Genomic DNA, 55,195 nt, shown 5'->3' with positions numbered 1-55,195 from the left:
AAGACCGACACCAGTAGATCACAGATCCGTCGCGAACGCTAGCTCTTGCGCGGCCGCTGGAACAGCGCGGACAGCCGGGTGTCCGGATCGATCACGTCCGGATCGGTCCGCACGTCGATCACGCTCGGCCGCTGGTGCTGCAGCGCCCGCCGCATGGTCGGCTCCAGCTGCTCGGGCGATTCGATCGTGTAGCCCGCCGCGCCGAACGAGCGGGCCCAGGCCGCGAAGTCCACCGCGGTGAGCGACACCCCGTTCAGTCGGCCGTGCTTGGCCGCCTGGTGCATGGCGACGTCGGCGTACAGGCCGTTCTGGAACACCACGACGAGGATCGGCGCGCGGTACCGCACCGCGGTCTCCAGCTCCTGCCCGGTCATCATCGCCGCTGCGTCCGAAATCACCGCGACCACCGTGCGCTTCGGGGCGGCCAGCTTCGCGCCGAGCGCCGCCGGCACGGCGTAGCCCCGCACCCCGTCCGGCGGCTCGATCTGGGTGTGCGGCTCGGTGAAGCACCAGTACCGGTGCACGAACCGGGCGGTCTTGTCCGAGTCCGCGGCCACCACAGTGTCCTCGGGCGCCACCTTGCGCAGCACCCGCACCACGTCGGCCGGGTGCACCAGCGGGTGGTCCGGGCTGGTGCGCGGCGGGGTCATGTGGGTATGCGTGGCCGCGTTGGCCGCCGAGCTGCGCCGCGACCTGGCGACGCCGACCGCGACCAGCTGCCGCAGGAAGGGGCCGACCTCGCAATCGATGCGGAAGGTCAGGCCGCGCCGGTGCGTGGCGGGCAGGCCGGGGCCGATCACCACAAGCGTCTGCGCGGGCAGCGGGTACCGGTTGTTCTGCGTGGTCACCTCGTCCAGGCGGGTGCCGATGGCCAGCACCACGTCGGCCCGCTCCAGCGCGTCCAGCTGCCCCGGTGGGATGCCGACCCCGAGGTGGCCCGCGTAGCGCGCGTGGTTCTCCGGGAAGCTGTCCTGGCGGCGGAACGCGGTGTAGACGGCCAGGCCGAGCTGCTCGGCGGCGGCGATCAGGTCCTTGCGGGCGCTGCGCCCGATGCCGCCGGCGATCACCACCGGGTAGCGCGAGTCGGCCAGCAGGGCGGCGACCTCGTGCGCGGACCGCAGCACCGCGCCGGTGTCGTCCGGGCGCTGTTCCGGCTCCGGGATGGCGCCGTCGAACGGCGCGACCCAGAAGTCGGCGGGCACCGCCAGGATCGCCGGCCCCTTGCGCCCGTCGCGCGCGGCGCGGGCCGCCTGCGCGGCGAGCACCGGCACCTGCGCGGCCGTCTCGGCGCGGCCGGTCCACTTCGCGAACGGGCCGAACAACGTCAGCGGGTCCAGCTCGGCGAGGCCGTCCTGGATGCCGGGACCGGCCAGCCGGACGCTCGCGCGCTCCTCGACCAGCACGACCATCGGCGAACCGTCCTGGTAGGCCGAGCGCACGGCGACCAGGAAGTCCGCGATGCCCGGGCCGGGGCCGCCGAGCAGCAGCGCCGGGACCTCCCGCAGCTTGCCCTCGGCCTCGGCCATGAACGCGGCGCCGGTGTCCTGGCGCGCTGTGACCAACGCCATCAGCGGCTCGAACCGGAGCGCGTCGAGCAGTTCCAGGAACGCGTCCCCGGCCACGGTGTAGGCACGCCGTATCCCGGCGTCGACCAGCACGCGGACCGTGATCTCGGCGACGGTCCATCCCTCTTGGTACCCGATGGGAAGAGGTTCCCAGCGCGGCGCTACTCCGGTCAAGTGATCTTGAGATTCCCTACGAGTGAACGATCATCCCAGAGTAGAGGCCCTAAGCTCCCGGCCGTGACCTCGTACCCGCACTGGCAGCAGGTTCCCACCCGCTGGAAGGACAACGACGTGTACGGGCACGTCAACAACGTCGTCCACTACGCCCTGATGGACACGGTCATCAACACCTACCTCATCGAGCGCGGCGGGCTCGACATCCACGACGGCGGCGTGATCGGGCTGTGCGTCGAGTCGCACTGCAACTACCACGCCTCGGTCGCGTTCCCCGAGGTGCTGTCGATCGGCCTGCGGGTCGCGCACCTCGGCCGCAGCAGCGTGCGCTACGAGATCGGGATCTTCCGGTCGGACCGGGGCGAACCGGTCGCCGAGGGTCACTTCGTGCACGTGTTCGTGAACCGCGAAACCAGGCGCCCGGTGCCCGTCGAAGGGAAGCTGCGGGAGTCGCTGGAGGCGCTGGCCTGACACGGGCAGGCGCGCTGCGGGCAGCGGCCCGGCGGCCGCAGGCCCGGCACCCGGTCCGTGGCCATGGCGAAGATCGTCGTGAATATCCGTTCCGGGTTTCCGCGCCAGTTCAACTGGAAGATCACCCGATCCCCCTCGATCGCTACCACTGCCCTGCCCACGTGCCATGGTCCTCGCGGGCGACGGCCGGTCGCACCGCCGAACCGGCGGCGTGACAAAGGTTTCAGGTTTACGGACAGTGAGCCCCGTTGACTTTCCACCACCCGTTTGCCGCGTATTTCCGGGGCGCGGGCCCCTCTGCACAGGTCACCGCCGTGTCCGTGGCACGGGCCCGGTACGGCCATCCGGGTGGACGGGAAACCGGTGGGTGATTTTCCGCTGCGGCGGCTCCTGTCGGCTGGTGGCGGGCGCCACGCGGCTAAGCTGCGACCGGTAATGGCGTTCGACGGTTGGGTGAGGACCGGTGATCACTGGGTTCGGCGTGGCCGTCGCGGTGAGCGCGGCGCTGGTCGCCGTGTGGGCCTTCGTCGCCGCCGCGCGGGGCCGGGAGCCGGGGCGTGCGCTGCTGGTGGCGCTCGGGGTGGTCGAGGTCCTGCTCGTCGCGCAGCTGGTCGTCGGGGTCGTGCTGCTGATCGGCGGCGACCGGCCCGGCAGCATGGTCACGTACCTGGCCTACCTCGTCGGGTCGCTGGTGATCCTGCCGGTCGGGGCGGCGTGGGCGCTGGCCGAGCGGAGCCGGTCGAGCACGGTCATCCTGGGCGTCGCGTGCCTGGCGATCCCCGTGATGGTCGAGCGGATCCACCAGATTTGGAGTGCCGGGCATGGCTGAGCCTTCGGAGCGGGGGACGCGGCGCACCGCGGCGACGGGGCCGGGCCGGATCCTGGTCGCGGTGTACGGGATCTTCGCGCTGGCCGCGACGTCCCGCGCGGCGGTGCAGATCTCGACGAAGTGGCACGAGGCGCCGCTGGCCTACACGCTGTCCGCGCTGGCCGCGGTGATCTACATCGTGGCGACGGTGGCACTGGCCCGTCGCGGCGAGGGTTCGTTCCGGCTTGCCGTGGCGGCGATCGGGATCGAGCTGCTCGGCGTGCTGGTGGTCGGGACGCTGAGCGTGTTCGACCAGGAGGCCTTCCCGGACGCCACGGTGTGGTCCGGTTACGGCGAGGGTTACCTGTTCATCCCGCTGGTGCTGCCGGTGATCGGCCTGCTCTGGCTGCGGCGGACGGCTCGCCGCTAGATGGCGTCGGACCCGCGCTCGCCGGTCCGGACCCGCACCACGGTGTCCACGGGGGTCACCCAAACCTTGCCGTCGCCGATCCGCCCGGTCCGGCACGCCCCGACGACCGCCTCGAGCGCCCGCTCCGCGACTTCGTCGTCCAGCAGCACTTCGACGCGGAGCTTCCGCACGAAGTCGACCTCGTACTCGGCGCCGCGGTAGACCTCGCGGTGCCCCTTCTGCCTGCCGTAGCCCTGCACCTCGGTCACGGTCATGCCGAGAACCGCGAGCCGCTCGAGCGCCTGCCGAACGTCGTCCAAGACGAACGGGCGCACCACAGCGGTAAGCAACTTCACCCGAGGCACCCCTTCTTCCCGCGCGTCCGGCCACACTAGAAGCGCCCGTGCGGCGGGAAGCGCACCCACCCCAGGCCGGAGGGGCGGGTGATGGTCGCTAAGCTGAGCTCACGGGGCGTTAGCTCAATTGGTAGAGCTGCGGACTTTTAATCCGTAGGTTCTGGGTTCGAGCCCCAGGCGCCCCACTCTTTCGCCTGGTCAGCCGGGTTGTGGCGGTTCACCTGTTGATCTCGGTGCCGTGCTCGGCGCGAAGTGTTGGGTGCTTGCCGCCGCTGGTGCCGCGGCGTCAGAATCTCTCGGGTGAGCGCGGTCCAGGACCTGATCGACGACTTGCTCCTGCTTCTGCGCACGGGCGAGCAGGACGTCTCCTGGACCCGCTACGAATCCGTCGACCAACTGATCGCCGAGTTGGAACGGCTTCGCGAGCGGGGCGACGACGCGGCGGGCGAGGTTCGGCGGTTGTGCCTGCCCACCGGCGTCATCGACGAGATCGCCGTCTCCAGTGGCTGGTCCGAGGCCTGGCTGCGGCTCACCACCGGCAAGCACCGGGACGTGCTCTCCCCTCAGCACGGGTAACCGCCGTCCTCAAGGGACGGTCGCAAACCTCAGGCGCGCAGGGCGGACACCGCCCCCGCGAACATCGTCGCCTTGATCGCGCCCAGCGTGCCGGGGTCCTTGCCGGCCAGGGGGCGCACCCTTGCCACCGCCCGGTCGCGCAGCTCGGCCTCGCTCGCGGTGTCGTCGACCAGTCCGAGCTCCCGCGCCTCCGCGCCGCCGAAGCGGGTTCCCGTGGTCATCGACGCGATCGCCGCGGCCGGGGTCAGCTTGGCCTGGATCAACGCCGCCATACCGGGGGTGAACGGGATGTTGATGTCGGCCTCCGGGAAGCAGAAGAAGCCCCGGTCGGCGCGCATGATCCGGAAGTCGTGCGCCATCGCGAGCATCGCGCCAGCCCCGAACGCGTGGCCGTTCACCGCCGCGATCGTGGGCACCGGCAGCGTCAGCACGCGCGCCAGCAGGTCCTGCACGTCGGCGACGTAGGTCTGCGCCTGGTCGCCGTGCGCGGAGAGCCAGTCGAGGTCGAGGCCGTTCGAGTAGAACTTGCCGGTGCCGATCGTGACCAGCGCCGACGAACTCCCGACGACGGTGTCGAGCGCGGTGTGCACGCTCTTCAACCAGTCCGGCGCGAACCGGTTCTCGTCGGGGCCCAGGTCGAGGACGTACACCGGGTCTTCGAAATGCAGCACGATCATCCCTTCGGTCGAAGTGGCACAGCGAGAACAGCCCGCACGGCGGCGGCGAGCCGGTCCCGGTTGTCGGCGCCGGTGTCCAGCCCACGCCGGAAGAACGCGGTCGGCAGGTCGACCACACACGTCGTCATGACCTCGACCGCAGCCGCGTCCCGCCGGTCCCACATCGCCCGCGACAGCCGGATCAGCAACGCCACCACGCGCTTGTCCAGTGCGAACAGGGCGTCGGCGAGTTCGGTCGGCAGGCCGGGGCCGAGGAGCTGGTCCTTGTCGACGGTCAGCAGCATCCGGGCCGCGTGCGGGCGGCGCTCGGCGAACACAGCCGGGGCGTCGGCGGCGGCGACCACCGCGTCCTCGGCCGACGCGGCGGCATCGGCGAGTTCGGCCTGTAGGTCCAGGAAGTCCGTCGCCGCCCGCAGCCACACCCGGCCGAGCAACGCCGCGATCGAGCCGAACGCGTGGTAGATCGCCCCATTCGACACGCCGGCGGCGCTCGCCAGGCTGCGCACCGACACCGCGCCGTCCTCCGCGACCAGTCGCTCGGCGGTGTCGAGCAGCCGGTCGAGGTCGTGCACGCGTGGCCGGGGCATGACCGGACAGTAACAGAGCACCTGCTCTAAAACTAGCGGCAGCGGTCACAGCGCGGCTCGGGGCGCCAGGCGCCGGCCTGTGCGTCGAGTTCACGGCGGACCTGCCACCGCGGCTTGAGGTTCCCGGACGCGTCGTGCCGCGGCGTGCCGAACACACGCATTTCCCGCCGCCGCCGTCCGCACCGGGGACACCGCACGCGCTGGAACACGCGGCGACTCACCGTGTCGCTCCGGCGCCATCTCGACATGTCGCCCCTTCCCGACCCGGAAGTCGGACGGGCCGGAGGGCCCGTTACCCCAACCAGTGAAACGTTTGGCCGACAAGGACATGGAGGCTATGCGGGCCAACCGGGCCATGGGCCGCGCGGCTCCGGCCGGTCACCCAATACGGTGACGATCATGACTGCACGCCGACGTACGGTGGGCTCGGGTGAACTCGCCGCCGAGCTGGGCCTGTCCCGGCGGTCGATCAGCCGTTACGCCGAGCGCGGCTGGATCCGGCCGGCGCTCGTCACCCCCGGCGGCCAGTACCGCTGGGACGTCGAGGACGTGCGCAAACAGCTCGACGCGCTGCGTGAACGCCGGCCGGGCCGGGAGACCTCGTCCGGTTAGGACGGTCCGCCCACCGCAACTGTAAGCGCTTTCCTCAACGCCGAACCGAGCAGAACCACGCCCGCCGCGCGACGATGATCGGCGAACGCGACGCGGGAGGTGCGGATGCCGGAGTGGCTCGAGGCCGGGGTGTGGGGCCTGGTCGGCGGGGCGGCGCTGGTGATCGGCGCCGCGGTGGCGTGGTTCGCGCGCGTGCCGTCGCGGGTGGTCGCCTGGATCATGGCCTTCGGGGCGGGTGTGCTGATCTCGGCGCTGGCCTTCGACCTGATGGACGAGGCCGAGCGGACCGGCGGCCTGCTCCCGACAGCGCTCGGGTTCCTCGGCGGGGCCGTGGCGTACGTGCTGGCGAACGTCGCGCTGGCCCGGCGCGGCGCACGGCACCGGAAGCGGTCGCACGACCGCCAGCCCTCGGAGGACGAGGTGCAGGGCAGCGGCAGCGCGATCGCCGTCGGGGCGCTGCTGGACGGGGTGCCCGAGTCGGTCGTGCTGGGGTTGTCGCTGCTCGGCGGTGGCGGGATCGGCGTGTCCGTGCTGGCGGCGGTGTTCATCTCGAACGTGCCGGAGGGCTTGTCGAGCGCGGCAGGCATGAAGCAGGCGGGCCGGAGCGCGCGGTACGTGTTCGGTGTGTGGGGTGGCATCGCGCTGGCCAGCGGCGTCGCGGCGCTGCTGGGGAACCTGCTCCTCGCCGACGCGGCGCCGGAGACGATCGCGGTGATCACGGCGGTGGCGGCGGGCGCGATCCTGGCGATGATCGCGGACACGATGGTGCCGGAGGCGTTCGAGGAGGCGCAGCTGGTGACGGGCCTGATCACGGCGGCCGGGTTCCTGACGGCGTTCGCCCTGGAACGGCTGTGAAGCGGACTCGTGCGGCCCTCGCCACACCCGAGAAGTGTTAGCAGCGGCCGCTGTCGCCATCGACACAAGGACAGCTCGCTGACCCGCCGGTAGCGTGGTGACGCGCCTGGGCGAGTGCCCAGAAAAGCAGGCCCTGGCCCCGACCGGCCCAGGCCTCAAGCACGTCCCACCGCCGGGACCCGTTCGGGACTACCCCGGCTCTTTCGGAAGGAAACACCCTTGCGGCGAGAACTGCCGCCGATGATCCGCGCGCTCGGAAACCACAACTACCGCCTGTGGGCGACCGCCGACCTCGTCTCGGTGACCGGCACGTGGATGCAGGTACTCGGCCTCAACTGGGTCGTGATGGCTCGCACCGGCTCGGCCACCTCGGTCGGTCTGTCGGTCCTCCTCTCGACCCTCCCGGCGCTGCTCATCGGCCCCTGGGCCGGCGCGATCGCCGACCGGTTCCCGCCGCGGCGGATCATCCTCGCCGGCCAGACCACCCACCTGGTCATCGCTCTGCTGCTGGCGTTCATGGTCTGGCAGGACATGCCGCTGGCCACCATCTACGGCCTCACCGCGCTCGCCGGCGTGGTCGGCGCCTTCGAATCCCCCGCGCTGGGCCGCTTCGCGGGCCAGGTCGTCCCCCGCCACGACCTCGGCAACGCCCTCGCGCTCGGCAGCATCATCAACTCCGCCGGCCGCGTGCTCGGCATGAGCCTGGCCGGCGTGCTCGCCGCCGCGGTCGGGGACGCGCTCCTGTTCGTGCTCAACGCGGCCAGCTTCGTCGCCGTCATCGTCACCGTCCTGGTGATCCGCACGGCCGAACTACACCCGCTCGCCGTCGCCAAGGCCGACCGCGCCGGGGTCCGCGCCGGGCTGGCCTACGTGCGCCGCAGCCACGTGCTGATCGTCCTGTTCACGCTCGGCTTCGTGCTGTCCGGCCTCGGCCGCAACTACCAGGTCACCATGGCCGCCATGGCGGAAGGGCCGCTGAACTCGGGCGCCGCGGGCTACGGGCTGCTGTCGTCCGTGTTCGCCGTCGGCACGGTGATCGGCGGGATCATCGCCGCCCGCGTCCGCGAGCTCACCCTCCCGCTCCTGCTCGGCGCCGCCGCGGTGACGAGCTTCCTGCAGACCGTCAGCGGTTTCCTGCCCGGCATGCTCGGTTTCGGCGCGGTGATCCTGCCGATCGCGGCGGGCGCGGTCCTCATCGACACCGCGAAGAGCACCCGGCTGCAGCTCGACTCGGCCGAGGACATGCGTGGCCGCGTGCTCTCGATCGACGGCGCGGTCGCCGCGGCCGCGGGCGCGACCGGCGCCCCGCTGCTCGGCTGGATGTGCGAGCGGCTGGGCGCGGGCGAGGCCCTGCTGGTCGCGGGTGTGGTCACCCTCGCCGCCACCGGTGTGGCGACGCTCGCGTTGCAACGGGCGCGCCGCCAGGTCGTCGAACCCGTGCTCGCCACCTCAGCGGCGTGACCCGGTCAGCTCCTCCGGGCTGACGATCGCCGGGGAGCCCTGCAACGGCCGTCCCGCCGACTCCCGCGTCAGGTAGATGCAGATCGCGCCGACGACCCCGGCCGCGATCAGGTAGTACGCGGGCCAGTTCAGGTCGCCGGTGCCGGCCACCAGGGCTCCCATCACGGTCGACGTGGTGCCGCCGAACAGCGACACCGAGATGTTGAACGCGATCGACAACGCCCCGGCGCGGATGTGCGTCGGGAACATCGCGGGCAGCGTCGAGGGCAACGTGCTGGAGAAGCACACCAGCGTCAGGCCCATCACGGCCAGCCCGGCGAACGTCGCGACGTTACCGCCGACGCGGAGCAGCAGCACCGCCGGCAACGACAGCACGACCAGCCCGAGGCACCCCGCCATCACGATCCGCCGCCGCCCGAACCGGTCCGACAGCCTGCCGAGGAACGTGACCACGACCATCAGCAGCACGAGCACCACGATCTGCAGCACCTGCGCCGCGGTCTCCCCGACCCCGTCCTCGCCGTGGCCGGGCAGCGTGTCGGTCAGGTAGGTCGGCAGGTAGCTGGTGAGCATGTAGTTCGTCACGTTCCAGGCGAGCACCAGCCCGGCGCACAGCAGCATCGCGGGCCAGTAGCGGCTGAAGATCGTGCGGAGCTCCTGCCCGGCCGATCCGCGCTGCTTCCCCTCGCCGGACACATAGTTCGCGAAGGCCGGGGTCTCCTCCAGCCGCAGCCGCAGGTAGAGGCCGACCAGGCCGATCGGCAGCGCGATCAGGAACGGGATCCGCCAGCCCCAGCTCAGCAGCTGGTCCTCGGTGAGCACCGCGGTCAGCACGGTCGCGATCGTCGCGCCGAACGCGTACCCGGTCAGGGTGCCGAACTCGAGCCAGCTGCCCAGGAACCCGCGGCGGCGGTCCGGCGCGTACTCGGCGATGAACGTCATGGCGCTGCCGTACTCGCCGCCCGTCGACACGCCCTGGACCAGCCGGGCGAACAGCACCAGCAGCGGCGCCGCGATGCCGATCGCCTCGTACCCGGGCACCACGCCGATCGCGAACGTGCCCAGCGCCATCAGCACGACGGTCAGCGACAGCACGCGCTTGCGGCCGATGCGGTCGGACAGCGGCCCGAAGAACAACCCGCCGAACGGCCGGATCAGGAACGACACCGCGAACAACCCGAACGTGGCGATCGTCGCGACGGGACCGGACAGGTCGGTGAAGAAGACCTTGCTGATCGTCGTGGTGAGGTAGCCGTAGACGCCGAAGTCGTACCACTCGGTGATGTTGCCGATCGCCGCCGCGCCGACCGCCCGCTTGACCACCGCCGGATCCGCGACGCTCACGTTTTGGTCTGGCACCGTCGCCGCGTACCCGTTGCCTGGACCGGGAAAACCACCCGGTCCAGGGGATCCGCGATGCGCCGCACCACACGCGAAGGGGCCGTACCCCGAGCGGTCGAACCCGCCGCCACCCGGATTGACCTGCGCTGATCCGGGTATCCGCCGGAGCAGACCAGTCGACGGCGACCCAGGGGCGGCCCATGTTGAGCCGGAACGAGCAACAGCAGCTCAGGGCGATCGAGCGGTGGTTCGAGATCAGCGATCCCGACCTGACCAGAGCGCTGCGCGAAGGCCGCTTCCGCCACCTCGGCCGGCTGCGCAGACTGGGGTGCCTCGCGCTGATGACGTTCGGCGCGCTCCTGATCGGGCTGGGCGCGGTGGCCGCGAACGTGTTCCTGTTGTTCGTCGGCATCCTCGCCCTGACGACGGGCGTGTGCCTGCGGATCGGCGCGCTCCGGCCGTGACGGCGGGGCGGACGCCCGCCCCGCCGCCCGCTGGTCAGGCGAGCATCGCCTGCATCTCGGCGATCTCCGCCTGCTGGCTGTCGATGATCCGCTGGGCCAGTGCCTTCGCGTCGGCGTTCGACCCCTCCGCCAGCTCCGTCCGCGCCATCTCGATCGCGCCCTGGTGGTGCTCGATCATCATCCGCAGGAACTGCCGGTCGAACTCCACGCCGGTGGCGTGCTCGAGCGCCGTCATGTCGTCGTGGCCCATCTCGCCGGGCATCGAGTGGTCCATCGGCGTGGCCGGCGCGCCCCACTGGGTGAGCCAGCCGCGCATCTGCTGGATCTCCGGGTCCTGCGCCCGCTGGATGCGGGCGGCGAGGTCGAGCACGCGCTGGTCGGTGCTGCGGCCGGGCGCCAGCCCCGCCATCTCCAGCGCGCCTTCGTGGTGCGGGATCATCATCCGGGCGAAGTCGACGTCGGCCTGGTTGTGACCGGCCTGCTGCTCGGCCGCGGTCGTGGTGGTGCCGTGGGATTCGTGGCTCTGGCTGCCCGCACCGCATCCGGCGAGCAGGGCGGCGGCCAGCACGAAGCCGCCCACGAACATGGTCTTGCGCATGGGAAGGGAAACCTCTCGTGTGTTTGCTACTGCGAATTCGGCGGACGAGCGCCGATCACAGCCGCAGCACGCAGAGGCCGGCGAGCACCGCGCGACCGGAGGGGCGGTCCGGCGCCCGCGAGCGGGGACGGCCGGCGGGGCGACGGGCGAGCGGCGGGTTGCGTACCGCACGCAGCAGCGTCCACAGGCCGAGCAGCACCCCGGCCAGCAGCACGGCGAGGCACAGGTGCAGCACGTCGTGCGTCATGCCGTGGCCGTCGTCGCCGTCGGGTTGCCCGGCGTGGGCGACCACGGTCACGACCGTGCTCTCCGGGTGATCCGCTCCGGCGATGTGGTGCATGCCGACCAGGCCGAACGCGAGCAGGCACAGCAGCACCGCTCGTCGCCAGCCGGTCACCGTCACGCGATCAGGATATGCCCAGCGGCGGATCGGGCGGCGGCATCGGGGGCTCCGGCGGAGTCGGCGGCACCGGCGGTTCGGGCGGTGGCGGCGGCACCGGATCGGGACCCGGCCCGGGCGGGATGGGCTCGGGACCGGGAGGCACGGGATGCACCATGGCGTCCTCCTCGGTCGTTGTCGACATGCCCGGTATACCCGGTTCCGGATCGCGGCGCACGTCGTCGATCTGCGCCTAGACTGGTCGCATGCGGCGGCACCGGCCGGTAGTCGAAGTGCCCGACGTCGTTGGCCTCGGCGCGGACGACGCGTGCTCGATCGTGCGCCGCGCCGGACTGGTCCCCGCCGGGCCCGAGGGTATGCCCGCACCCGAGGAGGGCGTGGTCGTCGCGCAGGCGCCCATCGGCACGGCAGGCGCCGAGCAGGGCGCCACGGTCGTCCTGATCACCCAGCACGGCCGCCGCCCGTCGGACGATCCGATCACGCCGCCGCCGACCGAAGAGGCCGACACCCTCCAGCCTGCCTGATCGGGCAGCCACCCCTTCCCGGCCGTCCCGCGACCGGACAACGGCTGTCAGCACTTCACCTGATGAGCCTATTGTCCGTTACCGCGCTCGCCACTCACATTGGTATAGACCACCCACCCGATCGGATGAAAGGGTCTGCCGATGCTGAGTCGCCGGAGCTTCCTCCTCGCCGCGAGCGCCGGAGCGGTGGCGCTCTCCGTCAGACCGGCGAGCGCGGCCACCGCGCTGCCCCTGACGATCGTCAACAACAACGGCGAGTTCGCGAACACCTCGATCTGGTGCTACCTGGTCGGCACCGACAGTGCGGGCAACCAGTTCCGGGTCCGCGCGGACGGGTCGATCGCGCCAGTTTCGTTGTCCGACAACGGTTCCGATGGCTTCACCGACTACGCGATCCCATTGAACGCGAGCGGTGCCACCACGATCAACGTGCCGCCGATGTCCGGGCGCCTGTACTTCGCGCTGGGCCAGAAGCTCAAGTTCAAGGCCGTGACCGACGGCGCGGGACGGCCCGCGCTGCAATACCCCGCGGGGTGGGTGGCCGGCGACCCGAACTACCCGGTTCTGCACGACTTCGTCGAGTTCACGCTCGACGACCTGGGCATGCACTGCAACACCACGATGGTCGACCAGTTCAGCGTGCCGCTGTCGATCCAGCTCACCGGCGCCGGGTCGCAGAGCACCGGCACGCTCAAGGCGGGCGGCCGGGCGCAGATCTTCGACCAGGTCCGGGCGCAGCCGGACTTCGCGAACCTGGTGGTGGACGACCTGCGGGTGATCGCGCCCGGTCACGGCCTGGACGCCGGCCGGTTCTCCGCCACGTACTTCGACAGCTACACCGACGCGGTGTGGGCCAAGTACGCGGGCACGGACCTGCGGCTGGACACCGGATCCGCGGTCTTCACCGGGCGCGTCGGGTCCGACGGCAACCTCGTCGTCCGCGACGGCTCCGGCCGCACCGCCTCGCCGATCCGCCGACCGTCCACACGCGACATCCTGTTCTGCGACGGCGCGCTGGCCGCGCCGAACGACGGGCTCACCGGCCCGGTCGCCGCGCTGCTCGGCGCTGCCTTGAACCGCTCGACCCTGCTGGACAACCCGAACCAGCCGGTCTCCGACCCCGGCGCGTTCTATCGCACGGCAGTGACCAACCACTACGCGCGGATCATGCACACCGCCACCACGGACGGGCGGGCGTACGGCTTCGCGTTCGACGACGTCGGCGGGTTCGCCTCCTACATCGAGGATCCCGCCCCGCGGTCCTGCACCGTCACCCTCACCCCGTTCTAGAAAGGGCCCGCACATGAAACGACTGATCGTGCTCGTGCTCGCCGGGCTCCTCGTCGCGCTCGGCTGGACGCCCGCGCAGGCCGCGTTGCCGTCCAAGCAGCTCACCGGCTACTGGCAGAACTTCGTGAACTCGGCGCGGCCGCTGAAACTGTCGCAGGTACCGGACGCCTACGACGTCATCGTGCTGGCCTTCGCCAACGCCGACCCCGCCACGCCCGGCGCGGTGACCTTCGGCGTGGACCCGGACCTGTCGAACGCGCTCGGCGGCTACACCGACGCCGACCTGAAGGCCGACATCGCGGCCAAGAAGGCGGCGGGCAAGTCGATCGTGCTGTCGATCGGCGGCGAGCGGGGCAACATCGACCTGAGCAGCGCGGACCGGGTGAGCGCTTTCGTCGACTCGTTCACCCGCGTCGCGACCGAGTTCGGCATCCAGGGCATCGACGTCGACCTGGAGGGCACCTTCGACGCGGCCAACACCGCGAGCGCGGTGACGCAGGTGCACGACCGCATGGGCGACGGCTTCCTGGTCACGATGGCGCCGCAAACGCTCGACGTGCAGCCCGGCGGCCGGTACCTGACGCTGATCGAGAGCGTGAAACCGCTGATCACCGTCGTGCACACGCAGTACTACAACTCCGGCTCGATGCTCGGGTGCGACGGGCAGGTGGTGTCGCAGGGCAGCGTCGACTTCATCACCGCGCAGGCCTGCCACCTGCTGCAGGTGCTGCGGCCGGACCAGGTCGCGATCGGGTTGCCCGCGACCGCGCAGGCGGCGGGCAGCGGCTACGTGGCGCCCTCGGTGGTGAACGCGGCGCTCGACTGCCTGGCGACGCGGACCGGCTGCGGGTCCTACGTGCCGGCGACCGCGTGGCCGGGCATCAGCGGCGTGATGACGTGGTCGGTCAACTGGGACGCCTCGTCGGGCTGGGCGTTCTCCACCCCGGTCCGGGCGCACCTGGACGCGCTCGGCTGACTGTCCGTACTGGACACCCGCCCCGTGTCACTCGTCAGGGTGACACGGGGAACTTTTTGCGTGGGTTATTCCCAACCTTTGACACTGCTTTGACACCCGTCGGCGCCGCGCGGAACCATTCCGTTCCGCCCAATTCCCGGGCACAGATTCAGGGAACGGAACATGGAGAAGGCATGCGCCTGAAATCGCCGTCATGGCGAAAAATACTGACCGGCACGGCGGCCGTCGCACTGGCCGCCGGCGCCGTGACCTACACGGGCACGAGCAGCGCCTATGCCGACGTGCAGGTGGTCACCGATTCGAAAACCGGTGCGGACGGAAAGCAGTACTGGGTGGAGAACCACCTGGTCGGCGGGGACGTCAATAAAATTCGCAGTGAAAACAATGGGCAGCGCAAGGAATGGCTGCTCGTGTGGGCGGGCGACGAGAACATCGCGGACACCGTCGTCAAGGACGTCAAGAACCTGCCCGGCACCATCAGCGGCGGTCTCAACAAGGCGAAGAACGCGCTGCCCGGGCCGGACTTCCTGGCCGTCATCGACGCGACCGAGGGCTCCCCGACGTACGGCAAGGTGGTCAACACCGCCACCGTCGGCCCGCTGGTCGAGAACGAGCCGCACCACATGCAGTACGTGTGGCACAAGGGCGACACGATCTACGCCGGCGCGTTGTTCGCGGCCGCGACCTACGCGTTCGACGTGAGCGCGTTGCCGCAGCTCAAGCTCAAGGGCGTCAGCCTGCCGACGCAGACCCTCGGCGGGTCGGTCCCGGACGCCTACTGGGTGCTCAAGGACGGAACGGCCTACGGCACCTACATGGGTGGCCCGGTCGCGCCCGGCCCGTACACCTACGCCAACGGCCAGACCGTGATCAGCAACGGGTTCGCGGGCAGCCCCGGTGAGGTCGTGCGGTTCGACCAGAACGCGCAGGTCCTGTCGCAGACCTCGGCGGCCACGCCGCAGGGCGACAACGCGAAGCTGTGCGAGAACCTCCCGACGCTGGGCCAGCCGACCTGCGCCAACCCGCACGGCATCCAGGCCCGCGAGGACCTGAACACGCTGGTGACCAGCGACTACGCGGAGCCGCGGAACATCATCCTCGACCCGGTCAAGCAGCCGTCGCCGTACCTGCGCCGCCCGACGGTCCGGACCTGGGACATCTCCGACCGCAACAACCCGAAGCTCAAGGCCGTGTCCTACCTGCCGGACGGCCCGCGCGCCGGGGACTACGACCCGCTCTACGCGGAGAGCCGCGCGGTCATGGAGACCACGGTGACCAACCTGCCCGGCCACAAGGGCGCCTTCGCCCAGACCATGCAGGGCGGCGCGGTGTTCTACACGCCGGACATCACCAAGGCCGAGCCCCACTGGTACCAGGTGTGGGACGACGGCGCGGCGAACCGGGCGCTGGGCAACAACGACAGCATCGGCGCCAGCTCGAACGGCGGCTGGATCCAGACCAGCCCGGACGACCGGTTCCTCTACCGCGCCATCCAGGGGCGGCAGAAGGGCACCCTCGGGCCGGACGACCCCGGCACCACCGGTGGCGTCTACGTCCTGAACATCGAGAACCTGCTCGCGCAGGGGCCGGACTGGGCCGGTCCCGGCATCCAGACCAAGGAGCAGGCGCGCAGCGGCGCGGACAACGGGGTGCTGCCCACGCTCGCCGGCGCGGCGCCGATCAACCCGGGCACGCCGGGGGCGGGCCCGCACTGGGGCGCGTACGACAACTTCGAGCTGGGCGAGGACGGCTTCTACCACGAGGTCACCTCGCCGGACCGGCTCGCGGTGTCGAACTACTTCGTCGCCCGGTCCGGTTTGGACGGCGACCACAAGGTCAACATCGTGAAGCTGTCGCCGGACGGCAAGGCCACGGTGGACCAGAACTTCCGCGACGAGTTCACCGGCCAGGTGGGCATCAACTTCAACCGGAAGTCGTGGCCGCACGGCGATTTCGGCAACGCAAAGCCCCACTCGGAACTGTTCGTCGTCGCTGACGCGGACGTGAAGTAAGCACGTGGCCGTGCGTGGCCGGGCCGGACCCGGCCACGCACGGCCCCGGTGCGGAAGAGGTAACTCATGGACCACGGGTCCCATCCGGTCACCGGCTCGGCCGGGCTGGATCTGGCCGCGCTGATCGTGCGGCTGGTGTTGCTGCCTGCCACGGCGTTCGTCGCGGGGATCGGGCTGCTGCGGCCGCAGGTGGACACGCTGCCCCGCCGGTTGTGGCAGGTCACCGCCGTGCTCGGCGGTCTGTCGGCGGTGCTGGCCGTGGTGTCGGCGGTGGCCTTCGACGTCAACGTCGTCGGCGCGGTCGTGCACGCGCTGCTGGTGCTGGCCGTGCCGGTGCTGACCACGCGGCGGCCGCCGGTGGGCCGCTGGGTGGCCACCGCGCTGCTGGTGTTGCTGGTGCTGGAAACCGCGCTCGGCCGGTCCGGTGTGGAGTTCGCGATCGACACGGTCTACGTCGCCGCGACGGCCGCTTGGTTCGGGCTGGCGTCGCTGGCGCTCGCGCGTGCGGAGACGCCCCGGCTCGGTCCGCTGTCGTGGACGCTCGGCGGTGTGCTGGCGCTGGCGGGCGCGGTGCAGCTGGTCCTGTCCGGGGTGGCGTTCGACCGGCGGCTGTACGAGACCGGGTTCGGGATCGCGCTGCTGGCCGCGTTCGTGCTGCCGATCGTGGCGGCCGTGTTGTGGCAGCGGGTCGCGGTCGTCGGCGTCGCGGCCGCGTTCGTGGCCTGGAGCGCGTTCGTCGCCCTGCCGGAACCGGCCGAGCTGCCGGTGCCCGGGGTGCCGTTGCTCGCCGACGCGGGTGGCACGCCGGTGCTGGTGAGCCCACAGCGGCCCGGCCGGAACCTCGTCCACCTGCCCGCGGCGGGCTCGGTCGCGGTCGGGGACGGGCCGGCCGTCCCGGCGGTCGCGCGGCCGGGCGCCTCCGGGTTCTGGGCCGAGGTCGACCTGCCCGCGGGACGCAGCTCGATTGTGGTTTCCGGCCGGACCATCGAGGTGGACACCGGTTCGGACAGCGGGAACGCGACGGCGTCCGGTCCGGACGGGCCGGAGTGCGCGACGACCGCGCTGGGCGGGTTGGTCGCCGGGCGCAAGGACGTGCTGACGACCTGCCCGGCGGACACACTGTCCGAAGCGGACGCGGACGCGCTGCGCAAGCTCGTCGGTTTCCTGGCCGCCCGCGGGACCGGCTCGATCACGGTCGTCGGCGATTCGTCGGCGCGGGGCACGGAGGCGGCCCGGGTTGTCCGGGACGCGGCCGCGGCCGGCGGGGTGGCCGTGCGGCCGGATGGTGCGGCGCTGGTGGTGGTGTCCGGATGGACGCAGGCGGCGTCGGCGCTGGACGGTGCGGCCGCGGCGCAGCGGGAGCGGCCGGCGTACCCGTACGGGTTGTACGTCGCGCCGTGGTTGCTGACCGGGCCGCTGGTGAACACGGTGGCCAGCTCGACGGTGCCGCTGCGGTTCGACCCGCGGGAGCAGGCCGCGGTCAGTTACGCCGTGGCGCTGGACAACGCGTTCCCCGGCGAGGCGGCGACGGTGACCGGGTTCCGGCAGTGGCTCGGCCCGGAGCAGCCCGAACCGCCGCGGGTGCAGCTGTTCGCGGCGGCGCAGGTCAACGCGATGCCGATGGCGCCGGGGCAGCCGCACGCGCCGGGCATGGACGTGCCGGGTGAGGGCGCCGGGTTCTTCGTTCCACAGGGGACGGTCGTGCCGATCAGTTTTCCGCTCGGTTGAGACGGGCGGAGCAGAAAGGAGAGTGCAAGTGCGCAGGAGTGTGGCGAGGGTGCTGGCAGGCGGCGTGATCGCGGCCGCGGCGCTGGAGCTCGGCGGCGGCGTCGCGAGCGCCGACGAGGTGCCGATCTGGCTCGTCCCGGGAGTCGACGCGGGTCCCCTGCTCGACCCGACGATCGGGGCGCCGACCGCGGTGCTGGCCCCGGTCTACGGCCTGCTGACCGAACTGGCGGGCTGAGCCGGAACAGGAAGGGCCCCGCGCCAGGTGGGTGGCGCGGGGGTCTTTCGTGCTCCAGCCCGGGCCCTCCGCGAACCGCGGGCAGGTAGCGACCGTGCCCGGCTCGTGCAGCCCGGCTCCGGCACACCTGCCCACCGTTCCCCGGCGGTCCGAACAGGAAGAGCCGTGCTCCAGCCCGGCCCTCCGCAAACCGGCGGCGGGCGCCCGTCCATCACCCCGCGCCAGGCAGCTCGCGGCACCCAGCTCGCGCAGCCCGGCCCCGGCCCACCCGCCGACCGTTCCGGTGGTCCGAACAGGAAGAGCCCCGCGCCAGGTGGGTGGCGCGGGGCTCTTCCGTGTTCAACCTCAGCCGAAGCTCGGCAGCAGCTTGCCCGGCGCCGCGTTGATCGAGCGGACCAGCCCGATCACCGGCACGCCCAGCGGCGCGAAGGTGTAGGCGTTGTTGAGGTTGGTCGTGTCCGGCTCGTCCACGACGGCCACGTCGCCCGGCGCGGGAGCGGCCAGCGCGGGTGCCGCGGCGCCGAGCACGGCCGCCCCGGCGAGGGCGCTCGCGACGAGGCCCCGGATCACGGTCTTCTTCATGTTCCCACCTTTCTCTGTCGGGGATTTTCCTTCCCCGCAACGAAGAATGGCAGGACAACCCGGCGGTTGTCCTGCCATTCCAGGGCTTGGGAACCTCAGCAGATCGAGTCGGCCGGCTTCGGGTTGGCGAGCCCGAACAGCGGCCGCAGCTTCAGGCCGATCCACGTGCCGCCGAGCGCGAAGATGCCCCACAGCCAGCCGTGCAGGCTGCCGGTGGAGATGCCGGCCAGGTAGGCGCCGATGTTGCAGCCGCCGGCGAGCCGGGCGCCGATGCCCATCAGGATTCCACCGAGGACGGACGCGATCGCCGTGCGCCACGGGATCTCCGAGTGGATCTTCCAGGTGCCCGCGGCCGCGGCGGCGACGGCGGCGCCCAGGATGATGCCGATGTCGGTGAGGCTGGTCTTGTCCGTCCAGATCGGACTCGCCAGCGACTTGGCGTTGCTGGTGGTCTGCCAGAACTCCCACGTTTCCGGGTGCAGGCCGATCAGCTGCAGGAACTTCGCGCCCCACAGGGCGAAGGCGAACGTGACGCCCCAGGTGCCACCCGAGACGAGCACGACCGCGGCGGCGAGCACGGCCAGCACGACCGCGCCGACGAGCAGCGGCCACGAGCCGCGGAAGACGCGGGCGAAGCCCTTCGCGGTGGGCGGCACGCCGACCGGCGGCGGGTTGCGGCGCGCCTGGACCACCCGCGTCACGACGACGACCAGCCCGAGCACCGCGATGGTGATGGCCCACGAGCCGAACCAGCCGACGTGGTCGGCGAGCAGCACGCCGGACACCTGCGGCCAGCCGTCGAAGAGCGGGAACGCCCAGGTGTAGAGGACCGACCCGGCGATGAACCCGCCCAGCGTGAGCACGATCGACGACTGCCCGGACCCGACCGCGAACAGCGTGCCGGACGCGCACGCGCCGCCGAGCTGCATGCCGATGGCGAACAACGCGGCGCCGACGAACAACGCGAGCCCGATCGGGCCTGCGGTGGCCTTCGGCGTGGTGCCGAACAGGCCGGTGCCGGTGCCGATGAGCAGGGCGATCAGGGTCGCGGCGGTGCCGAGCAGCAGGGCGTGCGCGCGCAGACCTTCGCCGTTGCCGACCGCGATGAGCTGCCGCCACGCCGAGGTGAACCCGAAGCGCGAGTGGTACAGCGCGAGGCCGAGGAACAGCCCGATGACCAGCAGCGCGCCGAACTTGCCGCCGTAGGTGGCCCAGACGTACCAGCTCAGCGCGACTGACCCGGCGGCCGAGATCGCGAGCGGCACCCAGCGGACGGGCGCCTCCGGCTCCGGGATCGGCGCGGCGCACGAGGTGGGCGAGCGCAGCAGGAAGTTGCCGGCCGGGGGCCGGTCGGTGACAGCGGACACAGAGCACTCCAAAACGGGCCATGGGGGTCAACCACGGACAACGTTAAGACCCCGTGAACCGTTCGCCCAGGTCATCCCAGAGTGCGGTACACCATGAGATGGCTGGACTCACAGGTGAATCCCAGCCGCTCGTAGAACGGCACGACCTCGCCCGCCGCCACGAGTTGCACACGCCGGGTGCCCGCGACCCGCACCAGCCGTTCGACCATCCGCCTGCCCAGGCCCGCGCCCTGGTGATCGGGGTGCACCACCACGTCGACGATCAGCAGGTACATCGCGCCGTCGCCGACCAGCCGCGCCATCCCGGCGAGCCCGGACCCGCCGCGCGCCACCACGCCGTGCACCGAGCCGTCCAGCGCGGCCCGGCACACGTCTTCGTCCGGCGACGGCCAGCCCACCGCGGCCCGCAGCGCGCGGTACTCCGCCACGGTGGGCAGCCCGTCCTCGACGCTCACATCGGCTGCTTCGCCGAGGCCAGCCCCTTCGGTGCGGAGGCGATCGCCCGGTGGATCGCGTCCGCCAGTGCCAGCGCGGCCTCCTCGGTCAGCTCCACCGGCACCCGCGCCGACGGCCCCTCCGCCGGGTTGAGGAAGTCGATGTTCACCGTGTGCGCGTACTGCGCGTGCGTCGGGTGGTCGACGTACACCGAGGCGTGCGTCAGCGGGATCCACCCCCGCGCCGACTTGCCGCTGCCGTCGATCTCGATCTGCTCGGTCAGGTAGGTGCACATGTCGGTTCTCCTCACACCAGGTGCTTGCCGAAGAAGTCGAAGACCCGCCGCCACCCGTCGACCGCGGCCTCCGGGCGGTAGCTGGGCCGGTCGACGGAAAAGAACCCGTGCCCCGCGCCGTCGTAGGTGTGGAACTCGTGTGGTTTGCCCAGCCGGTCGAGCTCCGCGGACAGGGTCGCGACCTCCTCGGGCGAGGGGAACTTGTCCTCGGCGCCGAACAGCCCGAGCAGCGGGCACGACAGCTGCGGCGCGAGCCCCAGCAGCGGCTTCATCCCGGCCATCTGCGGCGGCGGGTCGTTGACCACGAACGCGCCGTAGCAGTCGACCGCGGCGTCGATCCGGATGCTGCACGCGGTGAGGAACGTCTGCCGCCCGCCGGAGCAGTAGCCGATCACGCCGATCTTGCCGTTGGCGCCGTCCAGCCCCTTCAGGTGGTTCGCCGCGCCCTCGACGTCACCGACGAGCCGCTCGTCCGGGACGCCGCCCTGGGCGCGGGCGGTCGCGGCGGCGTCGTCGGGGTCCGCGCCCGGCGCCTCGCGCCAGTAGAGGTTGGGGCAGATGGCGTGGTAGCCGTGGACGGCGAAGCGCCGCACGATCTCCTTGGTCGCCTCGTCGTAGCCGGGCATGTGGTGGATCACCACGACCCCACCGCGTGGCGCCGGGTCCAGTGGCGTGGCCAGGTAGGCCTTGATCTCGTCGCCACCGTGCCCGGTGATCCTGACGGTCTCGGCCCGCATCGCATCGGTCATGGCGTCAGCGTGGCACGACGCGGAGTGATCGTCACATCGCCACAAACGCCTGCACAGCGGCAAATCCGACATACGCGCCACCGACCCCGGCGGCGACGCTGAGCACGATGTTCATCACCGCGTAGAAGTACGCCTTCTGCTCGACCAGCCGCAACGTCTCGTAGCTGAACGTGCTGTATGTGGTCAGCGCGCCGCAGAAACCGGTGCCGAGCAGCGCGAACAGCGGGGCGGGCAGCGCGGCGCCGGCACCGGTGAGGCCCCCGAGGACCAGGCAGCCGGCCAGGTTGACCAGCAGCGTGCCCCACGGGAACGGGCCACCGTGCCGTGCCCGCACGGCACGGTCGGTGAGGTAGCGCAGGGGTGCGCCGATCATCGCGCCGGCGATGACGAGGACAGCCGTCATCGGCCTGCCAGCCGGCGCGTGACGGCGACCCCGGTGAGGACGGCGAGCCCAGCGGTCAGAAGCGTTCCGCCGAGGTAGGCGAGCGCCATGCCCGCCGAGCCCGGCTTCAGCAGTCCGTGGATTTCCACCGTGTAGGTGGAAAACGTGGTGAACCCGCCGAGGACGCCGACCCCGAGGAAGGGCCGGACCAGGTGGTGCGCCACGCGGACCTCGGTGACCAGCACCATCAGGACGCCGATCAGGAGGCAGCCGGTGACGTTGACGAAGAACGTCGTCCACGGGAACTGGCCCGGCACTGTCGGCCAGGTGGTGGTCAGTTCGTATCTGGCCAGCGCACCGATCCCACCGCCGATCGCCACGGCCGCCACGACCTGGGCCTGCGATCGGCGAGTGGTGGTGGCCGTGCCGGGATCACCGCTCACAGCCACCCACCGTAACGTCTCACTCGGCCTGCTTCGGCTCCTCGACCAGGTCCTCGAGCAGGCGGTCGAAGTCGAACTCCTCGCGCAGCGCCTCGAAGATCGGCGTGTCACCGATGACGCGCTCGTCGGTCTTGCTCATCAACAGCACCTTCTCCCTCGCCCGCGCGTGCACTCCCACACGGTTCGTTCTCGCAGGATCGGACGCTCTCCCCTCGCCCTTTGGTTCCCGCGATCGGGTTAACGGGAGGTAATATTACCTACTCACCGTGAGGGTGCACGGGACGACAGCCAAAGCACAGCGCAGATCACATCGTGACAAGGACCCGTCGGCGAGCAATACTGGTCGGTAGAGGCGGTGCGGGCGATGGCACTCCACGGTGAAGAACAGCGACGGCTCTCGGAAATCGAGCGGCAACTGGCCGCCGAAAACCCACGGCTGGCGCAACGGCTTGCCGAACTACGGCCGATGCGCGTGTCCGGCATCTTGCTGTCCGTGCTCGGGATCCTCTGCTCGCCCGTGCTGGGGCTGTTCCTGCTCGTGGCGGCCGCCCAGTCACAGGCAGTGATCCTGTTCGTGATCGGGACCGTGTTCACTTCCGTGGTGCCGACGGCGCTGATCTGGCGCGCCTGGCTGCACCGGTTGTACTGACGCCACCTCTCGGCCCATCTCCGGGGCCGGGCCGCGGCCGCAGCAGTATGAACGCGAACACAGCGAGCGCGAGCATCGCGAGGGCTCCGAGTCCGCCGACGACGTGCATGCTCATGACGAACCCCTGGCGGGCGGAGTCGACCAGCCTGTCCCCGTCACCGGCCGGCAGCCTCGCCGCGACCGCGAGCGCCCCTGACAGGCCCTCCTTCGCCTGCTCGGCTTGGTCGGCACGCAGTCCGAGTGGAAGTTCGGTCGCACCGCGGTAGACGGCACTGCCGATGCTTCCTAGGAACGCCAGCCCCACTGCACTGCCCAGGTGGTTGTTCGTCTGCAACAGCGACGAAACCGAACCGGCGCCGGCGGCGTCGACCGACCCGACCACCAAGTCGGACGCGAGTGTCACGACCGGCAGAACGCCGAGGTAGAGGACCAGCGAACCCGCGATGACGAGCCAGAGACCACTGCCCGCCACGAGGAGGACACACCCGGTCATACATACGATCAGTGCGCCGGCCAGCACCGCGGATAGCGGGAACCGGCGGACGAAGTACAGGCTCAACTGTGTGCTGACGACGGCCGTGACGGACTGGGGGACCAACCAAGCCCCGGCGTGCACCGGCGTGAACCCCTGCACCAACTGCAGGTACAGGGGGATGAACACGTAGGTGCCGCCCAGGACGATCTGTGAGCCGAGCATCACCACGAACGCACCGGTGAACCTCCGTCTCCGGAACAGGCTCAGGTTCACCAGCGGATCGGCCAAGAAGCGCTGACGGAAGAGGAACGCGGCACCGACGCTCGCTCCCGCGACGATCATCACAATGTGAATCGGGTGCCAACCGTTACGCGCCAGCTCCTTGACGCCGTAGACGACTGACAGGATGGCGACCAAGGAAAGCACCACGCTCGTGAGGTCGGGACGTTTGACCTCCGCACGACGGTATTCCGGAAGTATCAGTGGTCCCGCGGCCAGCAGGACGACCATTCCCACGGCGCCGACCAGGAACACGGATCCCCACCAGAACCGTCCCAGCAGGAGCCCTCCGGCCACCGGGCCGATCGCCGCTCCGATCATCACGCAGGACGAACCGATGGCGATGGCGGCCGCTCGCCGCCTGGCATCGACGAATATGCAACTGATCAGGGAGAGCGCGGTCGGCAGGAGGGCCGCACCGGCGATTCCCATTGCCGCCCGCGCGACCACCAGCATCGCAACACTCGTCGAGTACGCGGCCAGAACCGAGGCAGCTCCGAAGGCGGCCGCCCCGGCCAGCAACAACCGGCGCCGCCCGATCCGCTCCCCGACCGTGCCCATGGTCATCAGTAGGCCGGCGACCAAGAACACGTAGATGTCCAGGATCCACAACTGCTGAACGCTGGTCGCCCCCAGCGCGAGGCTGAGGTGCGGCAATGCGAGGTAGAGGACGCTGGTGTCGAGCGCCGTCATCAACATGGGCAGGGCCAGCAACGCCACAGCTGCCCACTGGCGCCATCCCGCACGCGCATCCGCGGCCGACGGACATCGGTTCCGCATGCTTCCCCTCGACCTCCGGTCCTGCGCCATCGGATGTGCGCGACGAACAGCCGCCTCCGATGGACACCATGACCGGACCTGGGCGAACCGCACACGGCGATGACTTCAGGCGACGGAGGTCACAATGCAGTCTGATCAGACCGATCAGGAATCGGGGACACCTTTTCGATCGCGGCGACGGCGCTCTGCGCCGCCCGGATCCGAGCCACATCGAACTTCGCGGAGCGATCGAACCGGAAAAGGCCGTTTTGTTCCTGGAAAACGTCGGTCAACTGGGTGTAGCAATAGCCGAACATGTACATGTTGTCGAGCAGGACCGACACCAAACCCTCGAACCGGCGGTAGAACTCGTCGAGAGAACGTGGAGCCTCACCGTAACCCCACGAGTCCTCGCCAGGTTCACTGTCGGAATTCCACCAGATACCGCCGAATTCGCTGCAGAAATAGGGCTGACCGCCGTACGGCACCGACCACGGACCATCCGGTAGGTGCCTCGGCAGAGGCAGATCGCTCTCGCCGTTGACGAAGGGACGATTCATCCCGATCCCAGCCATCGCCTCAGCGAACTTCGCCGGGTCCTGTTCGTAGTTGTGCGAGTCGTACACGTCCGTCTCGAGCATGCGGTGCGAGTAGCCGGAAGCGTCGATGACCGGGCGGGAACGGTCAGCCGCCTTCGTCGCGAGGAACATACCCCGGGTGACGTCGTCGAGCACCGTGATTCGGTCGTGCATGGTCTGCAGGGTCTCGTTCAGCGGGCACCAACCGACGATCGACGGGTGCGAGTGGTCGCGCTCGAGGACCTCGAGCCACTGCGTGGTGAAGGACGCGGTCGGCTGTTGGCAATCTACCGCGGCACCGGTATAGGCACCCCAGTCGCCAAACTCCCCCCAGACCAGGTAGCCCAACCGGTCGCAGTGGTAGAGGAACCTCTCCTCGAACACCTTCTGGTGGAGACGCGCCCCGTTGAAGCCCGCCGACATGGCCAATTCGATGTCTTTGACCAGTGCTTTCTCGGATGGTGCGGTCATCAGGCCGTCAGGGTAGTAGCCCTGGTCGAGAACGAGTCGCTGGAAAACCGGGCGGCCGTTCAGCAGAACAGCCTTGTCATCGATGGCGATCCCACGCAATCCCGCGTAACTCTGCGCGGAGTCGATCAGGCGTCCGTCACCATCGACGAGCTCGATGGTGATGTCGTACAACGCTGGGTCCTCGGGACACCAGAGCCGGCGGCGACCTGCCGGCACGGTCAGTTCGACCCTGGTGGTGAAGTCCAGGTCCACACGAGCGGTCGCAGAAGCCAGCTCGCCTGACGAGTCGGACAGCCTGGCTCGGACGACCAGACCCCGCTTCGGTCCGGTGACCCGGGCCTCGACCGTGAACGACGAGGTGGCCAGTTCTGGCGTGATCCGAGGCCGGAGGAGGTGGCTCTCCGGTACTGGCTCCAGCCAGACGGTTTGCCAGATCCCGGTGGTCCGGGTGTAGTAGGCGGTGTAGTTCTCGTAACATTCAGACTGTTTGCCCCGCGCCTGCGGGCCGGTACGCGGGTCGCGCGCCCGGACGACGATGGTCGCGTCCTCGCCCGGGGCAACCACGTCACTCAGGTCAGCCGTGAACGGCGTCCAGCCGCCCCGATGCCGCGCCACCTCGTGTCCGTTGACCCACACCGTGGCGTCGTGATCAACCGCCTGGAAGTGCAACAAGACCTTCCGGCCGCGCCAGTCGGCCGGCACGAGGACAGTGCGCCGATACCACACCGCCTCCATGAAATCCACGTCCTCGACACCGGACAACTCCGATTCAGGGCAGAAGGGCACAACGATCTCGCCCGTCAGCTCACGCTCGGTCAGACCCCGCTCAAGTCCCGAATCCGCGCGGTCCACCTCGAACTGCCAATTCCCGTTGAGGCAAAGCCAGTCGGGCCGGACGAACTGCGGACGCGGATACTCCGCCCTGGGGATCATGTTTCTCCTAGCAGAACCTGCGTGCCAACTGTCGAACTCTGAACAAGTTAGCAAACTGCGGAGGGCGGCCACAATGTCGAACCGGATCGCAAAAGAAGCGCCGAGCCCGCCCGGTCGGGTGCGCTCGGCGCTTCAGGTGAAGGTCTGCTTGGAAGCAGAGGGCGTCAGGTGATCGTTTCGATCACGTCCACAGCCGCCGCGGCACCCCCTTCCGCTCGCGACAAACGGCCCAGCTCTTGCGCTCGACCTGCCATGTCCCGGTCCGAAACCGCCCGGCTGATGGCGTCCCCGAGGTCGGCAGCAGTCAGGCTTCGTTGTGGCAGTGGGGGCGGCGCAACCCCAAGAGCATGCATGCGACTCGCGTAGTAGGGCATGTCGCTGAACCCGAACGGGCAGACGACCTGCGGCCTGCCGGCGACCACGGCCGCGCTGATCGTACCGCCACACTGGTGAACCACCGCCGCCATCTGGGGCAGCAACCAATCGTGCGGGACCTGGTCGACGTAGTACAACTGATCGTCCCGCGCTCCCGCCGTGATCGCACCCCATCCTGTCGCAACCACAGCACGAACCTTCGCCCGGCGCACAGCTTCCGCAACAACAACGCCCGTCCTCGCCGCGTTCGGACCGATGTTGCTGCCGAAGCCGATGTACACGGGCGGCTCACCCGCCGACAGGAATTCGGACAGGCTCTGCGGAGGTGACCAACCAGACCCGGCCGGCAAGGTCCAGAACCCGGTGGTGTGGACCCACGGCGGGTAATCGAGCTGCCGTGGCAGTACATGCCGGCTGAAGCCGTGCAGCATCCCCACCGCAGGCCCGCCACGGCCGCGAAGGTAGTTCCGGTGATTCCACCGGTAGGGCAGGCGCAACGTCTCGTTGCGCCAGTCGCGCACCGAGCTCCCCTCGTAGTACGCGAGCATCACGCGAGCCCAGATGTAGGTGGCCCTGTTCATCAGCGACGGAACCCGGCACGGGAACCGCCCCTCGGGGAACGCCCTGGTCGGTACCCAGAAGGGCTGCAAGCCGACCGGAAGAGCTGGTACGCCGAGCAGCTCCGCGACCTCGTGCCCGGGCAGGCTGACGTTGTGGACGACGAGGTCAGCACCGGCCCCCTGCTGCCCCGCTTTCGCAAGATCATCCAGCGCCTCGGCGATGATCCCCACGTACTTGGGCCGCAGTGCCAGTGCGGTCTTCTTCCCCCGCAACCCGCGGAAGTTGCTCTCCGCCATCTCCTGGAACTCCGGGTAGTTGACCAGCTTCGCGGCAATGTCGCTGAACCGCACGACGTCAACCCCCCGGGTCTCGACCAGCGTGGTCATCGAGTCGGGCAGGCCGATGACCACGTGGTGGCCGGCTGCTCGCAGGGCTCGGGCCAGCGCGGCGAACGGCTGCACATCGCCGCGGCTACCGTGCGTGAGGATGAGAACCTTCATCCACCCATGCGTACGCAGAACGGACCCGCCCGACTACGGAGGTCAGTTCAACCTGTCCCTCATTCGGCCGCGGCGGAGTCGCTCGGCGGCACCCGGGACGGGCGGGTGTCGCTCGCGGAGTGGTTCGCCAGGAAGTTCGGGACCACGAACCACAGCACCGCGAACGTGACGCCGACCAGACCGCCGACGACGGCCATCGCGATGGGGCCGTAGACCACCTTCGCGATCAGCGACACCGTCGCGGTGATCGCGGCCGCCAGGCACACCAGGCCGGCCAGGACGGCGCGGTTGCCCGCCCGCAGGATGTCGTCGCGGCGGCCCGCGCGGAACAGGATCCGGTGCCACGCCGCGGGCGACGACAGCAGCGCCGTCGAGACGACCGCGAGCAGGACCGCCGACAGGTGCACGGCCTTCTCGAACCCGCTGGCCGCGCGGAACTCGCTGGTGAACACCACCGTGAGGAGGAAACCGAACAGGATCTGCACCCCGGCCTGCGCCACCCGCAGCTCGCCGAGGAGTTCGTTCACGTTGCGTGCGAGGCGCTGGTTCGGGGTCTCTTCGTCACGGCCGCTCACGGAGATCAGCCTATGGGAGGATTTGCCTGGTCACAGATTGACCGATAAATGGAACATCATGCGAATCGTCCCCTTGGCCCTCGCCGCGGCCGCGCTGCCGGCCCTCTGGCCCGCCGAAGCCGCCGCCGCCCCCGCCGCGCAGGTGGGCGCCGGCGCCTCCGTCGTGCGCTACAACACGGCCCTCGTGCCGGAGGGGGCGGCCGCGCGGGCGTTCACGGCGTCGGTGACGGGCACCCTGACCACGCTGTCCGTGCGCGGCCTGCTGCCCGGCCGCGAGTACGGCGCCCACGTGCACACCAAGCCCTGCGGGGCGGCCCCGAACGATTCGGGGCCGCACTACCAGCACGTTCCCGACCCGGTGCAGCCCTCGACCGACCCCGCGTACGCCAACCCGCGCAACGAGATCTGGCTGGACTTCACCACGTCCGCGAACGGCAGCGGGTTCGCCGTGTCGCGGGTCGACTGGACCTACGGCGACCGGCTGCCCGGCTCCGTGGTCATCCACGAGACACACACGCACACGGACCCGGGTCACGCCGGGACGGCGGGCGGGCGGCTGGCCTGCCTGAACCTCGATTTCGGGCCGAGGTGACCGCCACGGCCAGGTGAATCCGGCTTGAGCCGGACGGCCGCGGGTAGGCCCGGACGGAGCAGCGGCGGAGGGGAGAAGCGGTGGAAGCGACCCCGGACGACCACCCGGTCTGGGTGACCAGCGCGGACGGCACGGCCGAGCACGCGGTCCCCGACACAGCCATGGCAGCCGGCCAGGAACTGGAAGCGGTGTGCGGCGCGCGGTTCCTCCCCGCCGCCATGACCGCCCCGCCGGGCCGGACCTGCGAGGAGTGCCTGACGTACCTGCTGGTGCCCGCCCCGCGTGAGCCGGAGCCGCGCCGCCTCTGGCGCCGCTACGTGGCCAAACACTGAGAGCCGAACCCGCGAGGAGTGCCCGCCCACGTGGGCCGAACCGCGCCGCCCTGGCGCCCTACGTGACCAAACACCACGGCGGCGGGCGGCCTGACGCATGCGCGCCTCTCGCCGACCGCCGCGTCACGAGAGGCGGCGTGCCAAGCGGACGCACTCCGACGCCTAACCCAGCAGTCGGCGGGGGGGCGTCGGCGCGGTGACGACCGACGTAGCGCGAAGCAGGCTTGGCGGGGGCTCGGAAGTTTCGTGAGGCGCGCCCGAAAGCGCGTGTGGCGTTCGCGCCAGGCTGGAGCTTCGGCGCCCCGGGGACCGCTCAGCGGCGGTACTGCGTCGAGGCCCGCACGACCAGCTCCGGCTTGAACACCACCGACCGGTGCGGCGGCCGGTTCTCCGGGTCCGCCGTCTCCGCGATCAGCAGCTCGGCGGCCGTCTGCCCCAGTCGCCGCGCGGGCTGGCGCACCGACGTCAGCGGCACCGCGGCCGCGCCGGCGAACTCGATGTCGTCGTAGCCCACGATCGCCATCTCGTCCGGCACCCGCACGCCTGCGCCGACCATCGCCTGCAGCACCCCCAGCGCCAGCAGGTCGTTGGCGCAGAACACCGCCGTCGGCCGGGGGCTCATGCCGAGCAGCCGCGCGCCGGCGTCCCGCCCGGACTCCACGTCCAGCTCGCTCGTCTCGATCACCGACAGCTCCGCCCCGGACCCCTCCAACGCGGTCCGCAGCCCCTGCTCCCGGTCGCGGCACTGCGTGAGTATCCGCGGCCCGTTGACGAACGCGACGTGCCGGTGCCCGGTCTCCAGCAGGTGCCGCCCGGCGAGCTCGCCACCCGCGAGATCGTCCACCGACACCGAACTCGCCTCGTCCGCGGGCACCTTCCGGTCCACGAACACGTACGGGATCCCGCTGCGGCGGAAGGTCTCCAGCGCGGCGCCCGACGTGTCGACCGGGCTCAGCAGCAGCCCCCGCACCCGCTGCTCGGCCAGCAGCGACAGGTACGACTCCTCGCGGTCGACGCGCTGCCCGCTGTTGCACGTGATGACGCTCAGGTCCGCGTCGTGCGCGGCCTGCTCGGCGCCGCGGGCGACGTCGACGAAGAACGGGTTCGCCAGGTCGAGGACGAGCAGCGCCATGATGCGGCTGCGGCCGGCCCGCAGCTGCCGCGCGGACTCGTCGCGGACGTAACCCAGCTCCTCGATCACCGACAGCACACGTGACCGGGTGGCCGGGGAAACGATGTGCGGCCGGTTGACCACATTGGACACCGTGCCGATGGAGACCCCGGCGCGCCGGGCCACATCCTTGATGCCAACCATGCGTCCCCTCGATCTCCCAGGGACCACAGCGTAGCACGCATGAAACGTTCAATGCGCCGAACGGAAGCTTGTTATTCCCCCACCCAAACGCTAACCTGCGTCCTTAATACGTTTCAAAATGTGTCCTGCGTCAACGAAGACGAGGAGAACCACATGACCTCACCCGAAACCGTCGGCACGAGCTCGGTCGAGGACGGCGGCACGATCACCCGCCAGCAGTGGCGGTGGTCCGTGCTCGCGGGCATGGCCTCCTACCTGGATGCCGGGTCGATCGTAGCGCTCGGCGCGGGCCTCGCCCTCTTCCAGAGCTACCTCGGCCTCTCCGACGGCGCCGTCGGGGCGCTCGCCGCGATCGGCCCGAACGCCATCGGCTGCGCGATCGGTGCGTTCATCGGCGGCAGGCTGGGCGACAAGCTGGGCCGGAAGCGGATCTACAAGTACGACCTGCTGGTCTACGCGGCGGGCATCCTGTGCATCGCGCTCGCGGTGAACACGCCGATGCTGTTCATCGGTACCTTCGTCGTCGGTGTCGCGGTCGGCGCGGACGTGCCGACGTCGCTGGCGCTGGTCGGCGAGTTCTCCCCGTCGAAGGCGCGCGGGAAGCTGCTCGGCTTCACGCAGGTCGCGTGGAACCTCGGCCCGGTGATCGTGTTGTTGCTGTCGCTCGCGCTCACCCCGCTGGACCTGCTCGGCACGCGGATCGTGTTCCTGCACCTGTTCGTCATCGCGCTGGTGACCTGGGCGATGCGCCGCGGCCTGTCCGAGTCCGCGCGCTGGACGTCGGCGTCGTCCACCAGGGACGTCAAGTACCAGCTGAAAGCGCTTTTCCAGGGCGCGCACCTCAAGGCGCTGCTGTTCACCGGCATCGTCTACGTGTTCTGGAACATCGCGGCAGGCACCGGCGGCATCTTCACCCCGTACGTCATCAAGACCCTCAACGCGGGCAGCCAGGCGGCCAGCGTCGCGCTGTCCTGCGCCGGGTTTCTGATCGGCATCCTGGTCACGACGCTGGTGTTCATGCGCTTCGCCGACCGCAGCCACCACACGCGCAAGTGGATGTGGGGCATCGGCGCGGTCATGCAGATCGTCGCCTACGGCATCTACGTGGTGCTGCCCTTCAACATCCCGGTGATCATCGCGAACATCGTGTTGTTCGGCGTCGGCTGCTCGCTCGCCGGTGAGGCGTTCTACAAGGTGTGGAGCCAGGAACTGTTCCCGACGATGCTGCGCGGCACCGCGCAGGGCTTCACCTTCGGCGTCGCCCGGACGCTGCTCGGCGTGTGGAGCTTCTTCCTGCCGACGCTGGCCAGCGGCGGGTTCACCGTCGCAGGCGGCCTGCTCACGCTGTTCCTGGTGATCAGCGGCGGGGTCGGGTTCTTCTTCATGCCGAACACCTCCGGCAAATCGCTGGAGCAGATCGAGGCGGAGCGCGCCACCGCATGAGTTCCGACGAGCTGCTGACCCGGTTCACCGATCCCGGCCCCGAGTTCTCCCCGCTGCCGATCTGGTGGTGGAGCGGCGGCCGGGTCACCGGGGACCGGGTCCGCTGGCAGATGGAACAGCTGGTGTCGCAGGGCGTCCGGCAGGCGGTGGTGATGTGCCTGGCGCCCACCGGCCCGATGTTCGGTTCCCTGGCCGACGATCCGCCGTTCCTGAGTCCGAAGTGGATCGAGCTGCTGGACGGCGCGTGCGCGGACGCCGCCGAGCTGGGGTTCCAGCTCTGGATGTACGACCAGATCGGGTTCTCCGGCGCGAACTTCCAGGGCCGCCTCACCGCGGCCCGCCCGGAGTTCGCCGGGCTCGCCCTGCACCGGGACCCCGACGGCACGATCGGGCACCGCGTCAGCGGCTTCGACTACTTCAACCCGGACGCCTGCGCGGCCCTGCTCGACCAGGTGCACGGCGAGCTGGAACGGCACGTCGGGCGCTGGTTCGGCACGGTGATCCCCGGGTTCTTCCAGGACGAGCTGCCGCCGCTGCCGACCTGGGGGCACGACTTCGCGGAGACCTTCGCCGCCGAGTACGGCTACGACCTGCTGCCGCGGCTGTCCGCGCTGTACGAGGGCGCGGACGCCGAGTCGGCCCGGGTACGCCGGGACTACCAGGAACACCGTGCCCGCCTCGCGCGCCGCGCGTTCTTCGACCCACTGGCTCAGTGGTTCAGCCACCGCGGGCTGATCTGCGGGTTCGACCAGGCGAGCCCGGCGCGCGAAGGCGATCCGGTCGGCGGCGTGCGGATCTATGGCGACTACCTCGGCACGCACGCCGGGTTCGGCGCGCCGGGCAGCGACCACTGGGGCGACGCGAAGGTGCACAGCTCGCTCGCCCACGCGCACGGGCACCCGCGCACCTGGATCGAGGCGTTCCACTCGTCGGGCTGGGGCGGCACGCTGGAGGAGACCTACGACTGGCTCGCGCCGTTCCTGCGCCGCGGCGCCACGCTCTACGACCCGCACGCGGTCTACTACTCGACCGCGGGCGGCTGGTGGGAGTGGGCGCCGCCGTCGACCTGCTGGCGGCAGCCGTACTGGCCCGCCTACGGCCAGTTCGCCGGCGCGGTGAGCCGGTTGTGCTCGGTGCTGACGGCGGGCACGCACTCCTGCGACGTCGTGCTGCTGTCGCCGACCAGCACCGCCCAGGCCTACCTGACGCTCGACGGACCGCTGCCGCCCGCGGAACGGGCCGCGGCCTCGTTCCACGCGCTGAACGGCGTCGGCACGTGGTTCGCCGAGGAACGCGGTGTGCTGGAACGGGCCGGGATCGACCACGACACGTTCGACGAGGCCACGATCGCCGCCGGGGAGGTTTCGGGCGGCGAGCTCCGGATCGGCGCGGAGACCTACCGCGCGGTGGTCCTGCCCGACGTCGAGCTGCTGCTCCCGGCCGCGGCCGCCCGGCTCGCGGAGTTCGCCGCGGCCGGCGGGACGGTCGTGTGCGTCGGCAGCTGCCCGGTCGAGGGCGCGGTCACGGTCGGCTCGCCGGAGGACGTGCCCGCGGTCCTTCCGAAATCCCGGATCCGGTCCGACGTGCCGTTCCTGCTCCGGCGCCACGGCGACCGGCACGTGCTGCTGCTGACCGCGCACGACGAGCGCAGCGGCACCCGGGCGCCGATCGTCGACCTCGACCGCGAAGGCTGGACGGACCAGGGTTTTCCCTGGGAGGAGTACTGGCGGCAGCTGCGTGCGGACGGGTACGAGTTCGTCTCCCCGTCGGACCGGGTGGCACGGGTCGCGGGGGTGACCGGCCGCGCCCAGCAGTGGAACCCGCGCACCGGGGAGCGCACGGATGTCCCAGTCGTGGACGGCGAGGTCGAGGTCGTCTTCACCGACGGCCCGATCACGTTGCTCGTGTTCGGCGACGACCTGCCGGAGGCGACGCACACCCTGCCCGGGCCGGTGATCCGGTCGGTGTTCCTCGACGGCTGGCGCGCGCGGGCGGAGTCCACTCTGGACAACCGGCACGGCGACCTGGCCGCGCCCGCCCGCACCGGCGTGCTGCCGCTGGAGGTCTGGCGGCTGGGTGACGAGCTGGCCGGGTACGGCGTCTTCGCCGAGGTTCGGGACGGCAACGGGTGGCGGCCCGCGGTCTGGTCGTTGTCCCGTGGCATCCGGGACGACCCCGGGCACGCGGAAGCGCTGGGGCCCAAGGGTTACGTGCCCGAGGAGTTCCTCGACTGGCGGCACGTGGAGGCTGGGGAGACGGTCGGCGTACGAACGTATCTGCCACTGCCCGAGCGCGACGGCCTGTTCCTCGCCGTCGGCGCGAGCGCCGCGCGACGGGTGTTCGTGGACGGCGCGGCGGTTCCGGTCGACGGGCCGGGCTACCAGTCGTTCAGCCCGCTGCCGTCCGGCGGGACGGTGCGGGTGGAGATCGAGTTCACCGCGGACCAGGACGGCCCGCTGCGGGCGTCGTTCGCGGTGGTCACCGATCCCGCGGGCTACCGCAGGCCGGAGTGGCTGGCGGGCGGGGAGATCACCCGCACCTTCCACCTCGACGAGGTACCCAGCGACGCGACCGTGCAGGTCGCGAGCGAGGAGGCCTGCCGGGTGCTCGTCAACGGCGCCGAGGTGGGCAGGCAGGGCGACTTCAACCCCTACCCCGGCTTCCGCGAGATCCGCATCCACCCCTACGACCTGCGCGAACACCTCCGCCCTGGCGAGAACACGCTCACCCTGGTCACGACTGGCCCAGTCGCGGTGGATTCGCGCGACCCGCGGCTGGTCAGCGGCCCGGACTGGGGCGAGGTGCGCCGCCTGCACCGGCGCGACCCGCGTTTCCTGTGCCTGCACCCGCGGCCGCACCCGCTGCCCGGCGCGCACTGGCTCGAACCCGCCGCCGCGCCCGGCGATGTCGTCGTGCCGGTGGTCCCCGACGTCGCGCCTGCCGGGGAACGCACCGAGACGCTGACCTTCCCGGCCCCGCTCGGGGCGGTTGCGCTGCGGATCCCGACCGACCTCGATGTCGTGGTGCGCGTCGGCGAGGCCGAGTACAAGCCGGTCGACCAGCGGGTGCGCTTCCCCGCGCCGCTGAACGCCGCCACGCCGGTGGAGTTGCGGTTCCGCGCGGTCGACGGTCGCCGGGGCGGGGCGCTGCTCGGCTCCGGGATCGAGGTCGAGACCGCCGAGGCCCCGGTCGAACTGCGGAGCTGGGAGGACCTCGGACTGCGTGCACTGGGCGGCCTGGTCCGGTACCGGACCACGTTCGAGGCGCTGCCCGGCCGGGTCGTGCTCGACCTCGGCGAGGTGCGCGGCACGGCCGACGTGGTGGTCAACGGCCGGCTGGTCGACCGCCTGGTCTGGGGTCCGTGGTGGTCCGAAATCTCGGATGCGATCCGAGCGGGTGTCAACGAACTGGAAATCGTCGTCCGCGGAACGCTCGCCGGCTACCTCGACGACGCGTCACCCACCATGGCCGTGGCCGCCGGGCAGGTCCGCGCGGGCCTGTTCGGGCCGGTGCGGCTGGTACAGCACGAGAAGGAGAGCGACCGTTGACCGTCACCGCCGTCCGCTTCGAGCACCACGACGTCGCGCTGGGCATCGGCACCGGCACGCCCCGCCTGTCCTGGCAGGTCCGCACCGACGACCCGGACTGGTCGCAGACCGCGTACGAGGTCGAGCTGAACGGTTCGGCGACGGTGCGGGTCGAATCCGCCGAGCAGGTGCTGGTGCCGTGGCCGTTCGAACCGCTGCCGTCGCGGACCCGGGCGACCGTGCGGGTGCGCGTCGACGACGAGTGGTCCGAGCCGGCCACCGTGGAAACCGGCCTGCTGCGCACGGAGGACTGGTCGGCGCGGTTCATCAGCCCGCGCACGATCGGCGGCATCGGGCAGCGCGCGCCGATCCTCACCCGCAGTGTGGAGCTGCGACCGGGCATCGTGTCGGCCCGGCTGTACGCGACGGCGCACGGCGTCTACACCGCGTCGATCAACGGGGCCCGGGTCGGTGACGAGGTGCTGGCGCCCGGCTGGACCAGCTATGAGCACCGGCTGCGCTACCAGACCCACGACGTCACCTCGCTGCTCCGCGAGGGGACCAACGACCTGGAATTCCTGCTCGGCAACGGCTGGTTCCGCGGACGGCTGGGGTGGAACGGCCGGCGCGCCCTCTACGGCGATCGCCTCGCGCTGCTGGCCCAGCTGGAGGTGACCTACGCCGACGGCACCACCGAGGTCATCGGCACCGACGAGCGGTGGTCGGCGACGGAGAGCCGGATCACCGCCGACGACCTGTACGACGGGCAGCGCACCGACCTGACGCTGTCGGAGTCCGAAGTGGACGAAGTCGAGGTGGTCGAGGCCGACCTGAGCAGGCTCGTCGCGCCCGAGGGGCCGCCGGTGCGCGTGACCGAGGTGGTGCCCGCGGTGCGCGTGTGGTCGTCGCCGTCCGGGAAGACCCTGGTCGACTTCGGCCAGAACGTGGTCGGCTGGGTGCGGCTGCGCGTGCGGGACGCCCGCGAGGTCACCGTGCGGCACGCCGAGGTGCTGGAGGACGGCGAGCTCGGCGTGCGGCCGCTGCGGTCGGCGAAGGCGACGGACACCTACGTCCTGCCCGGTGGTACCGAAACCGTGCTGGAGCCGAGCCTGACGTTCCACGGGTTCCGGTACGCGGAAGTGTCCGGAGTGGACGATCTGCGGGCCGCGGACCTGGAAGCCGTCGTCGTGCACAGCGATCTGCGGCGCACCGGCTGGTTCAGCTGCTCGGACCCGGACCTGGAGAAGTTCCACGAGAACGTCGTGTGGGGCATGCGCGGCAATTTCCTGGACGTGCCGACCGACTGCCCGCAGCGCGACGAACGGCTCGGCTGGACCGGCGACATCCAGGTCTTCTCGCCCACCGCGTCCTTCCTCTACGACTGCGCCGGGTTCCTCCGCTCGTGGCTGGCCGACCTGGCCGCCGACCAGCATCCGGACGGCGCGGTGCCGTTCGTGATCCCGGACGTGCTGCCCGGCGACAGCCCGGCCGCGACGGCCTGGGGCGACGCCGCGGTGATCGTGCCGTGGGTGCTCTACCAGCGGTTCGGCGACGCGGAGGTGCTCGCCCGGCAGTTCGACAGCATGCGCGGGTGGGTCGACAAGATCGCCTCGTTGACCACGGACGGCGTGTGGGCGGGCGGGTTCCAGTTCGGCGACTGGCTGGACCCGGCCGCGCCGCCGGACGACCCGTTCGCCGCGAAGGCCGACTCGGACGTGGTGGCGACGGCGTACCTCGCGCGGTCCGCGGAGATCGTCGCCGCGGCGGCGGAGGTGCTGGGCCGGAACGGTTCGAAATACCGGACGCTGTCCGAACAGACGCGCGCCGCGTTCGCCAGGGAGTACGTCACCGGATCGGGCCGGGTGCTCTCGGACGCGCCGACCGTCTACGCGCAGGCGATCGAGTGGGCGCTGCTGCCGACGGCGGAGCAGCGGGCGGTCGCGGGTCGACGACTGGCCGATCTCGTGCGCACCAACGGCTTCCGCATCGCGACCGGGTTCGTGGGCACGCCGCTCATCACGGACGCGCTCACCACGGCCGGCCACCCCGAGCTGGCCTACCGGCTGCTGCTCGAGCGAGGCTGCCCGTCCTGGCTGTACCCGGTGACGATGGGCGCGACGACGATCTGGGAGCGCTGGGACAGCATGCTGCCGGACGGCTCGATCAACCCGGGCGAGATGACCTCGTTCAACCACTACGCGCTGGGCGCGGTGGCCGACTGGATGCACCGCACGGTCGCCGGGCTGGCGCCCGCCGCGCCCGGGTACCGGTCGATCGTCGTGCGCCCGGTGCCGGACGCCGCGCTCACCCACGCCTCGGCCCGGCACGAGACGCCCTACGGTGCGGCTTCGGTGGCCTGGCGCCGGGCGGACGGGAAGCTGACGCTCGACGTCGTGGTGCCGCCCGGGGTGCGGGCCGACGTGCACGTTCCCGGTGGCCCGGTGGCCGAGGTCCGGCACGGCACGCACAGCTGGACCGTCGACGACCCGTGCCTGTCGCAGCCGCGCGTGCGGACCATTCGTGAACTCATCGGCTCGTCGAAGTGGCCGGACGCGGTGTCGCTGCTGGTCTCGCACGGGCTCGCCGAAGACGCGGTGGACGCCGCACACCGGGCCGGGCGGTACCTGGATCGCCCGGCGGCCGAGCTGGCCGGTTTCCTCGCGATGAAGACGCTCTCCGACGGCTCGGACGCGAAGCGGGCGCTGGAGAAGCTGCTGGCGTGAGCCGATGTCAGCTGGTCCGGTGACGGCTGGGCCGCGGCGCGGCTGATCAGGACCCATACTGGGGCCATGAACCAGCCGGAGCCGTTGTTCAGCTCGTCCCGGGCCTTCCGCGTCTGGCGCTACGGCGTCGAGCACTCGGAGCTGGTCCTGCGCACCGACGACAACCCCGACGAGCCGGTCGAGCTGCTGTTCGAGGGCGTCCTGTCGATGCGCTTCGACCAGCTGTGGTTCACCGGCCTCGTGGTCGGCCGCGCGGAGGACCAGGTGCTGCAGAGCCCCACAGTGGACATCCCGCACCTGAAGATCGAGCTCGGGTCCACCGGCCACGCCGCCCAGGTGGTGTGCCGTCGCCTGACCTGCGTCGGCGGCACCTCGCCGGACGGGAAGATCCTGTGGACGGTCACCGCGCCGCGTCCGAAATCCCGGATCGCCGCCGACATCCCGGCGGTCGAACAGGCCTGACTGCGGGTGGCGCGAGTCACCAGCGACAATGGAGGACGTGACCGCCACCCTGAGCAAGCCCGCACTGAAGATCGGCCCGTACGAGGTCGATCCCCCAGTGGTGCTCGCGCCGATGGCCGGCATCACGAACGTCGCGTTCCGGCGGCTGTGCCGCGAGTACGGCGCGGGGCTGTACGTGTGCGAGATGATCACCGCCCGCGCCGTCGTCGAGCGGCACCCCGGGACCATGCACATGATGGCCTTCGACCAGGGCGAGTACCCCCGGTCGATGCAGCTGTACGGCGTGGACCCGAAGACGATGCGGGAAGCCGTCAAGATCATCGTCGGCGAGGGCCTCGCGGACCACATCGACAGCAACTTCGGCTGCCCGGTCGCCAAGGTCACCCGCAAGGGCGGCGGCGCGGCGCTGCCGTACAAGCGGAAGCTGTTCGCGCAGATCGTGCGCGCGTCGGTGGAGGCGGCCGAGGCTGCGGGCGTGCCGTTCACGGTCAAGTTCCGGATCGGCATCGACGACGACCACCACACCTTCCTCGACGCCGGCCGCATCGCCGAGGCCGAGGGCGCGGCGGCGGTGTCGCTGCACGCGCGCACGGCCGCGCAGCGCTACTCGGGCAAGGCCGACTGGAGCGCGGTCGCCCGGCTGAAGGAGGCCGTGCAGACCATCCCGGTGCTGGGCAACGGCGACATCTTCACGGCCGACGACGCGCTGCGGATGGTGGCCGAGACCGGGTGCGACGGTGTGGTCGTCGGCCGCGGGTGCCTGGGCAGGCCGTGGCTGTTCGGCGAGCTGGAGGCCGCGTTCGCCGGCCGCCCGATCCCGGAGGGGCCCCGGCTGGGTGAGGTCGCCAGGGTCCTGCGGCGGCACGCGGAGCTGCTGGTCCAGCACGACGGCCACGACAAGGCGATGCGCGACCTGCGCAAGCACATGGCCTGGTACTTCATGGGCTTCCCGGTGGGCTCGGAGCTGCGCCGTCGGTTCGCGATGGTGTCGTCGATGGACGAGCTGGACGAGCTGATCGGCCAGCTGGACCACGAGGCGCCCTTCCCGGCGGACGCCCTCGGCCCGCGTGGCCGCCAGGGTTCGCCCGGAAAGGTCACGCTGCCGCACGGCTGGCTCGACAACCCGGACGACGACCTGGTGCCCGAAGCCGAGGACATGCACTCGGGCGGCTGACGCGAGCCCCTCCGGCTCGCTGGACGGCGTCTCGGTCAGGTGTCGCACTCAGCGACAAGCGGCGCAATCCGCTCCGGCTTCCCCCGACGAGGTTGGGATGGAGCATTTGACCGAAGCGCCCCGAATTCGGCGCCAGCCTCATGTTTCCTCCCGCTCACTTGCGGCGAGGGCGGCGCGCAGTTCGGCGATCTCGCGGCTCAGCTCGGCGATCTGCGCGCGCGTCACGGTCTGCGACGTTGCCTCGACCTCCTCGACCCGGCGCACCAGCCACGACGCGAAGGTCGCCGTGACCACGCCGAGCAGCGCGATGCCCGCGACCATCAGCCCGACCGCGATCAGCCGTCCGGTGCCGGACACCGGGTAGCGGTCGCCGTAGCCGACGGTGGTGATCGTCGTGACCGCCCACCACAACGCGTCCGGGAAGTTCCGGATGCCGGCCTCCTCGATCGGCCGCTCCGCTTCGAGCACTGCGAGCGCCGCGCAGAAGACGATCAGCACCGTGGCGCCGACGAAGTACACGACGACCCGCCCGCGCAGGGCGAGCGCGGCGGTGCGGTTGAGGACGTTCAGCATCGCGACGAGGCGCAGCAGCCGCAGCGGGCGGAGCAGCGGGAGCACGATGACCAGGAGGTCCAGCACGTGACGCCGCAGGAATCGCGGTTTGTCCGGTGACTGGACCAGTCGCACGACGTAGTCCAGCGCGAACAGCCCCCACGCGAGCCAGGTGACGACCTCGCACCACACCCGGCCGGCGCTGCCGAGCGACGGCTGGAGGATCGGCCAGGCGTAGGCGCCGAGGAACAACACCGCTACGCCCGTCAGCGGCCACTCCATGCGCTTTTCCCACATCTGCGTCTCCCGTCGGTCGGCGCGATCGTCGCACGTGCGGGCGCGGTGATCCCGATCATTTCGCCCGGATCGTTACCCGCTTTCTGGTAGACACCAGAACCGATGGGCAAGCTGACCAACCGCGCCAGGGCGAAGGCCGACTACCTCTGGTTCATCGGTTCCCGCGAGTGGCCGGTGTTCGTCTCCGCGCTCGGCGTGCTGCTCGGCCTGGTCACGCTCGTGCCCAGCGCCGTCGGCATCGTGCTGTCGGTGATCGCGCTCGTGCTCGGCGTCCTGACCCTCACCCGCGACATCCGGATGCTCCGCGGCCGCTGGGCCGCCTGGGAGTTCGCCACGATCGCCGCACCGTTCCCGCTCGCCGACGTCCCACCGCCGGCGAGCTACCCCGATGCCCGGTACCTCGAGGTGCCCGGACGCGGAACCGCCCTGGTCAGCGACGCCATCGACCGGGCACTGTGGACACAGCGGTTCCCGGTGGAGGTCGCGCCGGACCCCTACCGCCTGCCCGCCGAGCTGAAGGCGACGGCGCCGTACGTGTTGCCGCTGCGCGCGCACGGCCGGCTGCTGTTCAACGGCAGGGTCGTCGGGATGCGGGGCGAGCCGCTGCCGTCGGTCGGCCGCGGCGCGCCGATCCGGCTGCAGCGCACCCGGTTCTTCGACGCCCAGTGCTCCAACGAGCTGGCCACCCTGCGCATCGCCCGCCGGGACACCGACGAGGTCTTCGACCTGCGGCGGCAGATGATGGTCGACACCGCGGGCCGCCTGCACACGCTGGCCGAGAGCAGGCTGGCGGACATCGTCGGCGTGTCGACTGTGGCCGTCACGACCGACGGCTGGGTGCTGGTGGTGCTCCAGTCCAACCGGAATTCGGCCAGCCAGTCGCTGCTAGCCCCGTCGGGCAGCGGGTCGCTGGAGCCGCGTGACCTCGATGGTGACGACCTGCACGACGTCGTCCGCGCCGGGATGGAGCGCGAGCTGTGCGAGGAGACCGGGCTGCGCCGCGACGAGATCGTGCGCACGACGATCACCGGGTTCGCGCGCTGGATGGACCGCGGCGCGAAGCCGGAGTTCTTCGGGCTGACGGAGTTGTCCGCGACGCGGCAGGACCTCCTGGCCCGCAGGCCGAGCCGGTCGGAGCGCGAGTTCACGGCCGCGACACGGTTCGTGGAGGTCGACCTCGCCGGGTACGGCCGGGAACTGGCCGGCGGCGCGGACCTGCCGTCCCTGCCCGCGGTGCTCACCGACAGCGGTTCGGTGCCGCTGCTGCTGGCGTTGCGGGCGGCCGCGCGGTGGACGGTGAGCGCCCCGCGGGAGGAGGACCGTGTTCACCCCTGACAGCCGGTCGCGGCTGCGCGACTCGCTGATCGCGTCGGCCCGCTCGGACGACCGGATCAGCGGCGCCGCGCTGACCGGTTCCGCCTCGGTTGGACGAGAGGACCAGTGGTCGGACATCGACCTGGCGCTCGCGGTGGCGGCCGACCGCGATCAGGTCCTGGCCGACTGGACCGACCGGATGTACCGCGACCACGGCGCGGTCCACCACCTGGACCTCGGCGTGTTCCGGGTGTTCCTGCTGCCGGACACGCTGCAGGTCGACATCGCGTTCTGGCCGGAGTCCGAGTTCGGGCCGACCGGTCCGACATTTCGGACGCTGTTCGGCAACCCGAACGAGCTGCCGCAGGTCTCGCCCCCCGCGGCGGAGCACCTGGTCGGGATGGCGTGGCTGTACGCGTTGCACGCGCGGTCGTCGATCGCGCGGGGCCGGGTGTGGCAGGCGGAGTACATGATCAGCGGCGCGCGGGACGAGGTGCTCGCGCTGGCCTGCCTGCGGCACGGGGTGCGTGCGGTGCAGGGGCGCGGGATGGACGACCTGCCGGCCGAGATCGTGGCGCCGTTCGCGGACGCCCTGGTCCGGTCGGTGGACCCGGCCGAGCTGCGGCGTGCGTTCGGAGTGGTCGTGGAGCTGCTGATCGCCGAGGCCGGCCGTGTGGACGTGTCGCTAGCCGCCCGGCTGTCGGAACCGCTGCGGGAGCTGGTCAGCTGACCTCGACGACGTGGAAGTAGCCGACCGGCTTGGGCCCCTCGCTGACCACGACCACCGTCCCGGGCTCGACGCGGTACGGACCCGAGTTCTCAACGACCAGCCAGCGCGCTTCGGCCGGCGAAACCAGCGCTCCGGCGACGAGGTTCCGGAGCACGAAGGACGCGAGGCCCGAGTAGGCGGTGTGCGGCGGCACGAAGGCATTGGCCGCGTAGAAGTCGGGGCGCGGTGGGCCGGTTTGCCGACCGCCCTGCTCCGGGGTGAGCCACACGACCCGCCCGCGGAACGGGAAGGGGTCGTCGGCAGGCTGGTTCACCACGGCCGTCAGTATGCCGGTCAGGGCCGGGGCGCTTGTTCGCCGTGGGTGGCGGTGTACTCGGCGGCGAGCCAGGGGCCCAGGTCGTCGATCAGCAGTTCCAGGACCGCGGGGTCGGCGGAGGGTGCGCGGGCGGTCACCGCGGCGGTGCGCATCTGGCCGAGTCGCTCGGGGTAGTAGCGGCCGAAGAGTTCGGCGGACTTGTCCAGGTCGCTCGTCCAGCCGCCCCAGCGGGGCATGACCAGCGTGAACCCGGTCCGCACGAGGCGGCGTGACACCGGCCGGCTCAGGGTCCGGCGGTCGTGGTCCGTCACTGCCGCGGCCGCGCGCGTGCGCCAGCCCGGGAGCAGCGCTGCGAGACTGCCGTTGGTCTCCCGCGCGAGCAAGGACGTTGGGCGGTAACGGGGCAGGTGCTCGGCGAGGTCGTCACCCAGGAGCGGCGTGCACAGGCAGGCGACGAAGAAGCCGCCGTCGTGGCGTTCGGCGTCGCTGAGCAGCGTGCGAGCGCCGGCGAGCTGGATGCCGGCGCCGTTGATCTGCGGGAACGCACGGTCGAGAGCGGCCTCGATCCTCCTGGCATCAGCGCGATCGGCGTCGCTGGGCTCGTCGCGGAGGACGAGCAGGACGTCGAGGTCGGAGACCCCGGGGACGGCGGTGCCGCGCGGGATGCTGCCGTACAGATAGGCGCTGTGCAGGCGCGCGAAAGTCCCAGCGACGTGCGCCCGCAGCGCCTCGACGACGGGGGCGAACTCTGCGGAGATCCATTCCAGAGAGCCCTCCCGCGCGATCGTCCCGTCCGGCGCCAGACCACGATCGTCCACCAGCTCACTGTGCCCCGCCGCGGGCGAGGATCGCAGCCGGGCCGGGGTGACGGTCAGAAGCGGTACCGGAGTATGCGGGTGCCTTGCCGGGACAGTGCAGCGCTGTGGCTGATGAGCCGGGTGGCCACGCGCAGCGGCTGGGGGAAGTCCGCCACTTCCGGGGCGCGGGTGAGCAGTTGCTCTTCGACCAGGGTCAGGCCGGCGTTCCAGGTTTCGGGGGTGCGCGGGTCGTCGAAGCCCTGGGCGGCGGTGATGCCGATGGCCTTGATCGCCGGGTGGTATTTCATCGACCAGGCGGCGAAGCGGGTGTAGCCGTTGATGGCGAGCTCGCCGGTGTCGAAGTGCGCGGTGAGTTCGCGGGTCATCCGCTGGAAGGTGTCGCCGGGCAGGAACGGCAGCAGGCCCTCGGCGACGATCATGGCCGGTCGGTCGCGCGGCAGCGGGTCGAGCCAGCCCGGTTCGGTCAGGTCGACGCCGAGGCGTTCCGAGCGGTCCGGGAGCAGCTGGGTCCGCAGGGCGACGACGTCGGGGAAGTCGATGTCGTACCAGTCGACACCGGCGGGCGGGTCGCAGCGGAGGACGCGGGTGTCGAGTCCGCAGCCGAGGTCGAGCACGACGGCGCGGGGGTGGGCGGCGACGAACCCCCGGACGGCGTCGTCGAGTTTCTTGGCGCGCAGGGCAGTGCCGCAGATGAGGCTGGGTTTGAGCTTGAGCCGGGCGAAGTCGTAGTCGATCGTGTCGGCGAGCGCGGCGGAGTCGGCGTCACCGAGGATCGGGCGGGGAAGTTTGCTGTCCAGCGCCCTCGCGTAGAGGGTGAGCAGCAGGGTCTCGCGGAGCGGATCCAGGTCTGGTCGCAGGCGTTGCACGAGGGTCCTCACGGTTGCAGGGGGTTGCGGGCGGCGATGTCCCGCAGCCAGGTCAGGGCGCGTTGGGCGGAGCGGATGCGCTGGGCGTCGAGGCCGTTGCCACTGGCCAGCGCCATGCCTTCGTCGGCGATGTCGTCGAAGGCGCTGAGGCCGTCGAGCTTGCGCTGGACCACCTTGTGCCAGGCGTCGTCCTCGATGCGGTAGTAGGTGGTGCGGTCGCCGGGCACCCGCACCTTGCGGATGAGCCCGATGGTGGCCAGGAAGCGCATGTTCGAGGTCAGCGAAGCGCGGCTGGCCTGGATCGCCTCGGCGATCTCGCCCGCGGAGCGCTCGGGCGGGTCGCAGATCATCAGCAGGCCGAGGATGCGCCCGGTGATCGGCGGTAGCGCCCACTCCTCCACGCAGAAGGTGGCGACCCGCTCCACCCACCGCAGCACGTCGTCCTGGTTGTCCTGATTGGACATGCGCTCCTCCTCGGCTGACTCGTCGCGGCGTCACTGTGTCATGGCGGCAACCGAGTCGCGGGTGGGTGTCGGGGTGACGGTGGCGAGCCGGGTCCGGCGCAGGTAGCGGTCGAACCAGTCCACGGCCAGTGCCATCGCCTCGTCGAGACCCGGACCGGTGTAGAGGCCGAGGACGTCGTAGGGCAGCACCTCCAGCCGTTTCGGCTCGCCGGCCCTGGCGAACGCGCTCTGCGCCTCTTCGAGCATGTGGTACGGGTCCCACCCCGCCGTTGGCGATCATCAACAGCGGGGTGGGCGACAGCCGGTGGATGAGGTCCTCCGGCGCGAAGGTGAGCAGGTGCTCGGTGGAATCGAGGGTCTTCTCGTTGCGGTAGCTGGGGAACATCTCGGCGGCCAGGTCCGGCGTGTCCCGCACGGTCTCCCCGTCCAGGCTCAGGTGCGGGACCCGGGTGCTGGCCCCGCCCTCGTAGCGGCGCTGCCAATCCTCGTCCAGCCGGTCCCGCAGCGCCTGCACACCGGCGCGCCCGAGCAACCGCTCCAGGTACCGCCAGCCGTTCCACACGCTGGGGCTCTGCACCACGACGCACTTCACGCGCCGGTCGAGAACCGCGGCCTGGACCGCGACCGAGCCCCCGACGCTGACCCCCCACAACCCGATCCGCTCCGGGTCCACCTCCGGCCGGCTCTGCAGGTAGGAGATCGCGCTGCGGAAGTCCTCCACCTGGCGCTGCGGATAGTCCTGGCCGCGGGGGTCGCCCTCGCTGGCACCGACCGTGCGGTAGTCGATCGCCAGCACCGCGAACCCGGCGCGCACGAAGTACGGCGCGAACACGGCCAGCGCTTCCTTGACCATCACCCCGCTGTGCCCCAGCACCAGACCGGGAACTGGGGCGTTCGCGTCCGGTAAGTACAGGTCAGCGGCGCACGCGGTCCCGAGACTGTTGAACATCACCTGCACCGGACGCGGAGCCATCGCCGCCACCTTCCTACTGGACGCTAGTTGTTTCAGTCTGGACTGAAATGACTAGCACCGTCAAGCCTCACGTCGTCGAGGTCGGCCGCGGAGGCTGCGCATAGGTACTGGTGGGGCGCCGATCTCCACGCGGCTTCGGAAGCGGTACCGGGGTCCGGGGCCGAGTCCGTTGGGCCAAGGATGGTGATGATGTGATCTCCTCGCGGCGCGGGTTCGCCCCTGCCAGCCCTCGGTCGTGTCCTCCCCTGATCTCCGAAGCGGCGCCGGGCGTTCTCTAGATGCAGTACCAGCAGTCGCAGGGACGCCCGGATTCGCTCCCGCGTGCGGCGAGGTGCCGTACCGGCAAGAGCGCCTCGACCCGTTCTGCGGCGGTGAGTTCAGGGAAACGGCCAGTCGCACCGTGCCATGTCGCAGGCCACCATTCAGGACCTTCATCGGGGGCGACGTCACCGTGCCGCTCGGCGTTGATGAGCAGGGTGTAGAGCGGATGGTCGGGCCAGTGGTTGAGGCGGAGGACCCACCATTGGCCCTGGAGGTATGCCGCCTGAGGGAAACAGGCGTCGCCAGTCGCCTTCCAGCGGACGAGCTGGCCTCGTTCTCGATCTCGTAGCGGCACCGGTCCAGTGTGAGCGGTTGCGCAGCACTCGGGCTACGAGAGGCCAAGGACAGCGACGCCGACGAGCGACTCGCGGACCGCCCCTCCCGGCGACGGCTAATGGCCCGCTAATGGCACGCGACCCGGGTTGATCAAGAGACGACGAAGGCCCAGGTCCGGAGTAGACACCCGCTGACCTGGGCCTTCGCACTAAGAGCGGATGACGGGAATCGAACCCGCGTTCTCAGCTTGGGAAGCTGATGTTCTACCATTGAACTACATCCGCAGCGACGCACAGCATACACAAACGTCGCCCCCTGGTGAGAGCACCCCCTTGACTCTGCGGGTCGCAAGTGACAACACTCGTTGTCGAAAGGGTGGTGGGTGTGCATGGATGAGCGACTGCCGGATCCCGAGTTGTTCCGCCGTGGGGGTTTCAGCCTGGCCGCCAAGCTCTTCGTGAAGCACGACATCCGCGCGACCGAGCGGCAGGTGCGCCGCTTCCGGGAGTTCGCCCAGGCGCAGGATCCGAAGGCCGACGCGGTCGTCGCGCTGTTCCGCCGTCTTCCGAAGAACCGCGGGCGGCAGCTGTTCGAACAGGCGCTCACCGACGGCATCCACAGCCTCGACGCCCCGCCACCGGAACTCGTCGACTTCTTCGAGCACGTCGAGGCCACCCCGTACTGGGTCGACCCGGCCCGGCTCGACCGGGGCGCCAAAGCCATCATCCGCACCGGCGTCCTCGGCCTCTTCCCGCTCGGCGACATGTCCCTCATGGGCGGCTACCTCGCCTCACGCGCGACGAAGGCCCTCGTCGCGACCGGGGAGATCGAACGGATGGCCGGCCAGCGCCTCGTGGAGACCGCGGCGTGGTGGATGGACGTCACCACCCCCGGCGCACTGGCGATCGGCCAGACCGGCTACGCCTCCGCCCTGCGCGTCCGCCTCGTGCACGCCCACGTCCGCGCCGCCATGAACCGCCGCCCCGACTGGGACTACGACGAGTGGGACAAGCCGGTCAACCAGGTCCAGACCGCCGGCACGCTGCTCCTCTTCTCCCTCGTCTTCGTCTACGGCACCCAACTGCTCGGCATCCGCTACAGCGACCGCGAGCGCGCCGACATCCTGCACCTCTGGCGCTACGTCGGCTGGCTGCTCGGCGTCGACGAGGAACTCCTGCCCGCCACCGAAGACGACGCCTGGCGCCTGTTCTGGCTGCTCGCGACCACCGAGTTCATCCCCGACGAGGACAGCAAACGCCTCGCCCGCGCCCTGCTCGAGACGCACGCCGCGATCGGCGAGGGGCGCGGCGCCGTCGGCAAGGTCCTGTCCCACGTCTCGGTCGCCGTGCACTCCTCCATCAGCCGCCTGGTGCTGGGCAAGTCCAACGCCGACTTCCTGGAGATCCCCAACGACCCGATCGCCCAGGGCGCCATCCTCGCCGTCGCCGCGGGCAACTTCGCCGCCGAGACCGCGCGGCGCTTCATCCCCGGCGCGACCGCGCTGCAGGAGTACCTCGGCACCCTCGAACGCCGCCGCTACGTCGACCGCCTCGGCAAGATCTTCAAGCTCGATCCCACCTACGCCCGCCACATGAAAGCGGCCTAGCTAGGGTGAAGCCGTGCTGCTCAGTGACCGTGACCTCCGCAAAGAGCTCGAAGCCGGCCGTCTCGGCATCGACCCCTTCGACCCGGCGATGCTCCAGCCGTCCAGCATCGACGTGCGGCTGGACCGGTTCTTCCGCGTGTTCAACAACAGCCAGTACACCCACATCGACCCGAAGCTCCAGCAGGACGAGCTGACATCGCTGGTCGAGAAGGACGGCGAGGACGCCTTCGTCCTCCACCCGGGCGAGTTCGTGCTCGCCTCGACGTTCGAGCTGGTCACGCTGCCCGACGACCTCGCAGGGCGCCTCGAGGGCAAGTCCTCCCTCGGCCGCCTCGGGCTGCTCACGCACTCCACCGCCGGCTTCATCGACCCGGGCTTCACCGGCCACATCACGCTGGAGCTGTCGAACGTCGCGAACCTGCCGATCACCCTGTGGCCCGGCATGAAGATCGGCCAGCTGTGCCTGTTCCGGCTCACCAGCCCGGCCGAGAACCCGTACGGCTCGGCCGCCGTCGGCTCCCGCTACCAGGGCCAGCGCGGCCCGACGCCGTCGCGCGCCCACCTGAACTTCCACATAGCCGACACCAACCGCTAAAGCCCGAGCAGCTCACGGGCCCGCCGGGCGGCCTCCACCAGGTCCCCGGTGATCAGCGAGTCGACGCCACGCAGGCCGGCGCGGTCGAGCAGGCGCTTCTCGTTGAGGACCCATTCGCCGCGCTCGGCCAGCACCGCGTGCCCGGCCTGCATCGCCGCCGTGGCGAGCGCGCCCGCGAACTCCGTCACCTGCCCGCGCGGCGCGTAGTTGTGCTCGGCGTAGGTCAGCGTCAGCGACGCCCGCTCGCGCCACACGGCGGGTGCCGACTTCCGCAACGCCTCCGGGAACTCGACCTCGGGGAGCGAGCCGTGCAGCACCCGGTTCACCGCCAGTTCGGCGACCACCAGGTAGCTCGGGATCCCGGCCAGGTGGAACATCAGCGGCTCCCAGTGGAACCGGCCCTCCCGCGCCTCGGCCAGCTCGTGCTCGACCACGTCCAGGTCGCGGTAGTGGACGTCGGCCCTGCGCCCGTCGATCGTCAGCCACGCGCCCCCGTTGAACACGCCGCCGCCCCAGCCGCCGATCTCCGACACCTCACCGGGCCAGCCCAGCGCACGCAGGTCGGCGGGGTCGAAGTGCCCGCGGTAGTAGATCGCGAAGTCCCAGTCGCTGTCCGGGCGCGCGATGCCCGTCGCCCGTGAGCCGCCCAGCGTCACGGCCTGGACGCCGGGCAGCCCGGCGAGCCGCGCGGCCACCTCTTCCTCGAAGCTCATGCTCCCAAACTCCCATGATCGGGTGGTCCATGTCACCCGGTGGTACGGCATGGACTGGACCATTTTGTAGGTTGCTCCGAATGGAGGAAACACCTCAGGCAAAGGAGCACGGGTCGTGAGTTCGACGACGACCGGGGAGCGAGCCGGTCAGCAACATCTCGCCCATGTCGTGTTCATCGCCGGCGCGGCCGCGGTCGGCGGGTTCCTGTTCGGGTACGACAGCTCGAACATCAACGGTGCCGTCCTCGGCATCCAGCGGCACTTCGAGGTCGGTGACGGGGTGACCGGGCTGACCGTGTCGAGCGCCCTGATCGGTTCGGCTGTCGGCGCCTGGTTCGGCGGGCTGCTGTCCGACCGGATCGGCCGCATCCGGACCATGCAGCTCGCGGCGGTCCTGTTCCTGGTCAGCGCCCTCGGAGCGATGTTCCCGTTCAGCGTGTGGGACCTGGCGATCTGGCGCGTGGTCGGCGGCATCGCGATCGGTGTCGCGTCCGTGATCGGCCCGGCCTACATCGCCGAGGTCGCGCCGCCCGCCTACCGGGGCAGGCTCGCCTCGCTGCAACAGCTGGCGATCGTCCTCGGCATCGGGGTGTCCGCGCTGGTCAACTGGGTCATCAAGGCACTGGCCCCGGTCGGCGCGGACGGCACGCACGACCTCAACGGCAACCTCGGCGGCATCGAGCCGTGGCAGTGGATGCTGGGTGCCGCGGCGGTGCCCGCGGTGATCTACTTCGTACTCGCCTCGATCATCCCGGAGTCGCCGCACTTCCTGCTGGCCAACGGCAAGATCGAGCGGGCACGCAAGGTGCTGCGCGAGGTCGAGGGCGGTGACGTCGACACCAAGCTCGAGGACATCCGCCGCAGCCTGAAGACCGAGAAGCGGTCCCGGGTCCGCGACCTCGTCGGCGGCCGGTTCGGGCTGCTGCCGATCGTGTGGGTGGGCATCGCGCTGGCGGTGTTCCAGCAGTTCGTCGGCATCAACGTGATCTTCTACTACAGCGACACGCTGTGGCACTCGGTCGGCCAGAACACCGACTCGCTGCTGATCTCGATGGTCAGCCCGGTCATCAACATCATCGGCACGTTCATCGCGATCGCCTTCATCGACAAGGTCGGCCGCAAGCCGCTGCTGCTGATCGGCTCGGTCGGCATGCTCGTCGGCCTCGGCGTGGCGGCGATCGCGTTCGGCAACGCGCAGACCGTCGGCGGCGAGCTGAGCCTGCCGGGCGCGTGGGGCCCGATCGCGCTGGTGTTCGCGAACCTGTTCGTGATCTCCTTCGCGATGTCGTGGGGCGTGATCCTGTGGGTCATGCTCGGCGAGATGTTCCCGCTGCGCATCCGCGGCGCGGCGCTGGCCGTGGGCACCGCGGCGAACTGGGTCGCCAACTGGGCGGTCACGGTCAGCTTCCCGAGCATGGCCGACTGGAACCTGTCGATCACCTACTGGATCTACGCGGCGTTCGCGCTGCTGTCGATCCCGTTCGCGCTGCGCTTCGTCCGCGAGACGAAGGGCACCGCGATCGAGGACGTCAGCTGACGAACGCCCGCTCGATGATGGCCCTGGTGTCGGCACCCGCGGGCAGCGTGCCGAACGCGATGCCCCAGTCGCCGCCGAGGCGGGACGCGCAGAAGGCGTCCGCCACCGCCGCGGGTGCGAAGCGCACCAGCAGCGAGCCCTGCAGGACCAGGGCCATCATCTCGGCCAGCCGCCGCGCCCGGTACTGGAGGTCCTCCAGGTCGGACAGCTCCTTGCGCACCCGCGCGATCGCGTCGTCCAGACGGGCGTCGGCGCCCGCGGCGAGGTCGAGTTCGGCGAAGAACGCCTCCACCGACTCCGGCTGCTTGCCCATGGCGCGCAGCGAATCCAGCGCCGCGACGTTGCCCGAACCCTCCCAAATGGACAGCAGCGGCGCCTCACGGTAGAGCCGCGGCATGCCGGAGTCCTCGACGTAACCGTTGCCGCCCAGGCATTCCAGCGCCTCGGCGGTGTGCGCGGGGCCGCGCTTGCACACCCAGTACTTCGTGACCGCGAGCGCCAGCCGCCGGAACGCCTGCTGGTCCGGGTTCGCGGTCGCGCCGGCCAGCCGCAGCGCGACGGTAGTGGCGGCCTCGGACTCGACGACCAGGTCCGCCAGCACGTTCGCCATCGCGGGCTGGTCCACGAGGTTCGCGCCGAACGCCTTGCGGTGCCGCGCGTGGTGCACGGCCTGCACGACGCCTTGGCGCATCAGCGAAGTGCTGCCGAGGACGCAGTCGAGGCGGGTGTTGTTGACCATCTCGATGATGGTCGGCACGCCGCGGCCCTCCTCGCCGACGAGCCAGCCGACCGCGCCGTCGTACTCGATCTCGGACGAGGCGTTGGACTTGTTGCCGAGCTTGTCCTTGAGGCGCTGGAAGAAGATGCGGTTGCGGGAGCCGTCGGGCAGCACGCGCGGCAGCATGAAGCAGGACAGGCCGCCGGGCGCCTGGGCGAGGGTGAGGAACATGTCGGACATCGGCGCCGAGGTGAACCACTTGTGGCCGGTCAGCACGTACGTGCCGTCGCCGGCGGGTTGCGCGGTGGTGGTGTTGGCGCGGACGTCGGAGCCGCCCTGCTTCTCGGTCATCGACATGCCGGCGATCAGGCCGCGCTTGGTGGCCGGGACACGCAGGCCGTAGTCGTACTCGGTGGCGGCGAGCAGCGGCTCGTAGGTCGCGGCGAGGTCCGGGTTGTGGCGCAGCGTCGGGACCGCGGCGTAGGTCATCGAGATCGGGCAGATGTGGCCGCCCTCGGCCTGGTTCCACACGAGCACCTTGGCGGCGCGCGCGACGTGCGCGCCTTCGCGGTTGTCGCGCCAGGGGGTGGCGTGCAGGCCGTGGCCGACGGCGACGGTCATCAGCTCGTGCCAGTACGGGTGGAACTCGACCTCGTCGACGCGGTTGCCGTAGCGGTCGTGGGTGTGCAGCTTCGGCGGGTTCTCGTTCGCGACACGGCCCCACTCCTGGCCGCGGGCGCTGCCGGCGAGGCGGCCCAGCTCGTGGACCTCGTCCTCGGCCCAGGCCGCGCCCTCGCGGCGCAGGCCGTCGAGGAGGGCCGCGTCCTCGGCGACGTCGTAGTCGACCAGCGGCGGGACCTGGTTCAGTACCTCGTGCGTGTCAGGCATCCTTGCCTCCCAGTGCGCGGAAGATGAACGTGCGGAGCGCGCCGACCGCGTCGGCGCTGTCGGTGGTCAGGGGGCCGATGAGCACCTCCGCGGCGCCGCCGACGAGGGCGGCCGCGGTGAGGTCGGCGTCCTGCGGCGGGAGCTGGCCGGTGCGGACGCCCTCCCGGACGTGGCGGGCGAGCTCGTCGCGGAAGACGCGCCGGAAGACGATGCGCTCGGCCTCGATCGGGGCGTCGACCGGCTCGGCCAGCAGGGCGTACGCCTGGCGGGGCACCTTGAGCGCGCGCTCGGCGAAGGTCTCGACGATGGCGGCGACGCGCTCGGCGGGGGTGCCCGGTCGCTCGGCGGCTTGCCGGACGGCGTCCACCTCGTGGTTGACGACGATGCGGAACAGCTCGACGACCAGCTCGGCCTTGCCGGGGAAGTGGCGGTAGACCGTGCCGGTGGCGACGCCGGCCTTCTCCGCGACGGCGCTCACGGAGCAGCCCGCGTAGCCGCGCTCGGCGAGGATCTCACCGGCGGCGGTCAGGATCGCTTCGCGCTGCGCGTCGAGGCGAGCCTGGACCTGCGGGGTGCGTCGGTAGGGCACGGGAAGAAGTGAAGCACTGATTCATCGCTTCACGCAAGGGCCTCCCGGTAGACGGCGCGGGTCAGGTCGGTGATCCGGTCCGCGGAGTCCGCCCAGCTCAGCGTGGTCGGTTCGGAGGTGAGGACGACGACGATGCGCCGGTCGCCGTCGGCAGTGCCGCTGGTGTGCATGACGCGGCTGGTCAGGTCCACGTCGCCGCTGGAGGCGACGGCGAGTGCCGACCGGGCCTCGGGCGAGGCGAGCACGCGCTTGGTGTCCTCGGAAACGCACTCCTCGCCCGGGGCCGGTGCCGCGCCGAAGCCGGACCAGCCCTGCTTCACCGCGCCCGGCCGCCGGAGCGCGCTCGGAATGCCGAACGACTGGTCGAACCCGTCGTCGCCGCACTTCGTGAACTGCTCCAGGTTGTCCATGATGAAGTCGCGGAACTTCGGGTGCGCGTCCTCCAGGACGTACTGGTAGGTCTTCGCGATGTCCGCGGCGCTGACCGCGGTGTAGCCCCACGTGCCGCGCTTCTCGGCGGGCGGCGGCGCGGTGTCGGTGAGACCGATATTCGCGACCATCCGGTTGACGATCTCCTCCCAGCCGTCGCGCACCCACAGCACACTGGCCGCATCGTCGTTGCTGGAGCGCAGCATCGGTTCCAGCAGCGCGAGGTCGTCCGCCGGGATCTCGTAGTCCGGTCCGTGCGATTCGAGGTAGTCCAGCGCGATGAACAGCTTCACCAGCGAGGCCGACCGGTACTGCCGGTGCTCGTTCGCGGCATGGACCGCACCGGTTTCGCGGTCGAGCACCGCGTACCCGGCGGTCATGCCGTCAGGCAGTTCAGCGGCTTGCGCGGGCACGGCCAGAATCGCCGTCGACGCCACGAACGCGGCGGCGAGGCTCAGGACTTTACGCACGTCGGTTCCCCACAGATCGATGATCGAATTGGTGGGGCGCACACTATCGTCCAGGCGTTGGGGTGCCGCACTTCGGCGTCGGGGCGGGCGACCGGGCACGGGACATTCCGCCCTCCCCGGCCAGGCACCTACCGCCCGTACCGCTTGGCGATGTCGCCGTATCGAGCCAGCACCGCGGCGCGCAGTTCGGGATCGTTCCGCGGCACGGGCTCGATGAAGACCTCCGTCACGTCGGAGAACTCCGAGTGCAGCTCCGCCGCCAAGCGGACGCACGCGCGCTCCACGTCCGCTGCCCCGAGTGCGTCGTCGAAGTCCACGCGCGCGCACACCAGGATCTGGTCCGTCCCGAGCAGCATCGTCTGCAGGTCGACCACCGCCTCGATCTCGGCGGCCCCGGCCAGGTGCTCGCGGATCCCCCGCACCACCGGCAAATCCGCCTGCCGCCCGATCAGCAGCCGCAGGTTCGTCCGGCCCAGGATGTACGCCACGATCGCCAGCAGCACACCGATCAGGATCGACGCCATCCCGTCGTACACGGCGGAACCCGTGACGTGGTGCAGGAACACCCCGGCGAACGCCAGCACCAGACCGACCAGCGCGGCCGAATCCTCCAGGAACACCGTCTTCG

57 protein-coding genes, 2 tRNA genes and 1 pseudogene (1 of these 60 only partly in view) are annotated in these 55,195 nt (G+C 70.9%); 28 read left to right on the top strand and 32 right to left on the bottom strand.

Annotated features, from left to right (window positions below; genetic code table 11):
- Positions 1-38: 38 nt before the first annotated feature.
- Positions 39-1,703 (bottom strand): thiamine pyrophosphate-binding protein, encoded by a 1,665-nt coding sequence (locus tag AMYTH_RS0130795; protein WP_435119600.1) that lies wholly within the window; start codon positions 1,701-1,703, stop codon positions 39-41.
- A 99-nt stretch (positions 1,704-1,802) separates the two neighbouring features.
- Between AMYTH_RS0130795 and AMYTH_RS0130790 the strand changes: the two genes are divergently transcribed.
- The 3 genes from AMYTH_RS0130790 (at position 1,803) to AMYTH_RS0130780 (ending at position 3,448) form a co-directional block, all read left to right on the top strand.
- The gene (locus tag AMYTH_RS0130790) at positions 1,803-2,210 is read left to right on the top strand and encodes an acyl-CoA thioesterase (RefSeq protein ID WP_027933472.1); all 408 of its coding nucleotides are present in this window, start codon (positions 1,803-1,805) and stop codon (positions 2,208-2,210) included.
- A gap of 463 nt (positions 2,211-2,673) precedes the next feature.
- Positions 2,674-3,039 (top strand): hypothetical protein, encoded by a 366-nt coding sequence (locus AMYTH_RS0130785; RefSeq protein ID WP_017985578.1) that lies wholly within the window; start codon positions 2,674-2,676, stop codon positions 3,037-3,039.
- Positions 3,032-3,448: a hypothetical protein gene (locus tag AMYTH_RS0130780; RefSeq protein WP_037324132.1), complete on the top strand. Its 417-nt coding sequence runs from the start codon at positions 3,032-3,034 to the stop codon at positions 3,446-3,448. Before AMYTH_RS0130785 ends, AMYTH_RS0130780 begins: the two co-directional genes overlap by 8 nt.
- On the opposite strand, the gene AMYTH_RS0130775 is transcribed toward AMYTH_RS0130780, so the two are convergent.
- On the bottom strand, positions 3,445-3,783 hold the full coding sequence (locus AMYTH_RS0130775) for a P-II family nitrogen regulator (RefSeq protein ID WP_027933470.1): 339 nt from the start codon (positions 3,781-3,783) through the stop codon (positions 3,445-3,447). The genes AMYTH_RS0130780 and AMYTH_RS0130775 overlap by 4 nt on opposite strands.
- 112 nt (positions 3,784-3,895) lie before the next feature.
- Between AMYTH_RS0130775 and AMYTH_RS0130770 the strand changes: the two genes are divergently transcribed.
- Positions 3,896-3,968, top strand: a tRNA-Lys gene (locus AMYTH_RS0130770).
- Positions 3,969-4,083: 115 nt separating this feature from the next.
- On the top strand, positions 4,084-4,359 hold the full coding sequence (locus tag AMYTH_RS0130765; protein WP_027933469.1) for a hypothetical protein: 276 nt from the start codon (positions 4,084-4,086) through the stop codon (positions 4,357-4,359).
- 29 nt (positions 4,360-4,388) lie between these two features.
- On the opposite strand, the gene AMYTH_RS0130760 is transcribed toward AMYTH_RS0130765, so the two are convergent.
- Together AMYTH_RS0130760 and AMYTH_RS0130755 are read right to left on the bottom strand one after the other, a co-directional pair.
- Positions 4,389-5,036, bottom strand: a complete 648-nt coding sequence (locus AMYTH_RS0130760; RefSeq protein WP_027933468.1) for an enoyl-CoA hydratase-related protein — start codon at positions 5,034-5,036, stop codon at positions 4,389-4,391.
- Entirely contained in the window at positions 5,033-5,623 is a 591-nt protein-coding gene (locus AMYTH_RS0130755) for a TetR/AcrR family transcriptional regulator (protein WP_027933467.1), read from the bottom strand. Before AMYTH_RS0130755 ends, AMYTH_RS0130760 begins: the two co-directional genes overlap by 4 nt.
- A 399-nt stretch (positions 5,624-6,022) precedes the next feature.
- On the opposite strand from AMYTH_RS0130755, the gene AMYTH_RS0130745 reads away from it, so the two are divergent.
- From AMYTH_RS0130745 to AMYTH_RS0130735, 3 genes are all read left to right on the top strand, one after another.
- A complete protein-coding gene (locus tag AMYTH_RS0130745) occupies positions 6,023-6,235 on the top strand; it encodes a MerR family transcriptional regulator (protein ID WP_378363305.1) in 213 nt (70 codons plus the stop codon).
- A 105-nt stretch (positions 6,236-6,340) separates the two neighbouring features.
- Positions 6,341-7,090, top strand: coding sequence for a ZIP family metal transporter (locus AMYTH_RS0130740; protein WP_027933465.1), 750 nt, complete (start codon positions 6,341-6,343; stop codon positions 7,088-7,090).
- A 219-nt stretch (positions 7,091-7,309) separates the two neighbouring features.
- Entirely contained in the window at positions 7,310-8,551 is a 1,242-nt protein-coding gene (locus AMYTH_RS0130735; protein ID WP_410468322.1) for an MFS transporter, read from the top strand.
- On the opposite strand, the gene AMYTH_RS46000 is transcribed toward AMYTH_RS0130735, so the two are convergent.
- Positions 8,540-9,895 (bottom strand): MFS transporter, encoded by a 1,356-nt coding sequence (locus tag AMYTH_RS46000; protein WP_051362864.1) that lies wholly within the window; start codon positions 9,893-9,895, stop codon positions 8,540-8,542. The two genes, AMYTH_RS0130735 and AMYTH_RS46000, sit on opposite strands and share 12 nt — an antisense overlap.
- 197 nt (positions 9,896-10,092) lie before the next feature.
- On the opposite strand from AMYTH_RS46000, the gene AMYTH_RS0130725 reads away from it, so the two are divergent.
- Positions 10,093-10,356 (top strand): DUF3040 domain-containing protein, encoded by a 264-nt coding sequence (locus tag AMYTH_RS0130725; protein ID WP_027933463.1) that lies wholly within the window; start codon positions 10,093-10,095, stop codon positions 10,354-10,356.
- 34 nt (positions 10,357-10,390) lie between these two features.
- Here AMYTH_RS0130725 and AMYTH_RS0130720 read toward each other — a convergent pair whose 3' ends face one another.
- On the bottom strand, positions 10,391-10,954 hold the full coding sequence (locus AMYTH_RS0130720; protein WP_027933462.1) for a DUF305 domain-containing protein: 564 nt from the start codon (positions 10,952-10,954) through the stop codon (positions 10,391-10,393).
- 55 nt (positions 10,955-11,009) lie between these two features.
- On the bottom strand, positions 11,010-11,357 hold the full coding sequence (locus AMYTH_RS0130715; RefSeq protein WP_027933461.1) for a hypothetical protein: 348 nt from the start codon (positions 11,355-11,357) through the stop codon (positions 11,010-11,012).
- Between the two features lie 242 nt (positions 11,358-11,599).
- Here AMYTH_RS0130715 and AMYTH_RS45995 point away from each other — a divergent pair, with 242 nt between their 5' ends.
- The 6 genes from AMYTH_RS45995 to AMYTH_RS0130685 all read left to right on the top strand — a co-directional run bounded on the left by AMYTH_RS45995 (position 11,600) and on the right by AMYTH_RS0130685 (position 18,119).
- Positions 11,600-11,878: a PASTA domain-containing protein gene (locus AMYTH_RS45995; protein WP_228685023.1), complete on the top strand. Its 279-nt coding sequence runs from the start codon at positions 11,600-11,602 to the stop codon at positions 11,876-11,878.
- 141 nt (positions 11,879-12,019) lie between these two features.
- Positions 12,020-13,168, top strand: coding sequence for a beta-1,3-glucanase family protein (locus AMYTH_RS0130705; protein WP_027933460.1), 1,149 nt, complete (start codon positions 12,020-12,022; stop codon positions 13,166-13,168).
- A 13-nt stretch (positions 13,169-13,181) separates the two neighbouring features.
- Positions 13,182-14,144, top strand: coding sequence for a chitinase (locus AMYTH_RS0130700; protein WP_027933459.1), 963 nt, complete (start codon positions 13,182-13,184; stop codon positions 14,142-14,144).
- 173 nt (positions 14,145-14,317) lie between these two features.
- Positions 14,318-16,156: a hypothetical protein gene (locus AMYTH_RS0130695; protein WP_051079470.1), complete on the top strand. Its 1,839-nt coding sequence runs from the start codon at positions 14,318-14,320 to the stop codon at positions 16,154-16,156.
- 66 nt (positions 16,157-16,222) lie between these two features.
- Positions 16,223-17,884, top strand: a complete 1,662-nt coding sequence (locus AMYTH_RS0130690) for a hypothetical protein (protein WP_027933458.1) — start codon at positions 16,223-16,225, stop codon at positions 17,882-17,884.
- 28 nt (positions 17,885-17,912) lie between these two features.
- Positions 17,913-18,119 (top strand): hypothetical protein, encoded by a 207-nt coding sequence (locus tag AMYTH_RS0130685; RefSeq protein WP_027933457.1) that lies wholly within the window; start codon positions 17,913-17,915, stop codon positions 18,117-18,119.
- Positions 18,120-18,464: 345 nt separating this feature from the next.
- Here the strand turns inward: AMYTH_RS0130685 and AMYTH_RS0130680 are convergent, their stop codons facing one another.
- The 7 genes from AMYTH_RS0130680 to AMYTH_RS0130650 form a co-directional block, all read right to left on the bottom strand.
- Complete coding sequence (locus AMYTH_RS0130680) at positions 18,465-18,701, bottom strand: hypothetical protein (RefSeq protein WP_017985597.1); 237 nt, start codon at positions 18,699-18,701, stop codon at positions 18,465-18,467.
- Between the two features lie 95 nt (positions 18,702-18,796).
- A complete protein-coding gene (locus tag AMYTH_RS0130675) occupies positions 18,797-20,068 on the bottom strand; it encodes a YeeE/YedE family protein (protein WP_027933456.1) in 1,272 nt (423 codons plus the stop codon).
- A 71-nt stretch (positions 20,069-20,139) separates the two neighbouring features.
- Complete coding sequence (locus AMYTH_RS47235) at positions 20,140-20,523, bottom strand: GNAT family N-acetyltransferase (protein ID WP_228685021.1); 384 nt, start codon at positions 20,521-20,523, stop codon at positions 20,140-20,142.
- Positions 20,520-20,798: a DUF6295 family protein gene (locus AMYTH_RS0130665; RefSeq protein ID WP_017985600.1), complete on the bottom strand. Its 279-nt coding sequence runs from the start codon at positions 20,796-20,798 to the stop codon at positions 20,520-20,522. Before AMYTH_RS0130665 ends, AMYTH_RS47235 begins: the two co-directional genes overlap by 4 nt.
- A gap of 11 nt (positions 20,799-20,809) precedes the next feature.
- On the bottom strand, positions 20,810-21,547 hold the full coding sequence (locus AMYTH_RS0130660; protein WP_027933455.1) for a dienelactone hydrolase family protein: 738 nt from the start codon (positions 21,545-21,547) through the stop codon (positions 20,810-20,812).
- 31 nt (positions 21,548-21,578) lie between these two features.
- Positions 21,579-21,950, bottom strand: coding sequence for a fluoride efflux transporter CrcB (gene crcB, locus AMYTH_RS0130655; RefSeq protein WP_027933454.1), 372 nt, complete (start codon positions 21,948-21,950; stop codon positions 21,579-21,581).
- Positions 21,947-22,318 (bottom strand): fluoride efflux transporter FluC, encoded by a 372-nt coding sequence (locus tag AMYTH_RS0130650; RefSeq protein ID WP_037324128.1) that lies wholly within the window; start codon positions 22,316-22,318, stop codon positions 21,947-21,949. Before AMYTH_RS0130650 ends, crcB begins: the two co-directional genes overlap by 4 nt.
- A 418-nt stretch (positions 22,319-22,736) precedes the next feature.
- On the opposite strand from AMYTH_RS0130650, the gene AMYTH_RS0130640 reads away from it, so the two are divergent.
- Positions 22,737-23,021, top strand: a complete 285-nt coding sequence (locus AMYTH_RS0130640; protein WP_037324126.1) for a DUF3040 domain-containing protein — start codon at positions 22,737-22,739, stop codon at positions 23,019-23,021.
- On the opposite strand, the gene AMYTH_RS45985 is transcribed toward AMYTH_RS0130640, so the two are convergent.
- The 4 genes from AMYTH_RS45985 to AMYTH_RS45975 all read right to left on the bottom strand — a co-directional run bounded on the left by AMYTH_RS45985 (position 22,963) and on the right by AMYTH_RS45975 (position 28,527).
- On the bottom strand, positions 22,963-24,495 hold the full coding sequence (locus tag AMYTH_RS45985) for an MFS transporter (RefSeq protein WP_051362862.1): 1,533 nt from the start codon (positions 24,493-24,495) through the stop codon (positions 22,963-22,965). The two genes, AMYTH_RS0130640 and AMYTH_RS45985, sit on opposite strands and share 59 nt — an antisense overlap.
- Before the next feature lie 179 nt (positions 24,496-24,674).
- Positions 24,675-26,516, bottom strand: coding sequence for a glycoside hydrolase family 2 protein (locus AMYTH_RS45980; protein ID WP_051362861.1), 1,842 nt, complete (start codon positions 26,514-26,516; stop codon positions 24,675-24,677).
- Between the two features lie 164 nt (positions 26,517-26,680).
- On the bottom strand, positions 26,681-27,952 hold the full coding sequence (locus tag AMYTH_RS0130625) for a glycosyltransferase (protein ID WP_027933451.1): 1,272 nt from the start codon (positions 27,950-27,952) through the stop codon (positions 26,681-26,683).
- Positions 27,953-28,011: 59 nt separating this feature from the next.
- Positions 28,012-28,527: a DUF6328 family protein gene (locus tag AMYTH_RS45975; RefSeq protein ID WP_037322798.1), complete on the bottom strand. Its 516-nt coding sequence runs from the start codon at positions 28,525-28,527 to the stop codon at positions 28,012-28,014.
- Positions 28,528-28,585: 58 nt separating this feature from the next.
- Between AMYTH_RS45975 and AMYTH_RS0130615 the strand changes: the two genes are divergently transcribed.
- The gene (locus AMYTH_RS0130615; protein ID WP_037322797.1) at positions 28,586-29,119 is read left to right on the top strand and encodes a superoxide dismutase family protein; all 534 of its coding nucleotides are present in this window, start codon (positions 28,586-28,588) and stop codon (positions 29,117-29,119) included.
- Positions 29,120-29,199: 80 nt separating this feature from the next.
- Positions 29,200-29,451: a hypothetical protein gene (locus AMYTH_RS0130610; RefSeq protein WP_027933449.1), complete on the top strand. Its 252-nt coding sequence runs from the start codon at positions 29,200-29,202 to the stop codon at positions 29,449-29,451.
- 313 nt (positions 29,452-29,764) lie between these two features.
- Here AMYTH_RS0130610 and AMYTH_RS0130605 read toward each other — a convergent pair whose 3' ends face one another.
- Positions 29,765-30,766 (bottom strand): LacI family DNA-binding transcriptional regulator, encoded by a 1,002-nt coding sequence (locus AMYTH_RS0130605; protein ID WP_027933448.1) that lies wholly within the window; start codon positions 30,764-30,766, stop codon positions 29,765-29,767.
- Between the two features lie 153 nt (positions 30,767-30,919).
- Here AMYTH_RS0130605 and AMYTH_RS0130600 point away from each other — a divergent pair, with 153 nt between their 5' ends.
- The 5 genes from AMYTH_RS0130600 (at position 30,920) to dusB (ending at position 40,095) form a co-directional block, all read left to right on the top strand.
- The gene (locus tag AMYTH_RS0130600) at positions 30,920-32,209 is read left to right on the top strand and encodes an MFS transporter (RefSeq protein ID WP_027933447.1); all 1,290 of its coding nucleotides are present in this window, start codon (positions 30,920-30,922) and stop codon (positions 32,207-32,209) included.
- Complete coding sequence (locus AMYTH_RS0130595; protein WP_027933446.1) at positions 32,206-35,757, top strand: hypothetical protein; 3,552 nt, start codon at positions 32,206-32,208, stop codon at positions 35,755-35,757. Before AMYTH_RS0130600 ends, AMYTH_RS0130595 begins: the two co-directional genes overlap by 4 nt.
- The gene (locus AMYTH_RS0130590; protein WP_027933445.1) at positions 35,754-38,459 is read left to right on the top strand and encodes a glycoside hydrolase family 78 protein; all 2,706 of its coding nucleotides are present in this window, start codon (positions 35,754-35,756) and stop codon (positions 38,457-38,459) included. The genes AMYTH_RS0130595 and AMYTH_RS0130590 overlap by 4 nt, the downstream gene beginning before the upstream one ends.
- A gap of 66 nt (positions 38,460-38,525) precedes the next feature.
- Positions 38,526-38,921 (top strand): hypothetical protein, encoded by a 396-nt coding sequence (locus AMYTH_RS0130585; protein ID WP_017985613.1) that lies wholly within the window; start codon positions 38,526-38,528, stop codon positions 38,919-38,921.
- 28 nt (positions 38,922-38,949) lie between these two features.
- A complete protein-coding gene (dusB, locus tag AMYTH_RS0130580) occupies positions 38,950-40,095 on the top strand; it encodes a tRNA dihydrouridine synthase DusB (RefSeq protein WP_027933444.1) in 1,146 nt (381 codons plus the stop codon).
- A gap of 138 nt (positions 40,096-40,233) precedes the next feature.
- Here dusB and AMYTH_RS0130575 read toward each other — a convergent pair whose 3' ends face one another.
- On the bottom strand, positions 40,234-40,944 hold the full coding sequence (locus AMYTH_RS0130575) for a potassium channel family protein (protein WP_027933443.1): 711 nt from the start codon (positions 40,942-40,944) through the stop codon (positions 40,234-40,236).
- Between the two features lie 102 nt (positions 40,945-41,046).
- Between AMYTH_RS0130575 and AMYTH_RS0130570 the strand changes: the two genes are divergently transcribed.
- Together AMYTH_RS0130570 and AMYTH_RS0130565 are read left to right on the top strand one after the other, a co-directional pair.
- Positions 41,047-42,279 (top strand): NUDIX hydrolase, encoded by a 1,233-nt coding sequence (locus tag AMYTH_RS0130570; RefSeq protein WP_027933442.1) that lies wholly within the window; start codon positions 41,047-41,049, stop codon positions 42,277-42,279.
- Positions 42,266-42,988 carry a hypothetical protein gene (locus tag AMYTH_RS0130565; RefSeq protein ID WP_027933441.1) on the top strand — a complete coding sequence of 241 codons (723 nt, stop codon included), beginning with the start codon at positions 42,266-42,268 and terminating at the stop codon, positions 42,986-42,988. The genes AMYTH_RS0130570 and AMYTH_RS0130565 overlap by 14 nt, the downstream gene beginning before the upstream one ends.
- On the opposite strand, the gene AMYTH_RS45970 is transcribed toward AMYTH_RS0130565, so the two are convergent.
- The 7 genes and pseudogenes from AMYTH_RS45970 to AMYTH_RS0130525 form a co-directional block, all read right to left on the bottom strand.
- The gene (locus tag AMYTH_RS45970) at positions 42,981-43,304 is read right to left on the bottom strand and encodes a PilZ domain-containing protein (protein WP_051362858.1); all 324 of its coding nucleotides are present in this window, start codon (positions 43,302-43,304) and stop codon (positions 42,981-42,983) included. The two genes, AMYTH_RS0130565 and AMYTH_RS45970, sit on opposite strands and share 8 nt — an antisense overlap.
- A gap of 17 nt (positions 43,305-43,321) precedes the next feature.
- Complete coding sequence (locus AMYTH_RS0130555) at positions 43,322-44,122, bottom strand: nucleotidyltransferase domain-containing protein (RefSeq protein ID WP_027933440.1); 801 nt, start codon at positions 44,120-44,122, stop codon at positions 43,322-43,324.
- A gap of 53 nt (positions 44,123-44,175) precedes the next feature.
- Positions 44,176-45,000 (bottom strand): class I SAM-dependent methyltransferase, encoded by an 825-nt coding sequence (locus AMYTH_RS0130550; protein WP_037322795.1) that lies wholly within the window; start codon positions 44,998-45,000, stop codon positions 44,176-44,178.
- Positions 44,997-45,452: a GbsR/MarR family transcriptional regulator gene (locus AMYTH_RS0130545; protein WP_027933438.1), complete on the bottom strand. Its 456-nt coding sequence runs from the start codon at positions 45,450-45,452 to the stop codon at positions 44,997-44,999. The genes AMYTH_RS0130550 and AMYTH_RS0130545 overlap by 4 nt, the downstream gene beginning before the upstream one ends.
- Positions 45,453-45,482: 30 nt before the next feature.
- Entirely contained in the window at positions 45,483-45,698 is a 216-nt protein-coding gene (locus AMYTH_RS50600) for a hypothetical protein (protein ID WP_027933437.1), read from the bottom strand.
- 337 nt (positions 45,699-46,035) lie between these two features.
- Positions 46,036-46,401: pseudogene (locus tag AMYTH_RS50595) on the bottom strand (alpha/beta hydrolase); the annotation flags it as partial.
- Positions 46,402-47,235: 834 nt separating this feature from the next.
- Positions 47,236-47,306, bottom strand: a tRNA-Gly gene (locus AMYTH_RS0130525).
- Positions 47,307-47,410: 104 nt separating this feature from the next.
- On the opposite strand from AMYTH_RS0130525, the gene AMYTH_RS0130520 reads away from it, so the two are divergent.
- Entirely contained in the window at positions 47,411-48,628 is a 1,218-nt protein-coding gene (locus AMYTH_RS0130520) for an oxygenase MpaB family protein (RefSeq protein ID WP_027933434.1), read from the top strand.
- A gap of 13 nt (positions 48,629-48,641) precedes the next feature.
- On the top strand, positions 48,642-49,223 hold the full coding sequence (gene dcd / locus AMYTH_RS0130515) for a dCTP deaminase (RefSeq protein WP_020418351.1): 582 nt from the start codon (positions 48,642-48,644) through the stop codon (positions 49,221-49,223).
- Here dcd and AMYTH_RS45960 read toward each other — a convergent pair.
- A complete protein-coding gene (locus tag AMYTH_RS45960) occupies positions 49,220-49,936 on the bottom strand; it encodes a nucleotidyltransferase domain-containing protein (RefSeq protein ID WP_037322787.1) in 717 nt (238 codons plus the stop codon). The genes dcd and AMYTH_RS45960 overlap by 4 nt on opposite strands.
- 115 nt (positions 49,937-50,051) lie before the next feature.
- Between AMYTH_RS45960 and AMYTH_RS0130505 the strand changes: the two genes are divergently transcribed.
- On the top strand, positions 50,052-51,473 hold the full coding sequence (locus tag AMYTH_RS0130505) for a sugar porter family MFS transporter (protein ID WP_208722382.1): 1,422 nt from the start codon (positions 50,052-50,054) through the stop codon (positions 51,471-51,473).
- Here AMYTH_RS0130505 and AMYTH_RS0130500 read toward each other — a convergent pair.
- The 4 genes from AMYTH_RS0130500 to AMYTH_RS0130485 all read right to left on the bottom strand — a co-directional run.
- Positions 51,466-53,079, bottom strand: coding sequence for an acyl-CoA dehydrogenase family protein (locus AMYTH_RS0130500; RefSeq protein WP_027933432.1), 1,614 nt, complete (start codon positions 53,077-53,079; stop codon positions 51,466-51,468). The genes AMYTH_RS0130505 and AMYTH_RS0130500 overlap by 8 nt on opposite strands.
- Positions 53,072-53,668, bottom strand: coding sequence for a TetR/AcrR family transcriptional regulator (locus AMYTH_RS0130495; RefSeq protein WP_027933431.1), 597 nt, complete (start codon positions 53,666-53,668; stop codon positions 53,072-53,074). The genes AMYTH_RS0130500 and AMYTH_RS0130495 overlap by 8 nt, the downstream gene beginning before the upstream one ends.
- Positions 53,669-53,697: 29 nt before the next feature.
- Positions 53,698-54,567 carry a serine hydrolase gene (locus tag AMYTH_RS0130490; RefSeq protein WP_228685019.1) on the bottom strand — a complete coding sequence of 290 codons (870 nt, stop codon included), beginning with the start codon at positions 54,565-54,567 and terminating at the stop codon, positions 53,698-53,700.
- A 128-nt stretch (positions 54,568-54,695) separates the two neighbouring features.
- Positions 54,696-55,195: the final stretch of a cation diffusion facilitator family transporter gene (locus AMYTH_RS0130485; RefSeq protein WP_027933429.1), read on the bottom strand. Its footprint extends 505 nt past the window's final position; 500 of the gene's 1,005 nt are visible here — the last part of the coding sequence; its start codon lies beyond the right edge, outside the window — the gene reads right to left on this strand; the stop codon is at positions 54,696-54,698.

It is taken from the genome of Amycolatopsis thermoflava N1165 (assembly GCF_000473265.1).
Taxonomy (GTDB): domain Bacteria; phylum Actinomycetota; class Actinomycetes; order Mycobacteriales; family Pseudonocardiaceae; genus Amycolatopsis_E; species Amycolatopsis_E thermoflava.
Note: the sequence above shows the minus strand (reverse complement) of the source record. Positions and strands in the feature narration are given on the sequence as shown.

Coding starts and splice junctions, on each gene's coding strand:
- AMYTH_RS0130700 (WP_027933459.1), top strand. CDS start 13,182: ATGAAACGACTGATCGTGCTCGTGCTCGCCGGGCTCCTCGTCGCGCTC.
- AMYTH_RS0130605 (WP_027933448.1), bottom strand. CDS start 30,766: ATGGTTGGCATCAAGGATGTGGCCCGGCGCGCCGGGGTCTCCATCGGC.
- AMYTH_RS0130570 (WP_027933442.1), top strand. CDS start 41,047: ATGGGCAAGCTGACCAACCGCGCCAGGGCGAAGGCCGACTACCTCTGG.
- AMYTH_RS0130690 (WP_027933458.1), top strand. CDS start 16,223: ATGGACCACGGGTCCCATCCGGTCACCGGCTCGGCCGGGCTGGATCTG.
- AMYTH_RS0130500 (WP_027933432.1), bottom strand. CDS start 53,079: ATGCCTGACACGCACGAGGTACTGAACCAGGTCCCGCCGCTGGTCGAC.
- AMYTH_RS0130595 (WP_027933446.1), top strand. CDS start 32,206: ATGAGTTCCGACGAGCTGCTGACCCGGTTCACCGATCCCGGCCCCGAG.
- AMYTH_RS0130745 (WP_378363305.1), top strand. CDS start 6,023: ATGACTGCACGCCGACGTACGGTGGGCTCGGGTGAACTCGCCGCCGAG.
- AMYTH_RS0130625 (WP_027933451.1), bottom strand. CDS start 27,952: ATGAAGGTTCTCATCCTCACGCACGGTAGCCGCGGCGATGTGCAGCCG.
- AMYTH_RS0130760 (WP_027933468.1), bottom strand. CDS start 5,036: ATGATCGTGCTGCATTTCGAAGACCCGGTGTACGTCCTCGACCTGGGC.
- AMYTH_RS0130575 (WP_027933443.1), bottom strand. CDS start 40,944: ATGTGGGAAAAGCGCATGGAGTGGCCGCTGACGGGCGTAGCGGTGTTG.
- AMYTH_RS45980 (WP_051362861.1), bottom strand. CDS start 26,516: ATGATCCCCAGGGCGGAGTATCCGCGTCCGCAGTTCGTCCGGCCCGAC.
- AMYTH_RS0130705 (WP_027933460.1), top strand. CDS start 12,020: ATGCTGAGTCGCCGGAGCTTCCTCCTCGCCGCGAGCGCCGGAGCGGTG.
- AMYTH_RS0130780 (WP_037324132.1), top strand. CDS start 3,032: ATGGCTGAGCCTTCGGAGCGGGGGACGCGGCGCACCGCGGCGACGGGG.
- dusB (WP_027933444.1), top strand. CDS start 38,950: ATGGAGGACGTGACCGCCACCCTGAGCAAGCCCGCACTGAAGATCGGC.
- AMYTH_RS50600 (WP_027933437.1), bottom strand. CDS start 45,698: ATGCTCGAAGAGGCGCAGAGCGCGTTCGCCAGGGCCGGCGAGCCGAAA.
- AMYTH_RS45960 (WP_037322787.1), bottom strand. CDS start 49,936: ATGAGCTTCGAGGAAGAGGTGGCCGCGCGGCTCGCCGGGCTGCCCGGC.
- AMYTH_RS0130720 (WP_027933462.1), bottom strand. CDS start 10,954: ATGCGCAAGACCATGTTCGTGGGCGGCTTCGTGCTGGCCGCCGCCCTG.
- AMYTH_RS45995 (WP_228685023.1), top strand. CDS start 11,600: ATGCGGCGGCACCGGCCGGTAGTCGAAGTGCCCGACGTCGTTGGCCTC.
- AMYTH_RS0130640 (WP_037324126.1), top strand. CDS start 22,737: ATGGCACTCCACGGTGAAGAACAGCGACGGCTCTCGGAAATCGAGCGG.
- AMYTH_RS0130755 (WP_027933467.1), bottom strand. CDS start 5,623: ATGCCCCGGCCACGCGTGCACGACCTCGACCGGCTGCTCGACACCGCC.
- AMYTH_RS0130545 (WP_027933438.1), bottom strand. CDS start 45,452: ATGTCCAATCAGGACAACCAGGACGACGTGCTGCGGTGGGTGGAGCGG.
- AMYTH_RS0130740 (WP_027933465.1), top strand. CDS start 6,341: ATGCCGGAGTGGCTCGAGGCCGGGGTGTGGGGCCTGGTCGGCGGGGCG.
- AMYTH_RS0130665 (WP_017985600.1), bottom strand. CDS start 20,798: ATGTGCACCTACCTGACCGAGCAGATCGAGATCGACGGCAGCGGCAAG.
- AMYTH_RS0130725 (WP_027933463.1), top strand. CDS start 10,093: ATGTTGAGCCGGAACGAGCAACAGCAGCTCAGGGCGATCGAGCGGTGG.
- crcB (WP_027933454.1), bottom strand. CDS start 21,950: ATGACGGCTGTCCTCGTCATCGCCGGCGCGATGATCGGCGCACCCCTG.
- AMYTH_RS0130695 (WP_051079470.1), top strand. CDS start 14,318: ATGCGCCTGAAATCGCCGTCATGGCGAAAAATACTGACCGGCACGGCG.
- AMYTH_RS0130615 (WP_037322797.1), top strand. CDS start 28,586: ATGCGAATCGTCCCCTTGGCCCTCGCCGCGGCCGCGCTGCCGGCCCTC.
- AMYTH_RS0130600 (WP_027933447.1), top strand. CDS start 30,920: ATGACCTCACCCGAAACCGTCGGCACGAGCTCGGTCGAGGACGGCGGC.
- AMYTH_RS0130680 (WP_017985597.1), bottom strand. CDS start 18,701: ATGAAGAAGACCGTGATCCGGGGCCTCGTCGCGAGCGCCCTCGCCGGG.
- AMYTH_RS0130520 (WP_027933434.1), top strand. CDS start 47,411: ATGGATGAGCGACTGCCGGATCCCGAGTTGTTCCGCCGTGGGGGTTTC.
- AMYTH_RS0130660 (WP_027933455.1), bottom strand. CDS start 21,547: ATGACCGATGCGATGCGGGCCGAGACCGTCAGGATCACCGGGCACGGT.
- AMYTH_RS0130585 (WP_017985613.1), top strand. CDS start 38,526: ATGAACCAGCCGGAGCCGTTGTTCAGCTCGTCCCGGGCCTTCCGCGTC.